The sequence below is a fragment of the Variovorax sp. YR266 genome (assembly GCF_900107295.1).
Lineage (GTDB): Bacteria > Pseudomonadota > Gammaproteobacteria > Burkholderiales > Burkholderiaceae_C > Variovorax.
In genome coordinates, this window is sequence record NZ_FNPM01000013.1 from 57179 (window position 1) to 98682 (window position 41504).

The 41504-nt window shown below is 67.4% G+C and carries 38 protein-coding genes and 1 tRNA gene (1 of these 39 cut by a window edge); 29 read left to right on the plus strand and 10 right to left on the minus strand.

The genetic code is table 11. The features are described 5' to 3' along the window. The 3 genes in view from BLW48_RS27570 to BLW48_RS27580 are tightly spaced (each overlapping or abutting the next) and all read left to right on the plus strand, a layout consistent with a single transcriptional unit that may run on beyond the window. A protein-coding gene (locus BLW48_RS27570) for an amino acid ABC transporter permease (protein ID WP_081265922.1) crosses the window boundary here: on the plus strand, positions 1-627 show its 3' portion. Its footprint begins 84 nt before the window's first position; only the last 627 of its 711 coding nucleotides appear in the window; its start codon lies off the left edge, out of view; the stop codon is at positions 625-627. Then, complete coding sequence (locus tag BLW48_RS27575) at positions 624-1367, plus strand: amino acid ABC transporter ATP-binding protein (protein ID WP_093178636.1); 744 nt, start codon at positions 624-626, stop codon at positions 1365-1367. The genes BLW48_RS27570 and BLW48_RS27575 overlap by 4 nt, the downstream gene beginning before the upstream one ends. Next, on the plus strand, positions 1364-2365 hold the full coding sequence (locus BLW48_RS27580; protein WP_093178638.1) for an isopenicillin N synthase family dioxygenase: 1002 nt from the start codon (positions 1364-1366) through the stop codon (positions 2363-2365). Before BLW48_RS27575 ends, BLW48_RS27580 begins: the two co-directional genes overlap by 4 nt. Here BLW48_RS27580 and BLW48_RS27585 read toward each other — a convergent pair. The 3 genes from BLW48_RS27585 to BLW48_RS27595 all read right to left on the minus strand — a co-directional run bounded on the left by BLW48_RS27585 (position 2308) and on the right by BLW48_RS27595 (position 4734). Then, the gene (locus tag BLW48_RS27585) at positions 2308-2631 is read right to left on the minus strand and encodes a hypothetical protein (protein ID WP_093178640.1); all 324 of its coding nucleotides are present in this window, start codon (positions 2629-2631) and stop codon (positions 2308-2310) included. The two genes, BLW48_RS27580 and BLW48_RS27585, sit on opposite strands and share 58 nt — an antisense overlap. Continuing rightward, entirely contained in the window at positions 2628-3314 is a 687-nt protein-coding gene (locus BLW48_RS27590) for an HAD family hydrolase (RefSeq protein WP_093178642.1), read from the minus strand. The genes BLW48_RS27585 and BLW48_RS27590 overlap by 4 nt, the downstream gene beginning before the upstream one ends. A gap of 79 nt (positions 3315-3393) precedes the next feature. Continuing rightward, positions 3394-4734: an MFS transporter gene (locus BLW48_RS27595; protein ID WP_093057978.1), complete on the minus strand. Its 1341-nt coding sequence runs from the start codon at positions 4732-4734 to the stop codon at positions 3394-3396. Between the two features lie 179 nt (positions 4735-4913). Between BLW48_RS27595 and cyoA the strand changes: the two genes are divergently transcribed. The 8 genes from cyoA to BLW48_RS27635 are packed head-to-tail and all read left to right on the plus strand — an operon-like array spanning position 4914 to position 12424. Then, positions 4914-5939: a ubiquinol oxidase subunit II gene (cyoA, locus tag BLW48_RS27600; protein WP_093077606.1), complete on the plus strand. Its 1026-nt coding sequence runs from the start codon at positions 4914-4916 to the stop codon at positions 5937-5939. A gap of 1 nt (position 5940) precedes the next feature. Continuing rightward, the gene (gene cyoB / locus BLW48_RS27605) at positions 5941-7944 is read left to right on the plus strand and encodes a cytochrome o ubiquinol oxidase subunit I (protein WP_093057980.1); all 2004 of its coding nucleotides are present in this window, start codon (positions 5941-5943) and stop codon (positions 7942-7944) included. Next, positions 7937-8590, plus strand: a complete 654-nt coding sequence (gene cyoC, locus BLW48_RS27610) for a cytochrome o ubiquinol oxidase subunit III (RefSeq protein WP_093057981.1) — start codon at positions 7937-7939, stop codon at positions 8588-8590. Before cyoB ends, cyoC begins: the two co-directional genes overlap by 8 nt. Next, complete coding sequence (cyoD, locus tag BLW48_RS27615) at positions 8587-8985, plus strand: cytochrome o ubiquinol oxidase subunit IV (protein WP_093057982.1); 399 nt, start codon at positions 8587-8589, stop codon at positions 8983-8985. Before cyoC ends, cyoD begins: the two co-directional genes overlap by 4 nt. Continuing rightward, complete coding sequence (locus BLW48_RS27620; protein ID WP_093178644.1) at positions 8985-9782, plus strand: SURF1 family protein; 798 nt, start codon at positions 8985-8987, stop codon at positions 9780-9782. The genes cyoD and BLW48_RS27620 overlap by 1 nt, the downstream gene beginning before the upstream one ends. Beyond that, a complete protein-coding gene (locus tag BLW48_RS27625) occupies positions 9739-11172 on the plus strand; it encodes an ATP-binding protein (protein WP_177142428.1) in 1434 nt (477 codons plus the stop codon). The genes BLW48_RS27620 and BLW48_RS27625 overlap by 44 nt, the downstream gene beginning before the upstream one ends. Beyond that, complete coding sequence (locus BLW48_RS27630; RefSeq protein ID WP_093057984.1) at positions 11153-11698, plus strand: response regulator transcription factor; 546 nt, start codon at positions 11153-11155, stop codon at positions 11696-11698. The genes BLW48_RS27625 and BLW48_RS27630 overlap by 20 nt, the downstream gene beginning before the upstream one ends. Before the next feature lie 36 nt (positions 11699-11734). Beyond that, positions 11735-12424 (plus strand): PAQR family membrane homeostasis protein TrhA, encoded by a 690-nt coding sequence (locus BLW48_RS27635; RefSeq protein ID WP_177142429.1) that lies wholly within the window; start codon positions 11735-11737, stop codon positions 12422-12424. Positions 12425-12434: 10 nt separating this feature from the next. Here BLW48_RS27635 and BLW48_RS27640 read toward each other — a convergent pair whose 3' ends face one another. The 3 genes from BLW48_RS27640 to BLW48_RS27650 all read right to left on the minus strand — a co-directional run bounded on the left by BLW48_RS27640 (position 12435) and on the right by BLW48_RS27650 (position 14410). Continuing rightward, the gene (locus tag BLW48_RS27640) at positions 12435-12659 is read right to left on the minus strand and encodes a SlyX family protein (protein ID WP_093057985.1); all 225 of its coding nucleotides are present in this window, start codon (positions 12657-12659) and stop codon (positions 12435-12437) included. Positions 12660-12724: 65 nt separating this feature from the next. Further along, the gene (locus BLW48_RS27645; RefSeq protein ID WP_093178646.1) at positions 12725-13621 is read right to left on the minus strand and encodes an SDR family NAD(P)-dependent oxidoreductase; all 897 of its coding nucleotides are present in this window, start codon (positions 13619-13621) and stop codon (positions 12725-12727) included. Between the two features lie 45 nt (positions 13622-13666). Then, the gene (locus tag BLW48_RS27650; protein WP_093178648.1) at positions 13667-14410 is read right to left on the minus strand and encodes an SDR family oxidoreductase; all 744 of its coding nucleotides are present in this window, start codon (positions 14408-14410) and stop codon (positions 13667-13669) included. 124 nt (positions 14411-14534) lie between these two features. Here BLW48_RS27650 and BLW48_RS27655 point away from each other — a divergent pair, with 124 nt between their 5' ends. After that, positions 14535-15431, plus strand: a complete 897-nt coding sequence (locus BLW48_RS27655; protein ID WP_093178649.1) for a LysR family transcriptional regulator — start codon at positions 14535-14537, stop codon at positions 15429-15431. Between the two features lie 7 nt (positions 15432-15438). Here BLW48_RS27655 and BLW48_RS27660 read toward each other — a convergent pair whose 3' ends face one another. Then, on the minus strand, positions 15439-16950 hold the full coding sequence (locus BLW48_RS27660) for an MFS transporter (protein ID WP_093178650.1): 1512 nt from the start codon (positions 16948-16950) through the stop codon (positions 15439-15441). A gap of 107 nt (positions 16951-17057) precedes the next feature. On the opposite strand from BLW48_RS27660, the gene BLW48_RS27665 reads away from it, so the two are divergent. Next, on the plus strand, positions 17058-17984 hold the full coding sequence (locus tag BLW48_RS27665) for a LysR family transcriptional regulator (RefSeq protein ID WP_093178651.1): 927 nt from the start codon (positions 17058-17060) through the stop codon (positions 17982-17984). On the opposite strand, the gene BLW48_RS27670 is transcribed toward BLW48_RS27665, so the two are convergent. Together BLW48_RS27670 and BLW48_RS27675 are read right to left on the minus strand one after the other, a co-directional pair. Beyond that, positions 17985-19658, minus strand: coding sequence for an AAA family ATPase (locus tag BLW48_RS27670; RefSeq protein WP_256330953.1), 1674 nt, complete (start codon positions 19656-19658; stop codon positions 17985-17987). Positions 19659-19751: 93 nt separating this feature from the next. Further along, positions 19752-22268 carry an ABC transporter permease gene (locus BLW48_RS27675; protein ID WP_093178652.1) on the minus strand — a complete coding sequence of 839 codons (2517 nt, stop codon included), beginning with the start codon at positions 22266-22268 and terminating at the stop codon, positions 19752-19754. A gap of 201 nt (positions 22269-22469) precedes the next feature. Here BLW48_RS27675 and BLW48_RS27680 point away from each other — a divergent pair, with 201 nt between their 5' ends. From BLW48_RS27680 to BLW48_RS27735, 11 genes are all read left to right on the plus strand, one after another. After that, the gene (locus BLW48_RS27680) at positions 22470-22766 is read left to right on the plus strand and encodes a hypothetical protein (protein ID WP_093178653.1); all 297 of its coding nucleotides are present in this window, start codon (positions 22470-22472) and stop codon (positions 22764-22766) included. Positions 22767-22856: 90 nt separating this feature from the next. Next, on the plus strand, positions 22857-25934 hold the full coding sequence (gene fdnG / locus BLW48_RS27690) for a formate dehydrogenase-N subunit alpha (RefSeq protein WP_143047794.1): 3078 nt from the start codon (positions 22857-22859) through the stop codon (positions 25932-25934). Between the two features lie 3 nt (positions 25935-25937). Beyond that, on the plus strand, positions 25938-26903 hold the full coding sequence (gene fdxH / locus BLW48_RS27695; protein WP_093178654.1) for a formate dehydrogenase subunit beta: 966 nt from the start codon (positions 25938-25940) through the stop codon (positions 26901-26903). 10 nt (positions 26904-26913) lie between these two features. Beyond that, entirely contained in the window at positions 26914-27537 is a 624-nt protein-coding gene (locus BLW48_RS27700; RefSeq protein ID WP_093077367.1) for a formate dehydrogenase subunit gamma, read from the plus strand. A gap of 10 nt (positions 27538-27547) precedes the next feature. After that, a complete protein-coding gene (gene fdhE, locus BLW48_RS27705; RefSeq protein WP_093178655.1) occupies positions 27548-28576 on the plus strand; it encodes a formate dehydrogenase accessory protein FdhE in 1029 nt (342 codons plus the stop codon). Continuing rightward, positions 28576-30024, plus strand: a complete 1449-nt coding sequence (gene selA, locus BLW48_RS27710; protein WP_093178656.1) for an L-seryl-tRNA(Sec) selenium transferase — start codon at positions 28576-28578, stop codon at positions 30022-30024. Before fdhE ends, selA begins: the two co-directional genes overlap by 1 nt. Positions 30025-30065: 41 nt before the next feature. Then, positions 30066-31181 (plus strand): acyl-CoA dehydrogenase family protein, encoded by a 1116-nt coding sequence (locus tag BLW48_RS27715; protein ID WP_093178657.1) that lies wholly within the window; start codon positions 30066-30068, stop codon positions 31179-31181. Positions 31182-31192: 11 nt separating this feature from the next. Further along, positions 31193-32053: a phosphate/phosphite/phosphonate ABC transporter substrate-binding protein gene (locus BLW48_RS27720; protein ID WP_093178658.1), complete on the plus strand. Its 861-nt coding sequence runs from the start codon at positions 31193-31195 to the stop codon at positions 32051-32053. Continuing rightward, entirely contained in the window at positions 32019-33224 is a 1206-nt protein-coding gene (locus tag BLW48_RS27725; protein WP_093178659.1) for a ferritin-like domain-containing protein, read from the plus strand. Before BLW48_RS27720 ends, BLW48_RS27725 begins: the two co-directional genes overlap by 35 nt. Positions 33225-33237: 13 nt before the next feature. Further along, positions 33238-35145: a selenocysteine-specific translation elongation factor gene (gene selB, locus BLW48_RS27730; protein WP_093178660.1), complete on the plus strand. Its 1908-nt coding sequence runs from the start codon at positions 33238-33240 to the stop codon at positions 35143-35145. 14 nt (positions 35146-35159) lie between these two features. Next, positions 35160-35252, plus strand: a tRNA-Sec gene (locus BLW48_RS27735). A 147-nt stretch (positions 35253-35399) separates the two neighbouring features. Here the strand turns inward: BLW48_RS27735 and selD are convergent. Next, positions 35400-36467, minus strand: coding sequence for a selenide, water dikinase SelD (selD, locus tag BLW48_RS27740; RefSeq protein ID WP_256330955.1), 1068 nt, complete (start codon positions 36465-36467; stop codon positions 35400-35402). A gap of 83 nt (positions 36468-36550) precedes the next feature. On the opposite strand from selD, the gene BLW48_RS27745 reads away from it, so the two are divergent. Genes BLW48_RS27745 through mnmH form a run of 5 tightly spaced genes read left to right on the plus strand, consistent with a single transcriptional unit; the run spans position 36551 to position 40940 of the window. Beyond that, positions 36551-37408, plus strand: a complete 858-nt coding sequence (locus BLW48_RS27745) for a putative selenate ABC transporter substrate-binding protein (RefSeq protein WP_093178662.1) — start codon at positions 36551-36553, stop codon at positions 37406-37408. A 10-nt stretch (positions 37409-37418) separates the two neighbouring features. Further along, complete coding sequence (locus BLW48_RS27750; RefSeq protein ID WP_093178663.1) at positions 37419-38234, plus strand: phosphonate ABC transporter ATP-binding protein; 816 nt, start codon at positions 37419-37421, stop codon at positions 38232-38234. After that, positions 38231-39061 carry a PhnE/PtxC family ABC transporter permease gene (locus tag BLW48_RS27755; protein ID WP_093178664.1) on the plus strand — a complete coding sequence of 277 codons (831 nt, stop codon included), beginning with the start codon at positions 38231-38233 and terminating at the stop codon, positions 39059-39061. Before BLW48_RS27750 ends, BLW48_RS27755 begins: the two co-directional genes overlap by 4 nt. After that, the gene (gene phnE / locus BLW48_RS27760) at positions 39058-39858 is read left to right on the plus strand and encodes a phosphonate ABC transporter, permease protein PhnE (RefSeq protein WP_093178665.1); all 801 of its coding nucleotides are present in this window, start codon (positions 39058-39060) and stop codon (positions 39856-39858) included. The genes BLW48_RS27755 and phnE overlap by 4 nt, the downstream gene beginning before the upstream one ends. Before the next feature lie 32 nt (positions 39859-39890). Further along, positions 39891-40940: a tRNA 2-selenouridine(34) synthase MnmH gene (gene mnmH / locus BLW48_RS27765; RefSeq protein WP_093178666.1), complete on the plus strand. Its 1050-nt coding sequence runs from the start codon at positions 39891-39893 to the stop codon at positions 40938-40940. Positions 40941-41504 lie beyond the last annotated feature (564 nt).

Sequence of the window (41504 nt, forward strand, 5' to 3'; positions counted from 1 at the left end):
CTGCTCCTGGCCTCCTGCGGGCTGGTGCTCGCACTGCCGCTGGGCATCGTGCTCGGGCTGGCGCGCGTGAGCCCGTGGCGCTGGCTGCGCTGGCCGGTCACGGGCTTCGTGTTCGTGGTGCGCGGGCTGCCGCTGCTGATGGTGATCTTCTGGGCCTACTTCTTCCTGCCCAGCGTCACCGGCGTGAAAACCGACCAGTTCACCACCATGCTGATCGCGCTCGTGGTGTTCGATGCCGCCTACCTCGCCGAGATCGTGCGCGCCGGCATACAGGGCCTGCCGCGCGGGCAGATGGAAACGGCCCGCGCACTGGGCCTGGGCTATGGCCGCGCGATGCGGCTCGTGGTGCTGCCGCAGGCGCTGCGCAGCATGCTGCCCTCGCTGGTGAACCAGTTCGTCTCGACCATCAAGGAAACCTCGCTGGGCTACATCATCGGGCTGGCCGAGGTGTCGTTCATCGCGACGCAGATCAACACGCAGGTGTTCACCAAGCCCGCGCAGATCTACCTGATATTGGGCGGGACGTATTTCATTCTCTGCTTCGGCCTGTCGCGCTTCGCCTACTGGCTGGAACGCCGGCTCGCGCGCCGCGGCATCTCTACAGCCACCGCCAAGGTGTCCGCATGATCGAACTCGAAAAAGTCAACAAGTGGTACGGCAGCTACCACGCGCTGGTCGACATCAGCGAGACCATCCACAAGGGCGAAGTCGTCGTGGTGTGCGGGCCCTCGGGCTCGGGCAAGTCGACGCTGATCCGCACCTTCAACCGGCTGGAGCCCATTCAATCGGGTCGCATCGTCGTCGACGGGCAGGACATCCATGCGCCGGGCCTGGACGTGAACGCCTTCCGCTCGCGCATCGGCTTCGTGTTCCAGCAGTTCAACCTGTTCCCGCATCTCACGGTGCTGCAGAACTGCACGATGGCGCCGATGCAGCTGCGCGGCCTCACGCGCAAGGAGGCCGACGAGTGCGCGATGGCGTTGCTGCATCGCGTGGGCCTGTCGAACAAGGCCAACGCATGGCCGAGCGAACTGTCGGGCGGCCAGCAGCAGCGCGTGGCAATTGCACGCGCGCTCGCGATGCAGCCGCCGCTGATGCTGTTCGACGAACCCACCAGCGCGCTCGACCCCGAGATGGTCGGCGAGGTGCTGCTGGTGATGCGCGACCTGACACGCGACGGCATGACGATGGTCTGCGTGACGCACGAAATGGGCTTCGCTCGCGAGGTGGCCGACCGCGTGCTGTTCATGGACGAAGGCAAGGTGCTGGAGCGCGCCACGCCCGACGACTTCTTCAACCGGCCACAGCATCCGCGTGCGCAGCAGTTCCTGTCCGACATCCGATCGCCTTTCGCGAGAGACGCATGACCGACACCACCCTCCCCCTCATCGATGTCTCTGCACTCGTGGCAAACACACCCGGGCGCGACGCCGTCGCCGCACAGATCGGCGCCGCCTGCCGCGCCCACGGCTTCTTCTACGTGACGGGCCACGGCGTCGATGCGGCGCTGGTGAAGCGGCTCGAAGAGCTGAGCCACCGCTTCTTCGAGCTGCCCGAAGAAACCAAGATGCAGTGGCGCATGGCCCTCGGCGGACGCGCCTGGCGCGGCTTCTTCCCGCTCGGCGGCGAGCTGACTTCGGGCCGGCCCGACTGGAAGGAAGGCCTCTACCTCGGCACCGAACTGCCCCCCACGCACCCACTGGTGCAGGCGAAAACGCCAGTGCACGGGCCAAACCTGTTTCCCGACGTGCCGGGCTTTCGCGAGACCATCCTTGACTACATGGCGGCCGTCACGCAGCTGGGCCACCGGCTGATGGAAGGCATCGCGCTGAGCCTGGGCCTGGACGCGGGCTACTTCGCCGAACGCTACACGGCCGACCCGCTGATCCTGTTCCGCCTCTTCAACTATCCGACGCAGGCCGTGCCCGAAGGCCTCGACGTGCAGTGGGGCGTGGGCGAGCACACCGACTACGGGCTGCTCACGATCATGCATCAGGACCAGGTCGGCGGCCTCGCGGTGCACACGCCAGGTGGCTGGATCGACGCGCCGCCCGTGGCGGGCTCGTTCGTCTGCAACATCGGCGACATGCTCGACCGCATGACCGGCGGGCTCTACAAATCGACGCCGCACCGGGTGAAGCGCAACACTTCAGGGCACGACCGGCTGTCGTTTCCGCTGTTCTTCGATCCGAACTTCGAGGCGCGCGTGCAGCGCATCGAAGGCCTCGCAGGCGCCGAGGCGCGCGACGACAGCGCCGAGCGCTGGGACCGCGCCAACGTGCACGCCTTCAGCGGGCGCTATGGCGACTACCTGCTCGCGAAGGTGTCGAAGGTGTTCCCGCAGTTGCGCGACGAAGTGCTCTGAACGGCTGGCGAAGGCTCGTCGAGGAAGGCGTCTTCCCAGCGTTCGATCTCGGCATCGGGGTCGGAAATGGGCACGAGCTTGTCGCTGCGGCAATAGAAGGTCCAGCCCTCGAACAGCACGTCATAGTACGTGCCGGGCAGGTAGCGCTCGCTCGGCGCCTCGTAGGGCGGCGAGACCACTTCCACGATCCGGCCCACCGCACGCTCCGTGAAGGGCGACGCCAGGCAGCTGTCGACCACATGGCAGAGCGTGCCGATCTTGATCATGAGAGCCTTGCTGCTGCCTCACCGGGAAACCAGCGCGGCAGGTGCGGTACCGCTTCGTGCAACGACTCGAGCACATGGAAGGCCCGCTCGATGATGGATGCGGGCGGGTGCTTGAGGTCGGGCACGACCACGACACGCATGCCCGCCGCGAGCGCCGCCTTGGTGCCGTTCTCGCTGTCCTCGAAGGCGATGCATTCCGCCGGGTCCACGCCCAGCCGTTCGGCCGCGAGCAGGTAGAGCGCCGGATCGGGCTTGGCGCGCGCAACCTCGTCGCCGCCCGCAAAAGCCGAGAAATGGTGCAGTACGCCCAGGCTGCCAAGGCAGGCCTGGATCTGCCCGCTGGTCGATGACGAGGCCACGGCGCAGCGCGTGCCGCGTTCGCGCAGCGCGCTCAGGAATTCGGCCGCGCCGGGCTTGATGGGAAACAGGGGCGCACCGTCAGAGCGCTCCAGCTGCAGGCGCTGGCGGACATGAGCCACGGCGTGGTTGTAGGCATCCGCCCCCCCCAGCAGCGACGCGAGGATGTGTTCAGACTCGGTCATGGCCAGCCCGACGACCTGCAGGTACTGGCTGTGCGAAAGCTCGATGTCGAGCGTGCGGGCGGCCTCGATCCAGGCGGCCATGATGGGCCGCTCCGAATCGATCAGCAGCCCGTCCATGTCGAAGATTGCGGCGGCGAACATCGAGGCATCCTAATGAAAAAGGGGCCGAAACGGCCCCTTTTGAAAGAAACGGCGGCAGTTGGCTGCCTTGTGCAAATCGTCAGTCCCGCGCCAGTGCCCGGTTCAGCCCCAGCGCGCCCAGCGTGGCGATGGCACCCGACAGCAGGTAGATGCTGACGTAGGCCAGACCGAAGTGGGCCGACAGGCCGAGGGCAACCAGTGGCGCGAACGCCGCGCCGATCAGCCAGGCCAGGTCGGCCGTGAGTGCCGCGCCGACGTAGCGGTACTTGGGCGCGAAGTTCGAAGTCACGGCGCCGGCCGCCTGGCCGTACGACAGGCCCAGGATCACGAAGCCCAGCAGGATGAAGATGTCCTGCCCGACGCGGCCGCCATCGAGCAGCGTGGGGGCGAAACCACTGAAAGCCGCGATCACGGCAGCCAGGCCGCCCAGCGTGAAGCGTCGGCCGATGCGGTCGGCCAGCAGGCCCGAGGCCACGATGCCGGCAGCGCCGAGCACCGCGCCGATCATCTGCACGATCAGAAATTCGGTGACCGACTGGTCGGAATACAGCGTGATCCACGACAGCGGGAACACCGTGATCAGGTGGAACAGCGCGTAGCTGGCCAGCGCGGCGAAGGCACCGATCAGCAGGTTGGCGCCCTGCGAGCGAACCAGTTCGCTCACGCTGGTGGGCTCCAGTTCACGCTCTTCGAGCAGGCGCGAGTATTCGTCGGTGGCCACCAGGCGCAGGCGGGCGAACAGCGCCACCACGTTGATCGCGAAGGCCACGTAGAAGCTGTAGCGCCAGCCCCAGTCGAGGAAGTCCTCGGACGGCAGGCTCGAATACAGGTAAGCGAACAGCGCGCTAGCAATGAAGAAGCCGATGGGCGCACCCAACTGGCCCAGCATGGCGTACCAGCCACGGCGATTGGCGGGCGCATTCAGCGCCAGCAGCGACGGCAGGCCGTCCCAGGAAGCGCCCAGCGCCAGGCCCTGGCCGAAACGGAACACCGACAGCAGCACGATGGCCGTGAAGCCAAGGCTCGCATAGCCCGGCAGGAAGGCGATGCCGGCGGTGGAGGTGCCCAGCACGAAAAGCGCCGACGTGAGCTTGGCCTCCCGCCCGAATCGTCGCTGGATGACCATCGAGATGACAGTTCCGAACGGACGCGCGATGAAGGCGAAGGAGAAGATCAGGAACGAATAGAGAACGCCCTCGAGATGCTGCTCGAACGGAAAGAAGACCGCCGGGAACACCAGCACCGAGGCGATGCCGTAGACGAAGAAGTCGAAATATTCGGAGGCGCGGCCGATGATCACGCCGACCGCGATCTCGCCGGGGGCGATGTGCGAGTGGTCGTCGCCCTGCCGGGCGCCGCCGTGCTCGGGCGAGTTCGGCAGCGGCTGTGCGCCTTGCGGACTGATGCTGGACGTCGTCATTGCTTGCTGTAATTCAGGTGTCACGCCGGGGCGCGACACCATAAGACCATGGAGATCCCAGAGCGTCGCACCGAATCACATTTACCGCCATAGGACAAAACGTCCAATAGGCGAAACCCGTCTTCAGGCGTAGATTGTGGGGTCTTTTTGCGTCGCCCCTGCACCTCTTTTCCTTCGGCATGCACATCCTCAAGAACCTTCGCCGATCACTCCTGCTGCTTTCCGCCATGCTCCTGGCGGGCTGCAACACGGTGCTGATGAACCCATCCGGCGACATCGCCAATCAGCAGGGACGCCTCATCGTCGTCTCCACCGTGCTGATGCTGATCATCATCATCCCGGTGATCGCCCTGACCATCTTCTTTGCCTGGCGCTATCGCCAGTCCAACAAAGAGGCCACCTACAGCCCCGACTGGGACCACTCGACCCAGCTCGAACTGGCGATCTGGGCGGCACCGCTGCTCATCATCATCGCGCTGGGCGCCATCACCTGGATCAGCACCCACACGCTCGACCCCTACCAGCCGCTGCGCCGCCTCGACGCCCAGCGCGCGATTCCGGCCGAAACCAAGCCGCTGGTGGTCGAAGTGGTGGCACTCGACTGGAAGTGGCTCTTCATCTACCCCGAGCAGGGCATCGCCACGGTGAACGAGCTGGCCGCCCCGGTGGACCGCCCGATCAGCTTCAAGATCACGGCCTCCTCGGTGATGAACTCGTTCTTCATCCCCGCGCTGGCCGGCCAGATCTACGCCATGCCGGGCATGGAAACCAAGCTGCACGCGGTGATCAACAAGCCGGGCGAGTTCGAAGGCTTCTCCGCCAACTACAGCGGCGCCGGCTTCTCGGGCATGCGCTTCAAGTTCCACGGCCTGAGCAACGGCGACTTCGACCAGTGGGTCCAGAAGGTCAAGGCCGGCAAGGACGGCGAACTCACGCGCGATCTCTACAAGAAGCTCGAAGTGCCCAGCGAGCGCGAGCCCGTGCGCCACTACGCCGCCGTGGACCCTGCCCTGTACGACGCCATCCTCAACCTGTGCGTGGACCGCAACAAGATGTGCATGAAGGAAATGATGGCCATCGACGCCGACGGCGGCATGGGCAAGCCCGGCGCCTTCAACGTTGCCACCAAGCAAGCCTGGCAGGTCGATTCACTCGACACGCCCAAGCGCAAGTACGTCACCGCGATGTGCACCACCGAAGAATAAGATGTTGCAGAACCTAGACCTGACGAAGCTCGTCTTCGGCCGCCTCTCATGGGAGGCGATTCCCTTCCACGAACCGATCCTGCTCGCGACCTTTGCGGGCGTGGTGCTGGGCGGCATCGCCGTCCTCGGCGCACTGACCTACTTCAAGCTGTGGGGCATGCTGTGGCGCGACTGGATCACCAGCATCGACCACAAGAAGATCGGCATCATGTACATCATCCTGGGCCTAGTGATGCTGCTGCGCGGCTTTGCCGACGCGCTGATGATGCGGGCCCAGCAGGCAATGGCCTTCGGCGACAACGCCGGCTTCCTTCCGCCGCACCACTACGACCAGGTCTTCACCGCCCACGGCGTGATCATGATCTTCTTCGTGGCGATGCCGCTGGTCACGGGCCTCATGAACTTCGTGGTGCCGCTGCAGATCGGCGCGCGCGACGTGGCCTTCCCGTTCCTGAACAACTTCAGCTTCTGGATGACCACCTTCGGCGCCGGCCTCGTGATGGCGTCGCTGTTCGTCGGCGAATTCGCCAAGACCGGCTGGCTGGCCTACCCGCCGCTGTCGGGCATTCTCTTCAGCCCCGACGTGGGGGTCGACTACTACATATGGTCATTGCAGATAGCGGGGGTGGGCACATTGCTATCCGGCGTGAACCTGCTGGCAACCATCGTGAAGATGCGCGCGCCCGGCATGACGATGATGAAGATGCCCGTGTTCACCTGGACCGCGCTCTGCACCAACGTTCTGATCGTTGCAGCCTTCCCGGTGCTGACCGCCGTGCTGGCCCTGCTGTCGCTCGACCGCTACGTCGGCACCAACTTCTTCACGAACGACCTCGGCGGCAACGCCATGATGTACGTGAACCTGATCTGGATCTGGGGCCACCCCGAGGTGTACATCCTGATCCTGCCGGCCTTCGGCATCTTCTCGGAAGTGGTCTCCACCTTCTCCGGCAAGCGCCTCTTCGGCTACGCCTCGATGGTGTACGCCACGGTCGTGATCACCATCCTGTCGTACCTCGTCTGGCTGCACCACTTCTTCACCATGGGCTCCGGTGCCAGCGTGAACTCGTTCTTCGGCATCACGACGATGATCATCTCGATCCCGACGGGCGCGAAGATCTTCAACTGGCTCTTCACCATGTACCGCGGCCGCATCCGTTTCGAGCTGCCCATGATGTGGACCATCGGCTTCATGATCACCTTCGTGATCGGCGGCATGACCGGCGTGCTGCTGGCCGTTCCCCCGGCCGACTTCGTGCTGCACAACAGCCTGTTCCTGATCGCCCACTTCCACAACGTGATCATCGGCGGCGTGCTGTTCGGCATGCTGGCGGGCATCACCTACTGGTTCCCGAAGGCCTTCGGCTACAAGCTCGACCCGTTCTGGGGCAAGTGCTCGTTCTGGTTCTGGATCGTCGGCTTCTGGTTCGCCTTCATGCCGCTGTACATCCTGGGCCTGATGGGCGTCACCCGCCGCATGAACCACTTCCAGGACATGTCGCTGCAGATCTGGTTCCAGGTTGCCGCCTTCGGCGCCGTGCTGATCGCGCTGGGCATCGCCTCGTTCATCATCCAGCTGGTGGTGAGCTTCATTCGCCGCGAATCGCTGCGCGACACCACGGGCGACCCGTGGAACGGCCGCACGCTCGAATGGTCGACTTCGTCGCCCCCGCCGGCCTACAACTTCGCGTTCACGCCGCGCGTGCATGACAACGACGCCTGGTCCGACATGAAGGCCCGCGGCTACCAGCGTCCGCTGGAAGGCTTCAGCCCGATCCACATGCCCAAGAACACGGCTGCCGGCTTCATCATCGCGGCGCTGGCCGCGGTGGGCGGCTTCGCAATGATCTGGCAGATGTGGCTCGTGGCCGGCATCGGCTTCGTCGCCATGCTCGCCGCAGTGATCATCCACACGTTCAACTACAAGCGCGACTATCACATCCCCACGGAAGAAGTCGTCAGCACCGAAGACGCGCGCACGCGCCTGCTAGCTGCCCATGTCTAACACCACCGCTCTTTCCGCCGGCAGCGCCGGCCAAGCGTCGAACGCGCCCGCGTTCGAGGTCTTCAACGTCCGCAACGAAGACCACCACCCCGAGAACGGCACGCTGCTGGGCTTCTGGCTCTACCTGATGAGCGACTGCCTCATCTTCGCGTGCCTGTTCGCGGTGTACGGCGTGCTGGGCCGCAGCTACGCGGCCGGCCCCTCGGGCGCCGACCTGTTCGACCTGCCGCTGGTGGCAATCAACACCTCGCTGCTGCTGCTGTCGTCCATCACGTACGGCTTCGCCGTGCTCGAGATGCAGAAGCGCCGCATGGGCGCCGTGCTGGTCTGGCTGGCCATCACCGGCCTGCTGGGCGCGGGCTTCATCGGCCTGGAGCTGTACGAGTTCGCGCACCTGATCCACGAAGGCGCGGGCCCGCAGCGCAGCGCCTTCCTGTCGTCGTTCTTCGCACTGGTGGGCACCCACGGCCTGCACGTGACCTTCGGCATCGTCTGGCTCATCGTGCTGATGATCCAGCTGCCCAAGCACGGCTTCACCGCCGCCAACCGCCGCCGCCTGATGTGCCTGTCGATGTTCTGGCACTTTCTGGACGTGGTCTGGATCGGCGTCTTCACCTTCGTGTATCTGATGGGATCGCTGCAATGAGCGCGCACACCGAAACCGCCGGCCACGGCGCACATGGCCATGACAGCCACGACGATGGCCCGGTGAGCCACAGCACCTTCAAGGGCTACATGACCGGCTTCGTGCTGGCCGTGATCCTCACCGCCATTCCGTTCTGGCTCGTGATGGCCAAGGTCTTCGACAAGCCCAACACCACCGCCCTCGTCATCCTGGCCTTCGCCGTGGTGCAGATCGTGGTGCACATGGTGTACTTCCTGCACATGGACGCCAAGTCCGAAGGCGGCTGGAACATGCTGGCGCTGATCTTCACGCTCGTGCTCGTGGTCATCACGCTGGCCGGTTCGCTGTGGGTCATGTACCACATGAACACCAACATGATGCCGGCCTCGATGCACGACATGAAGAACATGCCCTGATGGCGGCAGCGGTCCGCCAGCGTTCCACCGCCGCGCGGGTGGCGCTGGCGGTCGGCGCAGCCCTCGCCTTTGCCGGCTTCTTCGCGCTCGGCACCTGGCAGGTCGAGCGCAGGGCCTGGAAGCTCGATCTCATCGCCCGCGTCGACCAGCGCGTGCATGCCCCGGCTGCAGCGGCGCCCGGGCGAACCGAATGGCCCACGGTCAACGCGGCCAACGACGAATACCGGCATGTCCGCCTTGCCGGCACTTTCCTCCACGACAAAGAGACGCTGGTGCAGGCCAGCACCAAGCTTGGCGCCGGCTTCTGGGTGCTGACCCCGCTGCGCAGCGGGGACGGCACCGTGGTGCTCGTCAATCGCGGGTTCGTGCCGCCTGAAGCACGCGAACGCCCGGCCCGCACCGCGCCAGAGCCACAGGGCGAGACCACCGTGGCCGGCCTGCTGCGCCTCACCGAGCCCAAGGGCGGCTTCCTGCGCAAGAACGACGCGGCCGCCGATCGCTGGTTCTCGCGCGACGTGCAGGCCATTGCCGCGGCGCGCGGCCTGAACGACGTCGCGCCCTACTTCGTCGATGCCGAGGCCGCGCCCGCGCAGGCCACTGCCACCATCGACACTCCCGCATGGCCCGCCGCCGGCCTGACGGTCATCGCCTTTCCCAACAGCCACCTGGTTTATGCCCTTACGTGGTACGGCCTGGCCCTGATGGTGCTGGTCGCGGCCTGGTTCGTGCGGCGCAGCGACGAAAATGCGGCCCATGCCGAAGCCCGCCCCGCCCAAGATGCTCGCCGCGACGACTGACACCGCCGCGGTCGCGGGCGAACTGCACGCCCCCCGCGCCGGCGTCGCGAGCCTCGACAACGCCACCGGCCACCAGAACATGCAGCAGCTGATCCAGCTGCGCTGGTTCGCCGTGGTCGGGCAGGTCGTCACCATCCTGGTGGTGCACTACGGCTTCGCGATCCGGTTGCCGCTGGACCACATGCTGCAGGTGCTGACCTGCCTCGCGCTCTTCAACATGGTGAGCCTGCTGCGTTCGCGCAGCCACCGGCGCGTGACCAACGGCGAACTGTTCCTCGCGCTGCTGGTCGACGTGGCCACGCTCACGGCGCAGCTCTACCTGAGCGGCGGCGCGACCAACCCCTTCGTGTTTTTGTTCCTGCTGCAGGTGACGCTCGGCGCGGTGCTGCTGAAGCCCTGGTCGACCTGGACCATCGTGGTCATCACCAGCATCTGCTTCGCCGGGCTGGCGCTGTTCTCGCGTCCGCTCGCGCTGCCGCTGGACCACAACCGCGGCCTGTGGAGCCCCTACATCCAGGGCATGCTGGTGTGCTTCGCGCTGAACGCGGCGCTGCTCGTGATCTTCATCACCCGCATCGGCCGCAACCTGCGCGCGCGCGACGCCCGGCTGGCCGACCTGCGCCAGCGCGCCTCGGAAGAAGAACACATCGTGCGCATGGGCCTGCTGGCTTCGGGCGCGGCGCACGAGCTGGGCACGCCGCTGGCCACGCTGGCGGTGATCCTGGGCGACTGGCGCCGGCTGCCGCATTTCAGCTCCGACCCCGAGCTGCTGACCGAGGTGGCCGAGATGGAGCTGCAGATCCAGCGCTGCAAGAGCATCGTGAGCGGCATCCTGCTGTCGGCCGGCGAGGCGCGCGGCGAATCGTCGGAAGAAACCACGGTCAGCACCTTCCTCGACGACCTGATCGAAGAGTGGCGCACCACCCGCCCCGTGGAAGACTTCGAGTACGACAACCGCTTTGGCCGGGACCTGCCCATGGTCTCCGACTCGGCCCTCAAGCAGATGATCTGCAACGTGCTCGACAATGCGCTGGAGGCGTCGCCGCACTGGCTGCGCCTTGAGGCGGCGCACGACGCCGACGCGCTGACGATCACGGTCACGGACGCAGGCCCCGGCTTCCTGCCGGCCATCCTGAAGGAGTTCGGCAAACCCTATCAGTCGAGCAAGGGCCGCCCCGGCGGTGGGCTCGGGCTGTTCCTGGTCGTGAACGTGGCGCGCACTGTCGGCGGCCGCGTCGCGGCGGCCAACCGGCCCGAGGGCGGCGCCATCGTGAAGATCACGCTGCCGCTCGCGGCCATCGTGCTGGAAGAAGAGGCGGAAGAGGACGACGAAAAGGTCCTCGACGGCGAGACCATCGAAGTGGAAGGCAATGACCGAAACCGAAGCTGAGCGCCAGTTGCTGATCGTCGAGGACGACGATGCCTTCGCGCGCGCGCTCGGCCGCTCCTTCGAGCGCCGCGGCTATGCCGTCACGCAGGCAGGCAACCTCGCGGAAGTCGACGCCCTGCTGGCCACCGCCTCGCCCGGCTACGCGGTGGTCGACCTGAAGCTCAACGGCGAGGCCTCGGGCCTGGCCGCCGTGCAGATGCTGCACCGGCACAACCCCAAGATGCTGATCGTGGTGCTGACGGGCTTCGCCAGCATCGCCACCGCGGTGGAAGCCATCAAGCTCGGCGCCTGCCACTACCTGGCCAAGCCGTCGAACACCGACGACATCGAGGCCGCCTTCGGCCGCGCCGCCGGCACCACGGAGGTCGAGCTGACCAACCGCTCGACCTCGATCAAGACGCTCGAATGGGAGCGCATCCACGAGACGCTGGCCGAAACCGGCTTCAACATCTCGGAGACCGCGCGCAGGCTCGGCATGCACCGGCGTACGCTGGCGCGCAAGCTGGGCAAGCAGCAGGTCAAGTAGGCAACCACTACATCCCTCCATCTGCATGAGGTTCCGATGACGACAGCTCCCTCCCAGACGCAACCCTCGCAGCGCACCTCCGTGCTGGCAGCCCGCGACCAGACGGCGATGGAAGAACTCTTCAATGCCCTGAGCCACGGCCTGGGCCTGGCGCTGGCCATCGCCGCGCTGCCCATCCTGGTCTACAACGCGGTGCAGAAGGGGCAGGCCGCGGGCGTGGTCGGCGCCTGTCTTTTCGCGGGCACGGCCATCGTGCTGTACCTGATCTCCACGCTGTACCACGCACTGCCCATGGGCCGGGCCAAGGCCTGGTTCAACCGGCTGGACCACGCGGCCATCTACCTTTTCATCGCGGGCAGCTACATGCCCTTTCTCTTCGGCGTGCTGCGCGGGCCGCTGGGGTGGACGCTGTTCGGCGCCATCTGCGCGGCGGCCGTGCTGGGCGTGAGCGCCAAGCTGTTCAACCGGCTGCAGCACCCGCTGTGGTCGACCGGACTCTATGTGGCGATGGGGTGGATGGCGCTGATGGCTGCGGTGCCGCTGTACGAGCGCATGTCACCGGCAGGGCTGGGTTGGCTCGTGGCCGGTGGGCTCTTCTATACGGCGGGAGCCGTGGTGTTCCTGTTCGACAACAAGGTGCGCTTCGCGCATTCGGTGTGGCACCTGTTCGTGCTGGCGGGCAGCACCTGCCATTTCTTCGCCGTGCTCTGGCACTCGCACGGCTGATTTTCCTGACTCAGTAATGCGGCGGTAGCTCGTCGCGCGGGTTGCGCGCGGCGCCGTCCTGCATCGCGTTCTGGCTCTGCTCCTTGAGTTGCGTCACCTGCAGGATCAGCCGGTCGATCTGCTGCTGCTGGCGGTAGATCGTCATGTTCAGCTGGTCGAGCAGGTCTTCGGCGTAGCTCGACTTGATCTCGAGCTCGGTCACGCGTTCCGCGAGATCGTGGGGTGGGTTTTCCATGCCGCTATTGGACAGGAAGACCGACCCACCTTTTATGACGCCTCCCTTAGCCTCCTCTTAGCCTCTTAGCGCCGTACCTTCGCTTCGAGCAGATCGCCCATGCCGATGCGCTTCGCGAACTCGATGCGCACACGCTCCGACACCTCGAACACCTCCGTCGCACCGTCGCCCACGAAGTCGATCAGCGAGCGCATCGGCCGTGTGCCGGCGGGCAGGCCCACGATGCGCACGATCTCGTCGGCCACGGCCTGCGGGTCGGCGTTGTCGGGCGTCAGCGCCGAGAGGCGTTCGCCGATCTGGTCCATCACGCCGTCGTAGCGGCTGTAGGCGGTGGCGGTCGCGGCATCGGCCGGCTTGCCCGCGCTCGGGAAATGGTCGGTGCCCCTGGTGAAGGCGCCCGGCACGACGATGGAAGTCTCGATGCCGAAGCGCGCGATCTCGTAGGCTAGCGTGACCGCCAGCGAATCCATCGCCGCCTTGGCCGCGCCATAAGGGCCCATGAACGGCGGAAAGCCGCCCTTGGTGGTGGTGCTGCTGATCCACAGCATCAGCCCCGACTCCTGCCTGCGCAGGTACGGCAGCACTGCGCGGTTCACGCGCTGCGCGCCGAGCACGTTGGTGTCGAACACCTTCACGATCTCCTCGGGCGTGAAGGCCTCGGTCGGACCGACCACGAGGTGGCCGGCGTTCTGCATCACCATGTCGAGGTGGCCCTGCTCGCGCACGATGGTCGCGGCGGCGGCATCGGCCGAGTCCTGCGAGAGCACGTCGAGTTCGAGTGGGTGCAGCTGAATGTTCTTCGCCGCAGCGAGCGAGCGCAGTTCGGCGGCGCGGCCGGCATTGCGGCCTGCGATGTCGCGCATCGACGCGTAGACGACGTGGCCGGCTTCGGCCAGCGATTGCGCGCTGAGCTTGCCAATGCCGGTGCCAGCACCGGTGACCAGGATGATCTGCTTTTGCATGAGGTTTCTCCGTATGGGTTGGGTTGATCCGAGAAAGCGAATAGCTCAGGCCACGCCGCCGTTGGCGCGCAGGACCTGCCCGTTGACCCAGCCCGCGTCCGGGCCGGCGAGGAAGGCCACCACCGAAGCGATGTCCTCGGGCTGGCCGAGGCGCTGCAGCGGCGGCATCCTGGCGAAGGTCTGGATCTGTTCTTCGGTCTTGCCGTCGAGGAACAGCGAGGTGGCGATCGGGCCCGGCGCCACGGCGTTCACCGTGATGTTTCGGCCGCGCAGCTCCTTGGCGAAGACGTGCGTGAAGGCCTCGACCGCCGCCTTGGTGGCGTTGTAGATCGCATAGCCGGGCATGTTCAGCGCGAGCGTGGTGCTCGAGAAGTTGACGACGCGCCCGCCCTCGTTGAGGCGCGTGGCAGCTTCGCGCAGCGTGTTGAAGGTACCGCGTACGTTGATGTCGAAGGTCTGGTCGTAGAGCGCGTCCGTGTGCTCGGCCAGCGGCACGGTCTTGAGCACGCCGGCGTTGTTGACCAGCACGTCGACCTTGCCAAGCTGCGCCTCGACGGCGTTGAACATGGCGCGCACTTCGCCGGCGCTGGCCACGTCGGCCTTGACCGCGAAGGCCTTGCCGCCGGCGGCCTGCAGTTCGGCGACGAGGGCGTCGGCCTGCGCCGGACTCGACGCGTAGTTGACGGCGACCGCGAAACCGTCCTTGGCGAGCCGCCGCGCAATGGCGGCGCCGATGCCGCGCGATGCGCCGGTGACGAGGGCGACTTTGGAGTTGGAGGGCTTGTTCATGGCTGTTTCCTTTGCAGTGGTTGGTTGGTGAGACGAATGATCGATCGTTCCAACCCAAAGATAATTAGCCTTGAATCGCCATTACCATTCCATTTACTTCAACAATAAATTCCAAGATCACCCCATGGACCGCTTCCAGGAAATGCTGGCCTTCGTGCGCATCGCCGAGCGCCAGAGCTTCACGCAGGCGTCCGAAGACCTGCAGATTCCGCGCGCCACCGTCACCAACCTGATCAAGCGCGTGGAGCAGCGCCTGGGCACCCGGCTGCTGGAGCGCACCACCCGCACCGTGCGCCTCACGCAGGACGGCGAGGCCTACTACCGCCGTTGCGTGCGGCTGCTGGCCGACGTGGAAGAGGCCGAAGGCCTGTTCCGCGACGAGGCGCCCAAGGGGCTGCTGCGCGTGAACCTGCAGGGCACGCTGGCGCGGCATTTCGTGGTGCCCGCGCTGCCGGCGTTCCTGGCGCGATATCCCGATCTGGAACTGCACATCGGCGAGGACGACCGGCTGGTCGACCTGGTGCGCGAAGGCGTCGACTGCGTCCTGCGCGCGGGCACGCTGCAAGATTCATCGATGGTCGGGCGGCGCGTGGCGCTGTTGCCGCAAGTCACGGTCGCGAGCCCGGCCTACCTGGCGCAGCGCGGCGAGCCCGAGAGCGTGGAAGCGCTGTCGGTGCACCGCGCCATCCACTACATCTCCAGCGCCACGGGCAAGGCGGTGCCGCTCGAATTCACGGTCGACGGGCGGGTGACGAGCGTGCAGCTCGGCGGCATCGTCTCGGTGACGGGCGCCGACCTGTACACCGGCTCGGCCGTCGCGGGCCTGGGGCTGGTGCAGGTGCCGCGCTACCGTGTGGCCCGCGAACTTGCAGACGGGCGACTGAAGGTGCTGCTGCCCGGCTTCGCGCCACCGCCGATGCCGGTTTCGGTGCTCTATGCGCAGAACCGGCAGCTGTCGTCGCGGGTGCGAGTGTTCACGCAGTGGCTGCGCGACATCTTCGAGGCGGCCGCGCAAGCCTGAGCAGGTCTCAACAGGCCGTCGACTCCAGCACGACGGCACCAGCCTCGGCCTGTGTCTCGCCACGCAGGAACGCGAACACCACCAGCGCCGTCATCACCGTCACGCCTGCCAGCACGCACAGCAGCGTGCCGAACGCGGCGCCGTAGGCATGCAGCAGCGCCGCGCGGTCCATGCCGGGCAGCAGGGCCAGCGCCTGCGACATGTTCCCGGTGGTCACCCGCTGCGCCGCCTGCGATGCGGCGGCGGCATGCCCCAGTTGCGCCGTCACAAGTGCCGTCAGTCCGGCCCCCACCAGCGCCAGCGCAATCCCCTCCCCCGCCACCCGCACGGTGTTGAAGATGCCCGACGCCATGCCCGCCCGCTCGCGCGGCACCACGCTCACGGCCAACCCGTCCATCAGGCCCCAGGGCAGGCCGATGCCGGCGCCGATCAACAACAGCGGCCACACGATGTCGTGCAGCGGCGTGCCCGGCGCGCAGCGGCTGAGCCAGAACAGCCCCGCCGCGCACACCAGCAGCCCCACGGCCGAAATCACGCCCGCCGAGAACCGGTGCGCAAGCGATGCAGCCAGCGTCGGCACGATGAGAATCGGCCCCGAGAGCGCGAACATGAAAGTCCCCGCCTCGATCGCGCTGCGCCCTTCGAGCCCGATGAAGCGGATCGGCAGCAGCACCAGCAGTACGACGAAGCCATAGGCCGGCGCGGCAGCCAGCAATTGCACGCCCACGAAGCGCGGAAAACGGAACAGCGACAGATCGAGCATGGGATGCGCCACGCGCCGCTCGATGGCGATGAAAGCCGTGCCCATCAGCGCCGCGCCCGCCAGCGCGCAAAGCACCCACGGGCTGCCCCAGCCGCTGTCGGGTGCCTGCAGTACGCCGAGCGTCAGCAGGCTCAGCGCGGCGGTGAAAGTCGCTGTGCCCGGCATGTCGAGCCCCATGGCATCCGGATTGCGCGACTCGCGCATGCTCGGCGCGGCGATGCACAGCGCCACGAGGCTGACCGCGCCGGGGCTCAGCATCACCGCCTGCCAGCCGAAGCTCTCGGCAAGCCAGCCCGAGAGGATGGAGCCGCACGACAGCCCCACGCCGAACGAAGTGCCGATCAGGCTGAAGGCCCGCGTGCGCGCTGCGCCGTCGAACACCTGCGCCAGCGCGGCCGTGCCCGCCGCGAAGGCCGCGGCCGAGCCCAGCCCCTGCAGGGCCCGCGCCAGATCGAAGGCGACGATGCCGGGGGCCAGCGTCAGCAGCGAGCTGCTCAGCGCCACCACCGCGAGCCCCAGCAGGAACACGCGCTTGCGCCCATAGGCATCGGCCAGCGCCCCGGCCGCCATCAGCGTGGCGCCGAAGCTCAGCATGAAGGCGTTGGTCACCCAGTTGAGCTGCACCGGGCTGCCGCCCAGCGCATCGCGGATCGCGGGCAGCACCACCGCCGGGCCGGTGAAGCTCAGCGGCATGCCCAGCGCTGCCAGGCAGACGGCGGCCAGCAGCCAGTTCTTGTTGGGAGAAGACGTGGACATCGAAGGCTTTCACGCAGGAGAAAGGAAGCCACAGAAGATAGAAAGGAATCAATGGAATGAAAATGGCGCCATTGATCCTCACACTCCCAACCCAGGGTTGCCAATCCATGGACAGCTTCAGCGGACTCGAATCCTTCGTGCGTGCGGCCGACCAGCTGAGCTTTGCCAAGGCCGGCCGGCAGCTGGGCATCTCGGCTTCGGCGGTGGGCAAGAACGTCGCACGGCTCGAGCAGCAGCTCGGCGTGCGCCTTTTCAACCGCACCACGCGCCACACGCGGCTGACGCAGGAAGGCGCGCTCTTCCACGAGCGCTGCCGCCGCATCCTCGACGAGCTGGACGATGCGCGCGCCATGATGCAAGACGCCGTCGCCGCCCCGCGCGGCCGGCTGCGCGTGAGCCTGCCGACCATCGGCTACCGCTTCCTGCTGCCGATCCTTCCGGACTTCAAGGCGCGCTACCCCGAGATCGAGCTCGACCTCGACTTCAACGACCGGCTGGTCGACGTGATCGCCGAGGGCGTCGACGTGGTAATTCGCAGCGGCGACCTGGTCGATTCGCAACTGGTGGCGCGGCGGCTCGGCCCGTTCCAGTTCGTGCTGGTGGCGTCACCGGCTTATCTCGAACGCCACGGCGTGCCGCAGGTGCCGGCCGACCTGACACAGCACGCCTGCCTGCGCTACAAGTTCGTGACCGGCGGCAAGGTCGAGGAATGGGACCTGCCCGGGCTGCCCGCGCAACTGCCGCCCGGCCTGCTGTGCAACAACATGGAAGCCATGCTGGGCGCGGCCGTGGCCGGACTCGGCGTGGCCTACATGCCCGACTTCCTGGCGCGCGATTCGCTTTGCCGCGGCGAGCTTCAGCGCGTGCTGGCCACGCACCTCGTGCGGCAGGGGCAGTTCTCGGCGCTGTGGCCGTCGAGCCGGCAGTTGTCGCCGAAGGTGCGGGCGTTTGTGGACTTTGCGGGGGAGCGGATGTTCAAGGAGGGCGACGAAGTCCCGCCCACCCCGGTCACGAGGCAGGCCGCGCGCGGATGATCAGCCCGGTTCCACCTGCTCGGCGACCGCCTCGGCAGGCGCGGCCATCGGCGCGGGAGCCGCAGCCACGGTGGCGGGTGGCACCGCGACCGGGGCGACGACCGGTGCGGCGACAGGCTCAACGACCGCGGCAACGGGCGCCACTTCGGCAGGCGCGGCCACGGCGGCAGGCATCACCTCCGCGGGCTTGGCCGCCCTGACAGGCTTCACGCCCTCTGCAGTCACCGTTTTTGCAGCCGCCGGCTTCGTCGGCTCCGCCTTCACAGCCACCGGCTCGCTCCCAAGCCGGCTCAGTGCCAGTGCAGCCTTCAGCGGGAACAGCGTGCGCTCGTCGCCCTCCGCGGCATTGCTCACAGTGGTGCCGCTGGTCTCGCCGAGGCTGGCCGTGCGCACCGAGTCGAGCCGATGCGCGGGCACCATGAACGGCGAGTGCGTGGTGTAGATGATCTGGTTGCCGAAGTCTTTCTCGAAGTGCGCCAGCAGATCGGCCTGCGAGTGCGGGTGCAGGTGCAGCCCGGGTTCGTCCAGCAGCAGCACCGCGTCTTCCGCGCGCCCACCCTTCGTGTCAGCAAAGAACGCGATGTAGAACGAGAAGAACCACTGGAAGCCGCGGCTGCGTTCGTCGAGGTTCACTTCGACCTCGTAGGCACCGTTCGGGTCGGACACCAGCGTGTCGAGGTACTGGCCGTCGAGGTTGAAGCGCACTTTCAGCGGACGATCTTTCCAGAGGCGGCGGATCTCTGCCGTCACCACCGAGCCGGCACGGTTGACGAGCTGGTTGCGCGTGGCCTGGTCGTTCTTTTCGAGCAGGTTTTGCAGCTGCTGCGGATCGAGCCCCGCGACCTTGCACAGCTTGCCGAAGCTCTGCTGCTCGGGCGTGAGCTGGCCCCAGCCCTGGCGCCCCAGGTACTCGGCGATGTTCTGGCGGCCGGGCAGTGCCGGGTATTCGTCGACATAGACGAAGCGCGGCAGCTTCCCGATCACCCAGGCCTGCGCGCGGGCGAGCGCGGGCGTGTCGTTGGAGATGGACAGGGCCATGTCTTCCAGCTCGGCCAGCATCTGCTCCTGCTTGTCGCTGAGTTCGGCGCCCGCCACGGCCAGCGCCTTGCGCAGGGCCTGCGCCGCCTTGACCGCGCCGGCCGACCACTTGATGTAGTCGGGGCTCATGATCATCGCGGCGTCGAAGGTGTCGGCCTCCTGCTCGAGCGTGGCCTTCGCTTCCTCGGCGACCTTTTCGGCGGCGGCCTTCACGGCCGGCACGATCTTGCGGACCTTGCCCTTGATGTCGCTCACGTCGAGCGACAGCGCCGTGAGCCCTTCGAGCCCGGCCAGGCGCGCCGTGCCATAGCCGCGGGCGGCGGTGACGTGGCGCACGCCCGCCGCGCGCGGCAGGATCGCGGCCAGTTCGGCCTGCTCGCTCTCGTCCAGGCTCCAGCGTGTGAAGACGACGGGGGTGTCACCGGTGCACTCTTCCAGGCGCCGGTGGCGGGGAAAGTCCTTGATGGGGCTGAGTTCGGCCAGGCCCTCTGCGGGGTTCAGGCTGTGGAGTGCGCGCAGCAGGTTCGATTTGCCGCTGTCATTTCGACCGAGGATCGCCGTGATCTGTGTGGAGTCGATGAGGCCGCTGTCGTTGATCGAGCGAAAGTTGGTGATCTGGAATGACGCCAAGCGCATGTAGAAAGATTCTTCCGAGTGAATTGAATACGGGGTCGGGGAATGTATTGCATTCCACGACCCCGTTCGGCTCGACCCCGAAGAAAAAGATGGCTACTCGGCAGCGCGCCGCAGCGTGTCGACCACCGGGCGGCGCAGCACGTCGCGCAGGCCCCACCATCCCGCGCCCAGTGCCAGCACCGCGCCGGCCAGCGCGCCGGCCACCGGCACGATGGGCGAGGCAGTCCAGGTGAACTCGAACACAAAGCGCGCCAGGGCCCAGCCGATCACCGAAGCCACGATGCTCGCGAGAAAACCAGCGAGCAGCCCGACACCCACCAGCTCGGCGCGCTGCACCTGCCGCAGCAGGCTGGCGCGCGCGCCCACCGCGCGCATCACCGCGAACTCGCGTGCCCGCTCCTCGCGCGTGGCCGTCACCGCCGCGAACAGCACCACCAGCCCGGCCGCGAGCGTGAAGCCGAACAGGAACTCGACCGCGCGGATCACCTGGTCGAGCACGCGCTGCACCTGGTTGATGGTGGCGCTCATGTCGACGTTGGTCACGTTCGGGTAGCTGCGCACCAGTGCGTTGTCGAAGCCCCGGGTCTCGGGCGCGCGGAAGGCGCCCATGTAGGTGGTGGGCACGTCGGCCAGCGAGGCCACCGTGTACATCACGAAGAAATTGGCGTGCATCGAGCCCCAGTCGACCTTGCGCAGCGAGGTGATGCGAGCCTCGTTCTGCATGCCGCCGATGTCGAAGCGCAGCGAGTCGCCGAGTTTCAGGCCCAGCGTCTCGGCCAGGCCCTCTTCCACGCTCACCTCGCCCGCCGCATCGGGCGTCCACTTGCCCACGGTGATGGTGTTGTGCGCGGGCGCATCCACGCTGTTGCTCAGGTTGAACTCGCGGTCCACCAGGCGCTTGGCGCGATCTTCGGCGTAGTCGTCGGGCGTCACGGGCTTGTCGTTGATGGCGATCAGGCGGCCACGGATCATCGGGTACCAGTCGAACTTGCCCACGCCCGCGTCGCGCAGCGACTTCTGGAAGGCATCGCTCTGGTCGGGCATGACGTTGATGACGAAGCGGTTCGGCGCATCGGGCGGCGTGGCCTGGCGCCAGCTCGCGACGAGGTCGGTGCGCAGCAGCACCAGCAGCACCAGCGCCAGCAAGCCGACCGACAGCGCGCTGACCTGCACCACCGCGTACGCCGGCCGCGCCGAAATCTGCCGCGTGGCGAGCACCAGCCAGCGCGGCGCCGTCGTTTCGTTGACGCTGCGTCGCAGCACCTTCACCGCCAGCCAGCTCAGCAGCGCGAACACCGCCACCGCACCCGCGAAGCCGCCGACCGCGATCAGCCCCAGCTTGATGTCGCTGCTCGCCGCCATCAGCAGCGCCGCGAAGCCCGCCACGCCAACGCCCAGCACCGCGAGCGATGCCGGCTTGAGCCCGCCCACGTCGCGCCGGATCACGCGCAGCGGCGGCACTCGGGCCAGCTGCAGCACAGGCGGCAGGCCGAAGGCGAACAGCAGCGTGAGCCCCATGCCGAGCCCGAAGGCCACGGGCCACAAGGTGGCCGCGGGCAGCGCGGTTTCGACCAGCCCCGCCAGCAGCAGCACGAACACGTAGTGCACCGCGAAGCCGATCGCCACGCCCAGCCCGCTGGCCACGATGCCGATCACCGCGAACTCGAAGGAATAGGCCACGGCGATGGTGCGCTGGCTCTGGCCCAGCACCCGCAGCATCGCGCAGTCGTCGAGGTGGCTGGCCGCGAAGCCGCGCGCGGCCAGCGCCACCGCCACGGCCGACAGCAGCGCCGCGAGCAGCGCGACCAGGCTCAGGAATTTCTCGGCGCGGTCCAGCGTCTGGCGCATCTCGGGGCGGCCGCCCTCGAAGGAATCGAGCCGCACGCCGCGCAGCTCGCCCTTCTTGATGGTGGCGTCGGCCCAGTCGCTGAAGCGTTTCACCGCCGCGTCGCTGCCCGCCACCGCGTAACGATAGCCGACGCGGCTGGCGGGCTGCACGAGCCCGGTGCGCGGCACGTCGGCCTGGTTGAGCATCACGCGTGGCGAGAAGCTCATGAAGCCGGCGCCACGGTCTGGCTCCAGCGTGATGACGCGGCCGACGCGCAGGCCGGTGTCGCCCAGCAGCATCGTGTCGCCGACCTTGAGCGCGAGCGAGTCGAGCAGCGAGGCATCGACCCACACTTCGCCCGGCGACGGGATGTCGCGCGTGACGGCGCCCGGCCCGTCGACGGTGGTGGAGGTCTGCAGGTTGCCGCGCAGTGGGTAACCAGCAGCCACGGCCTTCAGCGCCACCAGCTTGCTGGCGCCGCCCTGCGCGTCCCCGGCTCGCGCCATGGTCGGAAAGCCGTAAGTGCCGCTGCCTTCCAGGCCCAGCGATTTCGCCTGCGCCACGAAGGCCTCGGGCGTCGGGTTGTCGCTGACGATCACCGCGTCGCCGCCCAGCAGCTGGCGCGCGTCGCGCTTGAGCCCGCCCTGCAGGCGGTCGGCGAAGAAGCCGACAGCCGTGAGCGCGGCCACGGCCAGCACCACGGCAACGATCAACAGGCGCAGTTCGCCGGCGCGCAGGTCGCGCCAGAGCGTGCGCCAACCCAGGCGGAGGGAGGCATTCATGGCGCGAACGATAGCCGACGGTCGGGGGCACGGCTGGATTCAAGGGTTATTGCGCCCTTTCGGCCCTTGATCCCGACAGGATGCTGTCGCATGATGCGACAAACGTATCCCGTTTGTCGCAAACCGGGCACTCCCGGAGAGCGAAAAACGAGGCCATAAAAACAGCCCGTTGTCAGACCCGTCCTTCCCCAAGGAGTGTCGATGCCCCGATGTCAGCGTTTGCAGATCGTCGGCCTGTGCCTTGTCGCAGGCATGCTGGCGAGTGCCTGCGATCCCAAGGTCCCCACGCCGAAGGCCGAAGGCGGCACCACCGGCGCGAGCCCGACGGGCATCAAGCCCGCCGAGTCCGGCGACAAGGTCGAATCCTCCGCTTCCCATAAAGGCCCGTCCGAAGGCGGCACAGCCATCGGCGGCATGAGCGGCCCGGGCGGTGGCGGCTCTTCCGGCGGCGCGGCGCCCGCGCCGAGCGGTGGCGACGGCACTGCGGCGCCCAAGTAGCGTGGCCCGACTGATTCATTCAATCAAGTTTCCCGGCAAAAAGAAGATCACGATGAAACACCCCACTTCACCGCTGCAGGAGGTCACGTCATGGACATGAACCGCCGGCAATTCTTCCGCGTCAGCAGTGCGGGGCTGGTCGGCTCCAGCATCGTGGCGCTCGGCTTCTCGCCGACCGCCGCGCTGGCCGAGGCCCGCAACTTCAAGCTCGCGCGCACCACCGAGACCCGCAACACCTGCCCGTACTGCTCGGTGGGCTGCGGGCTCATCATGTACAGCCTTGGCGACAAGGCGAAGAACGTGGTGTCCGACATCCTCCACATCGAGGGCGATGCCGACCACCCCGTGAACCGCGGCACGCTGTGCCCCAAGGGCGCGGGCCTGCTCGACTTCGTGCACAGCCCCAACCGCCTGAAGTACCCCGAGGTGCGCGAGGCCGGCAGCACCGAATGGAAGCGCATCGGCTGGAACGAGGCGCTCGACCGCATCGCCAAGCTGCTCAAGGCCGACCGCGACGCCAACTTCCAGACCACCAACGCCGAGGGCAAGACCGTGAACCGCTGGACCAGCAGCGGCATGCTCTGCGCCTCGGCCTCGTCCAACGAAACGGGCTACATCACGCACAAGGCATTCCGCTCGACCGGAATGCTGGTGTTCGACAACCAGGCACGCGTTTGACACGGACCTACGGTGGCCAGTCTGGCCCCGACGTTCGGACGAGGCGCGATGACCAACCATTGGCAGGACATCCAGAACGCGGATGTCGTGCTGATCATGGGCGGCAATGCCGCGGAGGCGCATCCGTGCGGCTTCAAGTGGGTCATCGAGGCCAAGAAGCAGAACAAGGCGCGCCTTGTCGTGGTCGACCCGCGCTTCACGCGCTCGGCCGCCATGGCCGACTACTACGCCCCGATACGCGCGGGCTCGGACATCGCGTTCCTCGCAGGGGTCATCAACTACCTGCTGGGCAACGACAAGATCCAGACGGAGTACGTGCGCAACTACACCAACGCGCCGTTCATCGTCGGGCCTGACTACAAGTTCGAGGACGGCCTGTTCAGCGGCTACAACGCCGAGAAGCGCAACTACGACCCCAAGTCGTGGGGCTACGCACTCGACGAGCAGGGCATGGCCAAGGTCGACATGACCATGCAGGACCCGCAGTGCGTGCTGCAGGTGATGAAGCGGCACTACTCGCGCTACACGCCCGAGCTGGTGAGCCGCATCACCGGCACGCCGCAGGACAAGTTCCTGAAGGTGTGCGAGTACATCGCGAGCACCAGCACCTCCACGCGAACCATGACCATCATGTACGCGCTGGGCTGGACGCAGCACAGCCAGGGCTCGCAGATGATCCGCACCGGCGCCATCGTGCAGCTGCTGCTGGGCAACATCGGCGTGCCCGGCGGCGGCATGAACGCGCTGCGCGGCCACAGCAACATCCAGGGCCTGACCGACCTGGGGCTGCTGTCGAACTCCCTGCCCGGCTACATGTCGCTGGCGCGTGACAGCGAGCAGACGCTGGACGTCTACTACAAGACCCGCGCGCTGAAGCCGCTGCGCCCCAACCAGATGAGCTACTGGCAGAACTACCCGAAGTTCTTCGTCAGCATGCAGAAGGCGTGGTGGGGCAACGCGGCCACGGCGGAGAACGAGTGGGCCTTCCACTACCTGCCGAAGATCGACAAGCTCTACGACATCCTGCAGGCCTTCGAGCTCATGAACCAGGGCAAGCTCAACGGCTACATCTGCCAGGGCTTCAACCCGGTGGGCTCGTTCCCGGACAAGAAGAAGATCGTCGATGGGCTGTCCAAGCTCAAGTTCCTCGTCACCATCGATCCGCTGATGACCGAGACCAGCGAGTTCTGGCGCAACTTCGGCGAGTTCAACGACGTCAAGACCACCGACATCCAGACCACGGTGTTCCGCCTGCCTTCGACCTGCTTCGCGGAGGAAGACGGCTCGCTCACCAACTCCAGCCGCTGGCTGCAGTGGCACTGGAAGGGCGCGGAGCCGCCGGGCGAGGCCAGGGGCGACATCGAGATCATCGCGGGCATCTTCAACCGCATTCGCACGGCCTACGCGAAGGACGGCGGCGCGTATCCCGACCCGATCGTCAACCTCACCTGGCCCTACAAGATTCCGCACTCGCCTTCCGCGCAGGAACTGGCGATGGAATACAACGGCCGCGCGCTGACCGACCTGCTCGACCCGAAGGACCCGACCAAGCCGCCAACAGCCAAGGCCGGCGAGCAGCTCTCGGGCTTCGGCCTGCTGCGCGACGACGGCAGCACCGCCAGCGGCTGCTGGATCTACAGCGGCGCATGGACACAGGCCGGCAACCAGATGGCACGGCGCGACAACGCCGACCCGTACGGCATCGGCATGGTGCAGAACTGGGCGTGGGCCTGGCCCGCGAACCGGCGCATCCTCTACAACGGTGCCTCGACCGATCCGGCCACCGGCAAGCCGTGGATCGCCAAGCGCGGCCTCATCGCGTGGAACGGCAAGCAGTGGACCGGCGCCGACGTTCCCGACATCCGGCCCGACGCGAACCCGACGGAAGCCGACGCGGTGCGCCCCTTCATCATGACGGCCGAGGGCGTGGCCCGGCTCTTCGCGCCGACGGGCATGGCTGAAGGACCGCTGCCCGAGCACTACGAGCCCTTCGAGTCGCCGCTGGTCAACAACCTGATGCACCCGAACAACGAGAAGGCGCGCGCCAACCCCGCGGCACGCATCTTCAAGGGCGACCTCGAGCGTCTCGGCGTGCCGAAGGACTTCCCGTACGTGGCGACCAGCTACCGGCTCACGGAGCACTTCCACTACTGGACCAAGAACGTGCGCACCTCGGCCATCATCCAGCCGCAGCAGTTCGTCGAAATTGGCGAAGAGCTTGCCAAGGACAAAGGCATCGCCAATGGCGACATGGTGAAGGTGTCGAGCAAGCGCGGCTTCATCAAGGCCGTGGCGCTGGTCACCAAGCGCATCGTCGGGCTGCAGGTCGATGGCCGTACCGTTCACACGGTGGGGTTGCCGAACCACTGGGGCTTCGTCGGCGTGGCCAAGCCGGGGTATCTGGTGAACACGCTCACGCCTTTCGTGGGCGATGCGAACACACAGACGCCCGAGTACAAGTCGTTCACCGTGAACATCGAAAAGGCCTGAGCGATGTCTTCCCTTCAAACCCTGGACATCGCTGCCCGATCGGCCACGACCACGCCGTCGCCCGACATCCGCAGCCGCCCGCAGGTGCAGCAGGTGGCCAAGCTGATCGACGTGTCGACCTGCATCGGCTGCAAGGCCTGCCAAGTCGCATGCATGCAGTGGAACGACCTGCGCGACGACGTGGGCACCATGCACGGCACCTACGACAACCCGGTCGATCTCACGCCTTCCTCATGGACGGTGATGAAGTTCTCCGAAGTCGAACCCGAGGCCGGCAAGCTCGAATGGCTGATCCGCAAGGACGGCTGCATGCACTGCGACGACCCGGGCTGCCTGAAGTCGTGTCCGGCGCCGGGTGCCATCGTCAAGTACAGCAACGGCATCGTCGACTTCATCAGCGAGCACTGCGTGGGCTGTGGCAACTGCGTGACCGGCTGCCCCTTCGACGTACCGCGCATCAGCAAGGCCGACAACAAGGCCTACAAGTGCTCGCTGTGCTCAGATCGCGTGGGCGTGGGCCTGGAGCCGGCCTGCGTCAAGGCCTGCCCCACGGGCGCGCTGCATTTCGGCACCAAGGAAGACATGCACGAGTACGCCTCGGAGCGCATTGTCGACCTGAAGGAGCGCGGCTTTTCCAACGCCGGCGTGTACGACCCTGCCGGCGTGGGCGGCACGCACGTGATGTACGTGCTGCAGCACGCCGACCGGCCGGGCCTGTACGCCGACCTGCCGAAAGACCCGCACATCAGCCCGCTGGTGTCACTGTGGAAGGGCGTGGCCAAGCCGCTCGCGATGGTCGCCATGATCGGCGCCGTGGTGGGCAGCTTCTTCCACTACATGAAGACCGGCCCCATCGAGCCGAAGGACGAGCATCCGGATGCCGACCGCGATGGCAAGCCCGACGACGTGGTGGTGATCGAAGAGCCGCCTGCGTCACCCCCCGCACCATCCACCGCGCCCCGTGCATGAGGAGAACGCGATGACACGCTATTACCTTCGCCGCTACCGCGACGCCACGCGCATGAACCACTGGTTCGTCGCGATCATGTTCTTCGCGGCCGCGCTCTCGGGCCTGGCCTTCTTCCACCCTGCCCTGTTCTTCCTGAGCACGCTGTTCGGCGGCGGGCCGTGGACGCGCATCCTGCATCCGTTCATGGGGCTGCTGATGGTGCTGGGCTTCGTGTTCCTGTTCGGCGCGATGTGGCGCGAGAACATCCTCGACCGCGGCGACCGCGAGTGGATCGCCAACGCGCCGAAGATGCTCAAGGGCGACAAGTCGAGCATGCCGCCGGTGGGCAAGTACAACGCGGGGCAGAAGCTGGTGTTCTGGGCCTTCGGTGTCAGCCTGCTGTTGCTGCTGGTGACGGGCTTCATGTTCTGGAGCCCGTGGTTCGTCGGGTTCTTCCCGATTCTCCTGCGGCGCATCGCGGTGGTGGTGCATTCGGTGTCGGCCGTGGTGCTGATTATTTCGGTCATCACGCACATCTACGCGGCCATCTGGGTCAAGGGCACGCTGCGCGCGATGACGCGCGGCACGGTCACGGAAGGCTGGGCCAAGCTCAACCATCCCCTGTGGCATCGCAAAATGACGCGAGGTGAGTGATACTGCCCCGATGACGAGTTCCACCGGCAGCCCACCGCCGATCCGGACCACCCGCATCCTCGATCCTGAACAGATCGCGATGCAGGCCGGACGGCAGATGCCGTTCCTGCGTTTGCCGGTTCGGTCCCTTGTGTTCTCCGACCGGCAATTGCGGCTGCGCCAGCTCGCGGCTTCGCATTCGATGCGGGAGTACCTGATCTTCATCGCCGATCTTGCGCAGGCGCAGCACCAGGTGCTGCAGGACTACGCACCGGTCACGTTACCTGAATCCGATTCACTCGAAGCCGCATCGAAAGTGCTGAAACCGCCGATGCCCGCTTTCGGCTGGACGCGCGATCCGGTGTGGCTGCAGGAGCTTCGCCGTCTGCTCGGCCTCTTCCGCGCACGGCTGCCCGAAGGCCCCGCACGCGACACGCTCGACCGCGTGGTGGCGGCCGACGATGCGTGGATCAACGAGCAGGCCGACCGGCTCTCGCGCCGCATCATGTTCGGCCTCGACCTCGCAGCCGCGCCGCTGATTGCCGCAGGGCTGCAGGCCTACTGGACGCAGCTCGTGCTGCAGGTGGCCGACCGCGAAGGCGAGAACATCTTCGGCCGCACCGATCCCGGCAACGAATGCCCCTGCTGCGGCAGCGTGCCCACCGTGAGCATCACGCGCATCGGTGCCGACGAAGCGGGCTTTCGCTACCTGCACTGTTCGCTGTGCAGCACCGAGTGGCACTACGTGCGCATCAAGTGCACGCACTGCGAGAGCACCAAGGGCATTCACTTCGAATCGCTCTCCCCGCAACCCGGCGTGGAGCTGCCGGCCACCGGCGCGCGCGAAGGCGCAGTCAAGGCCGAGTGCTGCGACAGCTGCGGCCACTACCTCAAGCAGATCGCGATGGAGAAAGACCCCGAGGTCGAGCCCGTCGCCGACGACCTCGCCAGCGTCACGCTCGATCTGCTCGTCTCCGAAGCCGGCCATCAACGCAGCGGCCACAATTTGATGCTGCTGTTCGGCGACCCCGAAATCCCCGACGACGGCGGAGGCGGCTGATGGCAGCGCCCGAAGAGTCCGTGGTCCACGGCTCGACGGCAAGGCCCCAGGATCTGCCTTCTGTCGATCAACTGCTGCGCCTCGCCGTGCCGGGCGCATTGCTGGCCGAGCACGGCCATACGCTGGTGGTGAAAGAGGCCCGTGCGCTGCTCGAAGGGCTTCGCGCGCGGGCTGTGGCGGGCAAGCTGATGGCCGCCGAGGTGCAGCACGACGCACTCGGCGATGCGCTTGCAGCGCGCATCCAGGCCCGCCTCGCACCGCGCATGCGCGCCGTGCTGAATCTCACCGGCACCGTCATCCATACCAACCTCGGTCGCGCACTGCTGGCCGACGCAGCGCTGCAGCGGCTGCTCGCGGTGATGACCTCGCCCAACAACCTCGAATACGACCTCGCCACCGGCAGCCGAGGCGACCGCGACTCGCTGGTGGAAGAGTTGCTGTGCAGCATCACCGGCGCCGAGGCCGCCACGGTGGTCAACAACAACGCGGCCGCCGTGCTGCTCACCATCGCGGCACTGGCACGCGATCGCGAAGTGATCGTCTCGCGCGGCGAGCTCGTCGAGATCGGCGGCGCCTTCCGCATGCCCGACGTGATGGCCAGCGCGGGCGCGCGCATGGTCGAGGTCGGCACCACCAACCGCACGCATCCGCAGGACTACGAGCGCGCCATCAACGAACACACCGCGCTGGTGATGAAGGTGCACACCAGCAACTACGCCGTGCAGGGCTTTACCGCCGCAGTCGACGAAGCCACGCTCGCCGGCATCGCGCATGCACGCGGCGTGCCGCTGGCGACTGACCTGGGCAGCGGCTCGCTGGTCGACCTCGCGCACTACGGCCTGCCGCGCGAGCCGCTGCCGCAGGAGATGCTTGCAGCCGGCTGCGACGTGGTCACCTTCTCGGGCGACAAGCTGCTGGGCGGTCCGCAGGCCGGGCTGATCGTCGGCAGCAAGGCCGCCGTGGGCCGCATCCGCAAGTTCCCGATGAAGCGCGCGCTGCGCATGAGCAAGCTGCCGCTGGCCGCGCTCGAAGCCACGCTGTCGCTGTACCTGCGGCCCGAGCGTCTTGCGCAAGACCTGCCGACGCTGCGGCTGCTCACACGGCCCGCCGATGCGATCCGCGAAATGGCCGAGGCGTTGAAGGCGCCCGTGCAGGCAGCGGTGTCACCGCGCTTCACCGTCGAAGTCGTGCCGCTGCTCGGGCAGATCGGCTCCGGCTCGCTGCCGGTCGAACGCCTGCCCTCGGCCGGCCTTGCGCTCGCGCCGGCCGGCACCTCGAAGAAGGGCACGGGCACCGCGCTCGACGCCCTCGCCACCGCGCTGCGTGGCCTGCCGCTGCCGGTGATTGGCCGCATCGCGGAAGACCGCCTGCTGCTCGACCTGCGCTGCCTGGAAGACAGCGCGCCCTTCACGGCCCAGCTCGGCGCACTGCGCGAGCGGCTTCAGTAGACCGATCCCTCACTCAACCCACCACCTGTCTGGAGAAAGCGATGAATCCCCTCGAAGTGCTCGCCGGTATCGAAACGCAAACGCTGCAGCCCTCGGCCCAGCGCACCGACAGCGAGGGACGCTTTCCACGAGAGACGATCCAGGCGCTGGGCCAGGCCGGCCTGCTTGGGCTGGTGTCGGCCACGTCGGTCGGGGGCCAGGGCCAGGGCCTGAAGGCAGCCGCGCAGGTGGTGTCGCGCATCGCGCAGACCTGCCCGTCCACCGCGATGGTCGTGTGCATGCACTACTGCGCCACTGCCGTGCTCGAACAGTTCGGCCCCGAGGCCACGCGCCGCGCGATTGCCGAGGGCAAGCACCTGAGCACGCTGGCTTTCTCCGAAGCCGATTCGCGCAGCCACTTCTGGGCCCCCACCGGCACCGCCCGCGCAGATGGCGCGAACGTGGTGCTCGATGCCCGCAAGAGCTGGGTCACGTCCGCCTTCGAGGCCGACAGCTACGTGTGGTCGAGCAAGCCGCTCGCGGCCGAAGGCGCCAGCACGCTGTGGCTGGTCGATGCGAAGTCCGATGGCCTGAGCCAGCCCGGCCGCTTCGACGGACTGGGGCTGCGCGGCAACGCCTCCACGCCGATCACCGCGAAGGATGTGCGCATCGCAGCCGGCGCCCGGCTCGGCGAAGACGGCAAGGGCTTCGACGCCATGATGGGCGTGGTGCTGCCGTGGTTCTCGGTGCTCAGTGCCGCGTGTTCGACCGGCCTGATGGAAGGCGCCCTGAGCCGTGCCATCGGCCATGTGAGCCAGACGAAGCACGTGCACCTCGATTCGTCGCTGGCCGACCTGCCGACCATTCGCGCCTACCTGGCACGTGCGCGCATCAAGACCGACATGGTGCAGGCGCTGCTCGACGACACCGTGGCCGCCATCGGCGCGAGCCGCCCCGACACCATGCTGCGCGTGCTCGAAGTGAAGGCGGCCGCCGCCGAAGCCGCGCTCGAAGTCACCGACATCGCCATGCGCGTATGCGGTGGCGCGGCCTTCCGCAAGGAGGCAGGTATCGAACGGCTGTTCCGCGATGCGCGCGCATCGAGCGTGATGGCACCGACCTCCGACGTGCTGTACGACTTCATCGGCAAGGCCATCACCGGCCTGCCGCTGTTCTGAGGAACCGCGCCATGTCCGAACCGACGCTGATCATGGGCGCCGTGGCCTACGCGCCCAAGGTCGTCACCATCTGGGAGGGCTTCAAGGCCTTCTTCGTGAAGAACGGCCTGCCCTTCGACTACGTGCTGTATTCGAACTACGAAAGCCAGGTCGAGGCGCAGTTCGACGGCACGCTGCACCTGGCGTGGAATTCGCCGCTGGCGTGGGTGCGGGCCGACCGCGTCGCGCGCAGCCGCGGCCAGCAGGTGCAGGCCGTGGCGATGCGCGACACCGATTGCGATTTGCGCTCGGCCATCGTCGTGCGGGCCGGCAGCCCGGTGCAGTCGCTGGCCGATCTGCGCGGCAAGACCGTCGGGCTGGGTGCGCTCGATTCGCCGCAGGCCACGCTGATCCCGCTCGACCACCTGCGCACCGAAGGCCTGGTGAAGTCGCACGACTTCCAGGTGCGCTACTTCGACGTGCTGGGCGGCAAGCATGGCGACCACATCGGCGGCGAGCGCGATGCGGCCATCGCGCTGATGGCCGGCGAGGTCGACGCCTGCTGCCTCATCGACGGCAACCACCTGGCCTTCGGCCTCGACGGCACGCTGCCGTCGGGCAGCACGCGCGTGCTGGCACGCACCGGCGCTTACGACCACTGCAACTTCACCACCAGCCCCGGCGCGCCGGCCGCCTTGATCGACCGCTTCGTGTCGCTGCTGATGGCGATGCGCTGGGACGACCCGCAGGTGCGCCCATTGCTCGAACTCGAAGGCCTGCGCGAATGGCGCGCCGGACGCACCAGCGGCTACGCGCTGCTCGAGCACGCGGTGGACGACGAGCATTTCTACGACGGCGATGGCCGCATCACCAACCCCGACTATCGATATTGAGTCGCTCGGCCTCGACCAGGGTGCCCTGCTGCTCATTCGCCGCGCGCTGGCTGAAAGGCCGGTGGGCGGCGAGCTGCGCGTGCGCGGGCAATCGCCGGACTGGCAGATGCACCTGGAAGCCTGGTGCCGCAGCCAGGGGCATCCGCTGCGCTTCGAGACGGTGGAGGAGGCTTTGGTCACGCGCGGCCCGCATGCCGAAGGCCGCTGGCTCGGCGCGCAATCGACCGGCGCCGCGCAGGGCGACGCCAACGGTGCGCCCGCCGAAGACGCCGCGCCCGGCTGGGGCCTGGCGGCGCGTGGCGCCACGGTGGAGGCCGGCAGCCCGCCCTTCTTCTTCGCCCTGCATCGCCGCGACGAAGTGTGGGCCGCGACGGCGGGCGAGCTCTACCGGCAGGCAGCAGCAGCCCAATGGGACCCGGGCACGGCCATCGAGTGGGACGCGCCCTTCGACCTGTCGCCCGCGGTGGAAGCAGCGGTCGTGCAGGTGATGACCTATCTCATCGAAAACGAGAATGCCGCGCTGCTGGTGCCGGCGCGCCACCTCGGGCAGATCCATCCGCATTTCCGCGAGGTGCTGCAGTTGCTCGCGCTGCAATGCGCGGACGAGGCGCGGCACGTCGAAGTCTTCACGCGCCGCGCCACGTTGCGCGGCCACCAGCCTGCGCTGTCGACGGCCGGCGGTCAGGCCTCGCTGCGCACGCTGTTCGATGCACCCGATTTCTCCGTCGCCACCTTCCTGCTGGCCGTGCTCGGCGAGGGCAGCTTCGTGAACCTGCTCAACTTTCTGCATGCGCACGCGCCAGACCCGGTGACGCGGCAGATCGCAAGGCTCACGGCGCGCGACGAGGCACGCCACGTCGCCTTCGGCATGGCGCATCTCGAATACCGGCTCTCGGTGCAGCCCGACTACCAGGCGCGGCTGCGCAACGCCATCGAGGTGCGCTACGACACGCTGGCCAGCACGGCGGGCCTCAACGAGGAGGTGTTCGACGCGCTGGTGCTGCTGGCGGCCGGCGAACTCTCGCCCACTGCCGTCGCACGCGGCCACGCGGCCGTGCAGCAGCTGCAGCGCGACATGGCAGCCGGACGGCGTTCGCGCCTCGCGCGACTGGGCTTCGACCGTGACGAGGCGCAGCGGCTGTCCGAGCTGCACACCCGCAACTTCATGTGACGACGCCCCCACGATGATCATCGGCACCGCAGGCCACATCGACCACGGCAAGACCACGCTGGTGCGCGCGCTCACCGGCGTCGACACCGACCGGCTGCCCGAGGAAAAGCGCCGCGGCATTTCCATCGAGCTGGGCTACGCGTACCTGCATGCGCCCGATGGCGTGTCGCTCGGCTTCGTCGACGTGCCCGGCCACGAGCGCCTGCTGCACACCATGCTGGCCGGTGCGACCGGCATCGACCACGCACTGCTGGTGGTGGCCGCCGACGACGGCGTGATGCCGCAGACGCGCGAGCATCTCGCGGTGGTGGCACTGCTGGGCGTTCGCGAGGCGACTGTGGCCATCACCAAGATCGACCGCATCGACGAGGCTATTCGCGCCGCGCGGCTCGCCGAGGTACGCGCGGACACCGCCACGCTGCTCGCGCTCACGCCGCTCGCGCAGGCGCCCATGCTGGCGGTGTCGGCGACGACCGGCGAAGGCATCGATGCGCTGCGGGAGCGGCTGCTCGACGTGGCGCGCCAGGAGCACGCGCGCGAAGACGACCTGGCGTTTCGCCTCGCCGTCGATCGCGCCTTCACGCTGTCGGGCGTCGGCACCGTGGTCACAGGCACGGTCTTCAGCGGCACGGTGCGCATCGGCGACGAACTGCGCGTGGTGCCCGGCGATCGCACGGTGCGCGTGCGCGGCATCCATGCGCAGAACCAGAAGGCCGAATCGGCGCGCGCGGGCCAGCGCTGTGCGCTGGCGTTGGCCGGCGTCACCAAGGACGAGATGCATCGCGGCGACTGGGTCTGCACACCATCCATCGCGCTTGCCACCGACCGCATCGACGTGCTCCTCACGCTGTGGCCCGACGAGGCCAAGCCTCTGCGCTCAGGCGCGACGGTGCACGCGCACCTCGGCGCGAGCGATGTGATGGCGTCTGTCGCGCTGCTCGACCGCGATGCGCTCGCGCCCGGCGAAACGGCCTTTGCACAGGTGGTGCTGCGGGAAGCAGTCGGCGCATGGCATGGCGACCGCGGCGTGCTGCGCGATGCCTCTGCCACGCGCACCGTGGCCGGCGTGCGCGTGCTCGATCCGTTCGCGCCGGTGCGCTACCGCCGCACGCCCGAGCGCCTGCGCACGCTGGCGGCCTGGGCCATCGACGACCGCGATGCGCGCGTGGCCGCGCTGCTGCACAACGCGCCGCTGGGCATCGACATCGTACGGATGGCGCGCGCTCTCTCGCTGGCCGATGAAGGTGCGATGCCGCTGCCCGGCGACGCCGTGCGCATCGACCACACGGCCATCGCGCAAACGCATCTGGACATGCTCGAAGAACAGATCACCGGGCGCCTCGCGGACTTCCATCGCACCGCGCCAGACGAAGTCGGACCCGATGCGCGCCGCCTCAAGCGGCTGGCCGGGCCACGCGCGGACGACTCGCTGTGGCGTCACGCACTCGACGATCTGGTCGCGCGCGGTGCGCTGGTGCGCAGCGGCACCTGGCTGCATCTGCCGGACCACGCGGCACGGCTCGGTGAAGCTGAACAAAAGCTCGCACAGAAGCTATTGCCCAGGCTGGCCGATGGCGGCTTCGATCCGCCATGGGTGCGCGATCTTGCGAAGGACTGCGCGGTGGGCGAGCCGATGGTGCGGCAGACGCTCGCGAGTCTCGCGCGGCGTGGCGAGACCTTTCAGGTGGTGAAGGACTTGTACTATCCGTTGGCAACCATCGAGCGGTTGGCGGCGTTGGCACGCGATTGCCTCGATGGCCCTGAAGGCTTGCAGGCCGCGAGTTTTCGCGATGCGACGGGGCTGGGACGCAAGCGCGCAATCCAGTTGCTCGAATTTTTTGACCGTGTGGGCTATACGCGGCGCGTGAAGGACACGCACTTGCTGCGGCCCGATACGACGTTGTTCGGGGCGAGGCCGTGAACGACAAGAGTCATGGGAGGGGATCGTCCCTGGTGGGGCGGCTGGGCTTCAAACCCAGTGGGTGGCGCCAGTCGTCGCCGGGAAGGTTCGACTCCTTCCCCCTTCCGCCGTCGAGCGGGCATTCGCCTGCTGCGCGGTCCGATCTTGCACCTGCGATGCTCGACGTACCCATGTACGTCTGCGCTTCTCGGCGCAAGCTCGAACCGCTCGCGACGGCGACTGCCCACTCGACGAGTCGGCATAGGACCGCTCTGTCAGGGCACCACGCGCAGCGAGGGCTCACCGGCCTCTACACGACCGATGACCGCCGCTTGCGCAAAGCCTTCGTCGCGGAAGATCTTCAGCACGGCATCGACCGCTTCAGGCGCGCAGCTCACGAGCAGGCCGCCCGAAGTCTGCGGATCGCTCAGCAGGTTCTGCGCGGTGGCATGCAGGCCGGCGGCCAGCTCCACGTCGGCGCCGTAGCCGGCCCAGTTGCGCCCCGAGGCACCGGTGACCATGCCCTCGGCGGCCATCACCACCACGTTGTCGAGCAGCGGCACCTTCGACCATTCGATCACCGCCTTGAGCTTCGCGCCGCGCGCCAGTTCGAGCGTGTGGCCAGCGAGGCCGAAACCCGTCACGTCGGTCAGCGCATGCACGCCGTCGAGCGCCGCGAGCGCGATGCCGGGCGTGTTGAGCTTCGTCGTGTTCTCGATCAGCTGGCGATAGCCGGTCTCGGAGAGCTGTTCTTTCTTGAGCGCGGCCGACAGCACGCCAACGCCCAGCGGCTTGCCCAGCACCAGCACGTCGCCCGCCTTCGCATCGGCATTGCGCCGCACGCGGTCGGGGTGCACGAGGCCCATGGCGACGAGCCCGTAGATCGGTTCGACCGAATCGATGGTGTGGCCGCCGGCAATCGGGATGCCGGCTGCGCGGCACACGTCCTGCCCGCCGCGCACGATCTCGGCGATGACTTCCACCGGCAGCTGGTTGATCGGCATGGCCACCAGGGCCAGCGCCATGATCGGGCGCCCGCCCATCGCGTACACGTCGCTGATCGCGTTGGTCGCGGCGATGCGGCCGAACTCGTAGGGGTCGTCCACGATGGGCATGAAGAAGTCGGTGGTCGCGATCAGCGCCTGCTGGTCGTTGAGCCTGTAGACCGCCGCGTCGTCGGCGGTCTCGATGCCCACCATGAGCTCGGGCGGGATCATGCCGCCCGCATGGTTCTTGAGGATCTGCGACAGCACGCCGGGCGCGATCTTGCAGCCGCAGCCGCCACCATGCGAAAAGCTCGTGAGGCGCAAAGGCGCGAGCGGGTTCATGAGCGTTGGGTTCATGGGCCGATTATCGAAGCGGCCCTGCTTTCTACAATCCCGTCCTTTCCTTTCCCACACCCGCTGCACGCTTTCGAGGCACATCCATGAAGAAGACTCTCACCCAGGTGGCGCTCGCGCTGGCCTTTTCCGTCGCCAGCTTCGGCGCCCTCGCCCAGGGCGTGCTGCGCGTCTCGGCCATTCCCGACGAAGCCCCCACCGAGCTGCAGCGCAAGTTCACACCGCTGGGCGACTACCTCAAGAAGGAAACCGGCATGGACGTGCAGTTCACGCCCGTGACCGACTACGCCGCCGTGGTCGAAGGCCTGGCCACCAACAAGATCGACCTGGCCTGGCTCGGCGGCTTCACCTTCGTGCAGGCACGCATTCGCACCAACGGCGGCGCGGTACCGATCGTGCAGCGCGCGGAAGATGAAGTGTTCACCAGCAAGTTCATCGTGCCGGTCGACAGCACCGCCAAGACGCTGGCCGACCTGAAGGGCAAGACCTTCGCCTTCGGCGCGCCCTCGTCCACCTCGGGCAGCCTGATGCCGCGCTACTTCCTGCTGCAGGCCGGCATCAACCCCGAGAAGGACTTCAAGACGGTCGCCTTCTCGGGCGCGCACGACGCCACGGTGGCCTTCGTGGCCGCATCGCGCGCCGAAGCCGGCGTGCTCAACGCATCGGTGTGGGACAAGCTGGTCGAGTCGAAGAACCCCAACGCCGCCAAGGTGCGCGTGCTGGCGACCACGCCGACCTACTACGACTACAACTGGACGGTGCGCCCGGGGCTCGATCCGGCCATCACCAGGAAGCTGACCGATGCGTTCCTGAAGCTCGACCCGGCCAACCCGACGCAGAAGGAAATCATGGCGCTGCAGCGGGCTAGCAAGTTCATTCCGACCAAGTCGTCGAACTACGACGGCATCGAGACGGCGGGCAAGTCGGCTGGCCTGATCAAGTGAGTTTGCGCGGATGAGTTTTTCGCTGGAAGGCGCGGGTGTCGTGCACCCCAACGGCCAGCGAGCGCTGGCCGGGGTGACGCTGGCCGCGCACGACGGCGAACGCATCGCCGTCATCGGGCCCTCGGGCGCCGGCAAGACCACGCTGCTGCGCGTGCTCGGCGCGGCGCTGCGGCCCACGGAGGGCGAGGTTCAGGCCTTGGGCGCCAGGCCTTGGCAATTGCCAGCCGCGGCGCTGAAGAAGCTGCGCGCCCGCATCGGCACCGTGCACCAGTCGCCGCCGATTGCGCCGCGCCTGCGCGTGGTCACAGCCGTGCTCGCGGGTCGGCTCGGCGAGTGGTCGACACTGCGCGCGCTGGGCTCGCTCTTCCATCCCTCGGACATTGCCGGTGCGCACGAAGTGCTGACGCGCCTGTCGCTGGAAGACCGCCTGTTCGACCGCTGCGACCGCCTCTCGGGCGGCCAGCTGCAGCGCGTGGGCATTGCGCGGGCCCTGTATCAGTGCCCCGCCCTGCTGCTGGCCGATGAGCCCGTGTCCGCGCTGGACCCCACGCTGGCCGACGCCGCCATCGGCCAGCTTGTCGCGCAAAGCGAATCGACGGGCGCCACGCTGATGGCCTCGCTGCATGCGGTGGACCTAGCGCTGCGCTGGTTTCCGCGCATCGTTGGCATGCGCAACGGGCAGGTGATGTTCGACCTGCCCGCCGCGCAAGTAACGGCCACGATGCTCGACGCGCTCTATGCGAGCGAAGGCGGCATCGCAACGCAGCGGCCGCAGCCGGCAAGTGCGGCAATGGAAGCGGCTTTCCATCGGCCGGACTGCCCTTGACGAGTACCTCCATCGCCCACCGCGACCCGCACGCCGCGCGCCGGCTGGCCGGATGCGTCGCCGCGCTCGTCATCGCATGGCCGATGCTGGCGCTGTCCGAATTCAAGCCGTGGGCGCTGTTCGGCAGCGGCAACCTCGCGGTCATCGGCGGCTTCCTGGCGGGCTTCTTTCCACCCGACGGCTCGGCCGCCTTTCTCGCGCTGCTCTTCAAGGCCACGCTCGAAACGCTGGCGATGGCCACGGCCGGCACGGCGCTGGCGTTGCTGATCGGCGCGCCGCTGGGCTTCGTGACGACACGCGCTCTCTCCATCTCGCGCATTGGCCCAGGCCCCGGCCGCGTGCAGGCGGGCATCGTGCGGCAGGCCGCGCGCTGGCTGCTGATGGTGCTGCGGGCCATTCCGGAAATCGTGTGGGCTCTGCTCTTCGTGCGCGCGCTCGGGCTCGGCCCCGCCGCGGGCGTGCTGGCGCTGGCCATCACCTACGGCGGCATGCTGGGCAAGGTCTACGCCGAGATCCTCGAATCGACCGACACACGCCCCGCGCGAGCCCTGCTCGAAAGCGGCAGCGGCCGGCTCTCGGCGCTCTGCTATGGGCTGCTGCCGAACACGGCGCAGGAACTGGCCTCGTACACCGTGTACCGCTGGGAATGCGCGGTGCGTGCGTCGGTGGTGATGGGCTTCGTCGGCGCAGGCGGACTGGGGCAGTTGATGGACCAGTCGATGAAGATGCTCAACGGCGGCGAGGCCAGCAGCATCCTGCTGGTGTTCCTGGCGCTCGTGCTGCTGGCCGACCTGCTGAGCAATGCGTTGCGGAGGCTGCTGGCATGACGACGCTGCTGCCCCCACGCCCGCCGCCTTGCTGGCGTTGCCGCATTGCCCTGTTGCTGATCGGTGTGGCGGTGATTGCGAGCTTTGTGTATCTGGGCATCGACTATCGCGCGCTGGGCTCGTCGGAGTCGCTGCGGCTCATGGGCAAGTTCATCGCCGAGTTCTTCCCGCCCGATGTGTCGCCCGAGTTTCTCTCCAAGGTCGGCAACGGCGCGTTGCAGACGCTGGCCGTGTCCGCCCTTGGCACAGTGCTGGCGGCCATCGCGGGCGCGGTGCTCGCGTTGCCAGCCTCGGGCCGCGCCGGCTGGCTGCCGCGCCATGTGGCGCGCTTCGTTCTGAACTTCTTGCGCAGCGTGCCCGAACTCGTGTGGGCCGCGCTGATGGTGCTCGCCGCCGGCATCGGCCCTTTCGCTGGCGCGCTGGCACTGTCGCTGCACACCACCGGCGTGCTGGGCCGCCTGTTTGCCGAAGCGCTGGAAAACGCCCCGCGCGAACCCGAGCACGCGCTGACGCTCTCGGGCGCCAACCCCGTCACCGCCTTCAGCTACGCCAGCCTGCCCATCGTGCTGCCGCAGTGGGTGGCCTACGCGCTCTACCGCTGGGAGATGAACATCCGCATGGCAGCCGTGCTGGGCTTCGTGGGCGGCGGCGGGCTGGGGCAGCTGCTGTACTTCCACCTGTCGATCTTCCAGCAGCAGCAGGCGATGACGGTGCTGATCGCGATGTTCGTGCTGGTCACGCTGGTGGACTTTGCGAGCGCTCGCTTGCGCCGTGGCCTTGGACCTGCATACGCCTGAGTACCCGACAATCGGGGCATGAGGTTCCTGCCATGAGTCATCGCCAGCCCGTGCGGGTCGGCGACCGCCACGCCTTCGACACGCTGATCGACGCCCGCTCCCCGGCCGAGTTCGCGCTCGACCACATCCCCGGCGCCATCAACTGCCCCGTGCTCGACGACGACGAGCGCCGCATCGTCGGCACTGTCTACGTTCAGACCGGCGCCTTCGAAGCCCGGCGCATCGGCGGCGCGATGGTCGCGGCCAACATCGCACGGCATCTGCGCGACACGCTGGCCGACCGGCCCGAGAACTGGAAGCCGCTGGTCTACTGCTGGCGCGGCGGCATGCGCAGCGGCTCGATGGTCACCTGGCTGCGCCTCGTCGGCTGGGACGCGCAGCAGCTCGCCGGCGGCTACAAGAGCTTTCGCCGGCACGTGATCTCGCAGATCGACACGCTGACCCCGAAGCTCGACCTGCGCGTGATCTGCGGCGCTACCGGCAGCGCCAAGACCCGCGTGCTGCACGCGCTGGCCGCGCGCGGCGCGCAGGTGCTCGACCTGGAAGACTTCGCCAGCCACAAGGGCTCGCTGCTCGGCTCGCTGCCGGGTGTGGCGCAGCCTTCGCAGAAGCACTTCGAGACACTGATCGCGGCAGTACTCGAAACCGTCGATCTCTCGCGCCCGCTGTATGTGGAGGGAGAGAGCATCCGCATCGGGCGGCTGTCGCTGCCCTTGTCGCTGGTGGCGCGGATGCGGGCGGCGTCGTGCATCGAGGTGGCGGCCACGCCCGAGGCACGGCTGGCCTATCTGCTGCGCGACTACGCCTACCTCGGCGACGACCGCGAGGCACTGGCCGACAAGATGGGCGTGCTGAAGGAAATGCAGGGGAAGGAGACGGTGGCGCGCTGGCAGCAGTGGGCGCGCGAAGCCGATCTGCCGCATCTGTTTGCGGAGCTGATGGCGTTGCATTACGACCCGCATTACCAGAAGTCGCAGGAGCTGCACTTCAGGGCCTGGGTGCAGCGCCGGAGCGTGGTGGCGGAGGACTTGTCGGATCAGGGGATCGAGGCGGTGGCTGATGCGGTGTTGGAGCTGCATTGAACTGGTTGCGCTTTAGCAACCTGCTATCGCTATCGCGGTCACGGCGCTTTAGCCCCCACCAGTCTTCGGAGAGGCATATGAAATTTGTCCCGTGACCACGTACTCTGGTTATCACTATGGATTTTCTAATACTCAGTGCCATTCGCGAGATAGCGATTTAGGCTAGACCAGGATCGCAGCGGCTCAACGAGAGGCGGTGGAGCAGGACGTTCAGTTTTCATCAATTTGTGGAAGCTGCGGCTGCCGATGGCAAACCTAAAGCCATTACCGCTTTACTTCATTCCGTACGCAATCATCGCTCGCCACAAAAAATAAAGCCATAGTTGATCAATTTGATCATCAACTCGAACCGAATTCCAGGAAGCATCTACGCTATCTTTCAGAATCGCTTCTACAAAAAACAGGGCCCAGCAACCATTGCGTACTTCCCATTATTCACCAACAAAGCAAACTCATTACCCTTGGGAAATATGTAGAACGATCCGTGAATCATTTGAATCAAACCAGCCCTAATCCTTACATACATCGAATAGGATGCTTCGATTCTTGAAATCAAGGGGGGGG

What these genes read in the sequence shown, in the direction of transcription:
- BLW48_RS27575 (WP_093178636.1), top strand. Translation starts at nt 624, where the DNA reads ATGATCGAACTCGAAAAAGTCAACAAGTGGTACGGCAGCTACCACGCG.
- BLW48_RS27580 (WP_093178638.1), top strand. Translation starts at nt 1,364, where the DNA reads ATGACCGACACCACCCTCCCCCTCATCGATGTCTCTGCACTCGTGGCA.
- BLW48_RS27585 (WP_093178640.1), bottom strand. Translation starts at nt 2,631, where the DNA reads ATGATCAAGATCGGCACGCTCTGCCATGTGGTCGACAGCTGCCTGGCG.
- BLW48_RS27590 (WP_093178642.1), bottom strand. Translation starts at nt 3,314, where the DNA reads ATGTTCGCCGCCGCAATCTTCGACATGGACGGGCTGCTGATCGATTCG.
- BLW48_RS27595 (WP_093057978.1), bottom strand. Translation starts at nt 4,734, where the DNA reads ATGACGACGTCCAGCATCAGTCCGCAAGGCGCACAGCCGCTGCCGAAC.
- cyoA (WP_093077606.1), top strand. Translation starts at nt 4,914, where the DNA reads ATGCACATCCTCAAGAACCTTCGCCGATCACTCCTGCTGCTTTCCGCC.
- cyoB (WP_093057980.1), top strand. Translation starts at nt 5,941, where the DNA reads ATGTTGCAGAACCTAGACCTGACGAAGCTCGTCTTCGGCCGCCTCTCA.
- cyoC (WP_093057981.1), top strand. Translation starts at nt 7,937, where the DNA reads ATGTCTAACACCACCGCTCTTTCCGCCGGCAGCGCCGGCCAAGCGTCG.
- cyoD (WP_093057982.1), top strand. Translation starts at nt 8,587, where the DNA reads ATGAGCGCGCACACCGAAACCGCCGGCCACGGCGCACATGGCCATGAC.
- BLW48_RS27620 (WP_093178644.1), top strand. Translation starts at nt 8,985, where the DNA reads ATGGCGGCAGCGGTCCGCCAGCGTTCCACCGCCGCGCGGGTGGCGCTG.
- BLW48_RS27625 (WP_177142428.1), top strand. Translation starts at nt 9,739, where the DNA reads ATGCCGAAGCCCGCCCCGCCCAAGATGCTCGCCGCGACGACTGACACC.
- BLW48_RS27630 (WP_093057984.1), top strand. Translation starts at nt 11,153, where the DNA reads ATGACCGAAACCGAAGCTGAGCGCCAGTTGCTGATCGTCGAGGACGAC.
- BLW48_RS27635 (WP_177142429.1), top strand. Translation starts at nt 11,735, where the DNA reads ATGACGACAGCTCCCTCCCAGACGCAACCCTCGCAGCGCACCTCCGTG.
- BLW48_RS27640 (WP_093057985.1), bottom strand. Translation starts at nt 12,659, where the DNA reads ATGGAAAACCCACCCCACGATCTCGCGGAACGCGTGACCGAGCTCGAG.
- BLW48_RS27645 (WP_093178646.1), bottom strand. Translation starts at nt 13,621, where the DNA reads ATGCAAAAGCAGATCATCCTGGTCACCGGTGCTGGCACCGGCATTGGC.
- BLW48_RS27650 (WP_093178648.1), bottom strand. Translation starts at nt 14,410, where the DNA reads ATGAACAAGCCCTCCAACTCCAAAGTCGCCCTCGTCACCGGCGCATCG.
- BLW48_RS27655 (WP_093178649.1), top strand. Translation starts at nt 14,535, where the DNA reads ATGGACCGCTTCCAGGAAATGCTGGCCTTCGTGCGCATCGCCGAGCGC.
- BLW48_RS27660 (WP_093178650.1), bottom strand. Translation starts at nt 16,950, where the DNA reads ATGTCCACGTCTTCTCCCAACAAGAACTGGCTGCTGGCCGCCGTCTGC.
- BLW48_RS27665 (WP_093178651.1), top strand. Translation starts at nt 17,058, where the DNA reads ATGGACAGCTTCAGCGGACTCGAATCCTTCGTGCGTGCGGCCGACCAG.
- BLW48_RS27670 (WP_256330953.1), bottom strand. Translation starts at nt 19,658, where the DNA reads ATGCGCTTGGCGTCATTCCAGATCACCAACTTTCGCTCGATCAACGAC.
- BLW48_RS27675 (WP_093178652.1), bottom strand. Translation starts at nt 22,268, where the DNA reads ATGAATGCCTCCCTCCGCCTGGGTTGGCGCACGCTCTGGCGCGACCTG.
- BLW48_RS27680 (WP_093178653.1), top strand. Translation starts at nt 22,470, where the DNA reads ATGCCCCGATGTCAGCGTTTGCAGATCGTCGGCCTGTGCCTTGTCGCA.
- fdxH (WP_093178654.1), top strand. Translation starts at nt 25,938, where the DNA reads ATGTCTTCCCTTCAAACCCTGGACATCGCTGCCCGATCGGCCACGACC.
- BLW48_RS27700 (WP_093077367.1), top strand. Translation starts at nt 26,914, where the DNA reads ATGACACGCTATTACCTTCGCCGCTACCGCGACGCCACGCGCATGAAC.
- fdhE (WP_093178655.1), top strand. Translation starts at nt 27,548, where the DNA reads ATGACGAGTTCCACCGGCAGCCCACCGCCGATCCGGACCACCCGCATC.
- selA (WP_093178656.1), top strand. Translation starts at nt 28,576, where the DNA reads ATGGCAGCGCCCGAAGAGTCCGTGGTCCACGGCTCGACGGCAAGGCCC.
- BLW48_RS27715 (WP_093178657.1), top strand. Translation starts at nt 30,066, where the DNA reads ATGAATCCCCTCGAAGTGCTCGCCGGTATCGAAACGCAAACGCTGCAG.
- BLW48_RS27720 (WP_093178658.1), top strand. Translation starts at nt 31,193, where the DNA reads ATGTCCGAACCGACGCTGATCATGGGCGCCGTGGCCTACGCGCCCAAG.
- BLW48_RS27725 (WP_093178659.1), top strand. Translation starts at nt 32,019, where the DNA reads ATGGCCGCATCACCAACCCCGACTATCGATATTGAGTCGCTCGGCCTC.
- selB (WP_093178660.1), top strand. Translation starts at nt 33,238, where the DNA reads ATGATCATCGGCACCGCAGGCCACATCGACCACGGCAAGACCACGCTG.
- selD (WP_256330955.1), bottom strand. Translation starts at nt 36,467, where the DNA reads ATGAACCCAACGCTCATGAACCCGCTCGCGCCTTTGCGCCTCACGAGC.
- BLW48_RS27745 (WP_093178662.1), top strand. Translation starts at nt 36,551, where the DNA reads ATGAAGAAGACTCTCACCCAGGTGGCGCTCGCGCTGGCCTTTTCCGTC.
- BLW48_RS27750 (WP_093178663.1), top strand. Translation starts at nt 37,419, where the DNA reads ATGAGTTTTTCGCTGGAAGGCGCGGGTGTCGTGCACCCCAACGGCCAG.
- phnE (WP_093178665.1), top strand. Translation starts at nt 39,058, where the DNA reads ATGACGACGCTGCTGCCCCCACGCCCGCCGCCTTGCTGGCGTTGCCGC.
- mnmH (WP_093178666.1), top strand. Translation starts at nt 39,891, where the DNA reads ATGAGTCATCGCCAGCCCGTGCGGGTCGGCGACCGCCACGCCTTCGAC.